General features: G+C 68.5%; 57 protein-coding genes, 3 tRNA genes and 2 pseudogenes. 54 read left to right on the top strand and 8 right to left on the bottom strand.

From position 1 onward, the window contains the following. Positions 1-21 precede the first annotated feature (21 nt). The 10 genes from N0A24_08095 to N0A24_08050 all read left to right on the top strand — a co-directional run bounded on the left by N0A24_08095 (position 22) and on the right by N0A24_08050 (position 10,044). Positions 22-1,800 (top strand): ABC transporter permease subunit, encoded by a 1,779-nt coding sequence (locus N0A24_08095; GenBank protein ID MCS7173334.1) that lies wholly within the window; start codon positions 22-24, stop codon positions 1,798-1,800. Further along, positions 1,770-2,837: an amidohydrolase gene (locus N0A24_08090; protein MCS7173333.1), complete on the top strand. Its 1,068-nt coding sequence runs from the start codon at positions 1,770-1,772 to the stop codon at positions 2,835-2,837. Before N0A24_08095 ends, N0A24_08090 begins: the two co-directional genes overlap by 31 nt. A gap of 21 nt (positions 2,838-2,858) precedes the next feature. Beyond that, entirely contained in the window at positions 2,859-3,938 is a 1,080-nt protein-coding gene (locus N0A24_08085) for a DUF763 domain-containing protein (GenBank protein MCS7173332.1), read from the top strand. A gap of 87 nt (positions 3,939-4,025) precedes the next feature. Beyond that, entirely contained in the window at positions 4,026-4,730 is a 705-nt protein-coding gene (locus tag N0A24_08080) for a PD-(D/E)XK nuclease family protein (protein ID MCS7173331.1), read from the top strand. Between the two features lie 75 nt (positions 4,731-4,805). Beyond that, on the top strand, positions 4,806-5,297 hold the full coding sequence (locus N0A24_08075) for a ferritin-like domain-containing protein (protein ID MCS7173330.1): 492 nt from the start codon (positions 4,806-4,808) through the stop codon (positions 5,295-5,297). Positions 5,298-5,425: 128 nt separating this feature from the next. Next, positions 5,426-7,183: an N-acetylmuramoyl-L-alanine amidase family protein gene (locus N0A24_08070; GenBank protein MCS7173329.1), complete on the top strand. Its 1,758-nt coding sequence runs from the start codon at positions 5,426-5,428 to the stop codon at positions 7,181-7,183. Positions 7,184-7,217: 34 nt separating this feature from the next. Next, positions 7,218-7,997: an MBL fold metallo-hydrolase gene (locus N0A24_08065; protein MCS7173328.1), complete on the top strand. Its 780-nt coding sequence runs from the start codon at positions 7,218-7,220 to the stop codon at positions 7,995-7,997. Then, positions 7,997-8,719, top strand: coding sequence for a ribonuclease PH (gene rph, locus N0A24_08060; protein MCS7173327.1), 723 nt, complete (start codon positions 7,997-7,999; stop codon positions 8,717-8,719). Before N0A24_08065 ends, rph begins: the two co-directional genes overlap by 1 nt. Continuing rightward, positions 8,716-9,312, top strand: a complete 597-nt coding sequence (locus N0A24_08055) for an XTP/dITP diphosphatase (protein ID MCS7173326.1) — start codon at positions 8,716-8,718, stop codon at positions 9,310-9,312. Before rph ends, N0A24_08055 begins: the two co-directional genes overlap by 4 nt. A gap of 36 nt (positions 9,313-9,348) precedes the next feature. Beyond that, positions 9,349-10,044: a hypothetical protein gene (locus N0A24_08050; GenBank protein ID MCS7173325.1), complete on the top strand. Its 696-nt coding sequence runs from the start codon at positions 9,349-9,351 to the stop codon at positions 10,042-10,044. On the opposite strand, the gene N0A24_08045 is transcribed toward N0A24_08050, so the two are convergent. Then, positions 10,033-11,667, bottom strand: a complete 1,635-nt coding sequence (locus N0A24_08045) for a DUF885 domain-containing protein (protein ID MCS7173324.1) — start codon at positions 11,665-11,667, stop codon at positions 10,033-10,035. The two genes, N0A24_08050 and N0A24_08045, sit on opposite strands and share 12 nt — an antisense overlap. 110 nt (positions 11,668-11,777) lie before the next feature. Between N0A24_08045 and N0A24_08040 the strand changes: the two genes are divergently transcribed. The 7 genes and pseudogenes from N0A24_08040 (at position 11,778) to N0A24_08010 (ending at position 18,203) form a co-directional block, all read left to right on the top strand. Next, positions 11,778-11,852, top strand: a tRNA-Pro gene (locus N0A24_08040). Between the two features lie 252 nt (positions 11,853-12,104). Then, positions 12,105-13,348, top strand: a pseudogene (locus N0A24_08035) (ABC transporter substrate-binding protein). Between the two features lie 6 nt (positions 13,349-13,354). Then, positions 13,355-14,224 carry a branched-chain amino acid ABC transporter permease gene (locus N0A24_08030; GenBank protein MCS7173323.1) on the top strand — a complete coding sequence of 290 codons (870 nt, stop codon included), beginning with the start codon at positions 13,355-13,357 and terminating at the stop codon, positions 14,222-14,224. A gap of 3 nt (positions 14,225-14,227) precedes the next feature. Then, positions 14,228-15,202: a branched-chain amino acid ABC transporter permease gene (locus N0A24_08025; protein ID MCS7173322.1), complete on the top strand. Its 975-nt coding sequence runs from the start codon at positions 14,228-14,230 to the stop codon at positions 15,200-15,202. Positions 15,203-15,211: 9 nt separating this feature from the next. Continuing rightward, positions 15,212-15,988 (top strand): ABC transporter ATP-binding protein, encoded by a 777-nt coding sequence (locus N0A24_08020; GenBank protein ID MCS7173321.1) that lies wholly within the window; start codon positions 15,212-15,214, stop codon positions 15,986-15,988. Positions 15,989-15,994: 6 nt separating this feature from the next. After that, positions 15,995-16,702, top strand: a complete 708-nt coding sequence (locus N0A24_08015; protein ID MCS7173320.1) for an ABC transporter ATP-binding protein — start codon at positions 15,995-15,997, stop codon at positions 16,700-16,702. 10 nt (positions 16,703-16,712) lie between these two features. After that, positions 16,713-18,203, top strand: coding sequence for a biotin carboxyl carrier protein (locus N0A24_08010; GenBank protein ID MCS7173319.1), 1,491 nt, complete (start codon positions 16,713-16,715; stop codon positions 18,201-18,203). Positions 18,204-18,212: 9 nt separating this feature from the next. On the opposite strand, the gene N0A24_08005 is transcribed toward N0A24_08010, so the two are convergent. Next, positions 18,213-19,292 carry a glycosyltransferase gene (locus tag N0A24_08005; GenBank protein ID MCS7173318.1) on the bottom strand — a complete coding sequence of 360 codons (1,080 nt, stop codon included), beginning with the start codon at positions 19,290-19,292 and terminating at the stop codon, positions 18,213-18,215. Positions 19,293-19,515: 223 nt separating this feature from the next. Here N0A24_08005 and N0A24_08000 point away from each other — a divergent pair, with 223 nt between their 5' ends. Genes N0A24_08000 through N0A24_07990 form a run of 3 tightly spaced genes read left to right on the top strand, consistent with a single transcriptional unit; the run spans position 19,516 to position 22,731 of the window. After that, the gene (locus N0A24_08000; protein MCS7173317.1) at positions 19,516-20,697 is read left to right on the top strand and encodes a glycosyltransferase family 4 protein; all 1,182 of its coding nucleotides are present in this window, start codon (positions 19,516-19,518) and stop codon (positions 20,695-20,697) included. A gap of 10 nt (positions 20,698-20,707) precedes the next feature. Next, complete coding sequence (locus N0A24_07995) at positions 20,708-21,691, top strand: hypothetical protein (GenBank protein ID MCS7173316.1); 984 nt, start codon at positions 20,708-20,710, stop codon at positions 21,689-21,691. Then, positions 21,691-22,731, top strand: coding sequence for a glycosyltransferase family 4 protein (locus N0A24_07990; protein ID MCS7173315.1), 1,041 nt, complete (start codon positions 21,691-21,693; stop codon positions 22,729-22,731). Before N0A24_07995 ends, N0A24_07990 begins: the two co-directional genes overlap by 1 nt. Here the strand turns inward: N0A24_07990 and N0A24_07985 are convergent. After that, on the bottom strand, positions 22,728-23,822 hold the full coding sequence (locus tag N0A24_07985; protein ID MCS7173314.1) for a glycosidase: 1,095 nt from the start codon (positions 23,820-23,822) through the stop codon (positions 22,728-22,730). The genes N0A24_07990 and N0A24_07985 overlap by 4 nt on opposite strands. A gap of 84 nt (positions 23,823-23,906) precedes the next feature. Here N0A24_07985 and N0A24_07980 point away from each other — a divergent pair. From N0A24_07980 to ruvB, 6 genes are all read left to right on the top strand, one after another. Further along, positions 23,907-23,982: transfer RNA gene (locus N0A24_07980), tRNA-Ala, on the top strand. Between the two features lie 204 nt (positions 23,983-24,186). Continuing rightward, positions 24,187-26,358, top strand: a complete 2,172-nt coding sequence (locus N0A24_07975; protein MCS7173313.1) for a penicillin-binding protein 1A — start codon at positions 24,187-24,189, stop codon at positions 26,356-26,358. A gap of 48 nt (positions 26,359-26,406) precedes the next feature. After that, a complete protein-coding gene (locus N0A24_07970) occupies positions 26,407-27,153 on the top strand; it encodes a YebC/PmpR family DNA-binding transcriptional regulator (GenBank protein ID MCS7173312.1) in 747 nt (248 codons plus the stop codon). A 62-nt stretch (positions 27,154-27,215) separates the two neighbouring features. After that, on the top strand, positions 27,216-27,698 hold the full coding sequence (locus tag N0A24_07965; protein MCS7173311.1) for a crossover junction endodeoxyribonuclease RuvC: 483 nt from the start codon (positions 27,216-27,218) through the stop codon (positions 27,696-27,698). Then, the gene (locus N0A24_07960; GenBank protein MCS7173310.1) at positions 27,695-28,309 is read left to right on the top strand and encodes a helix-hairpin-helix domain-containing protein; all 615 of its coding nucleotides are present in this window, start codon (positions 27,695-27,697) and stop codon (positions 28,307-28,309) included. Before N0A24_07965 ends, N0A24_07960 begins: the two co-directional genes overlap by 4 nt. Further along, a complete protein-coding gene (gene ruvB, locus N0A24_07955; GenBank protein MCS7173309.1) occupies positions 28,306-29,322 on the top strand; it encodes a Holliday junction branch migration DNA helicase RuvB in 1,017 nt (338 codons plus the stop codon). Before N0A24_07960 ends, ruvB begins: the two co-directional genes overlap by 4 nt. A 9-nt stretch (positions 29,323-29,331) precedes the next feature. On the opposite strand, the gene N0A24_07950 is transcribed toward ruvB, so the two are convergent. Further along, positions 29,332-30,045 (bottom strand): DUF72 domain-containing protein, encoded by a 714-nt coding sequence (locus tag N0A24_07950; protein ID MCS7173308.1) that lies wholly within the window; start codon positions 30,043-30,045, stop codon positions 29,332-29,334. Positions 30,046-30,054: 9 nt separating this feature from the next. Then, positions 30,055-30,633, bottom strand: a complete 579-nt coding sequence (locus tag N0A24_07945) for an isochorismatase family protein (protein MCS7173307.1) — start codon at positions 30,631-30,633, stop codon at positions 30,055-30,057. A gap of 81 nt (positions 30,634-30,714) precedes the next feature. Here N0A24_07945 and N0A24_07940 point away from each other — a divergent pair, with 81 nt between their 5' ends. The 12 genes from N0A24_07940 to N0A24_07885 all read left to right on the top strand — a co-directional run bounded on the left by N0A24_07940 (position 30,715) and on the right by N0A24_07885 (position 41,676). Then, complete coding sequence (locus tag N0A24_07940) at positions 30,715-31,176, top strand: hypothetical protein (protein ID MCS7173306.1); 462 nt, start codon at positions 30,715-30,717, stop codon at positions 31,174-31,176. A gap of 2 nt (positions 31,177-31,178) precedes the next feature. Beyond that, positions 31,179-31,526, top strand: a complete 348-nt coding sequence (locus N0A24_07935; protein MCS7173305.1) for an ASCH domain-containing protein — start codon at positions 31,179-31,181, stop codon at positions 31,524-31,526. A 68-nt stretch (positions 31,527-31,594) separates the two neighbouring features. Then, positions 31,595-32,473: a dihydropteroate synthase gene (gene folP / locus N0A24_07930; protein ID MCS7173304.1), complete on the top strand. Its 879-nt coding sequence runs from the start codon at positions 31,595-31,597 to the stop codon at positions 32,471-32,473. Between the two features lies 1 nt (position 32,474). Then, a complete protein-coding gene (gene folB, locus N0A24_07925; GenBank protein ID MCS7173303.1) occupies positions 32,475-32,858 on the top strand; it encodes a dihydroneopterin aldolase in 384 nt (127 codons plus the stop codon). Continuing rightward, positions 32,822-33,616: a biotin--[acetyl-CoA-carboxylase] ligase gene (locus N0A24_07920; protein MCS7173302.1), complete on the top strand. Its 795-nt coding sequence runs from the start codon at positions 32,822-32,824 to the stop codon at positions 33,614-33,616. The genes folB and N0A24_07920 overlap by 37 nt, the downstream gene beginning before the upstream one ends. 1 nt (position 33,617) lies before the next feature. Then, the gene (locus tag N0A24_07915; GenBank protein ID MCS7173301.1) at positions 33,618-34,562 is read left to right on the top strand and encodes a P1 family peptidase; all 945 of its coding nucleotides are present in this window, start codon (positions 33,618-33,620) and stop codon (positions 34,560-34,562) included. 206 nt (positions 34,563-34,768) lie between these two features. Beyond that, positions 34,769-35,509, top strand: coding sequence for an ECF transporter S component (locus tag N0A24_07910; protein MCS7173300.1), 741 nt, complete (start codon positions 34,769-34,771; stop codon positions 35,507-35,509). 1 nt (position 35,510) lies between these two features. After that, positions 35,511-36,305 (top strand): type III pantothenate kinase, encoded by a 795-nt coding sequence (locus N0A24_07905; protein ID MCS7173299.1) that lies wholly within the window; start codon positions 35,511-35,513, stop codon positions 36,303-36,305. A gap of 47 nt (positions 36,306-36,352) precedes the next feature. After that, the gene (locus N0A24_07900; protein MCS7173298.1) at positions 36,353-37,321 is read left to right on the top strand and encodes a quinate 5-dehydrogenase; all 969 of its coding nucleotides are present in this window, start codon (positions 36,353-36,355) and stop codon (positions 37,319-37,321) included. A gap of 25 nt (positions 37,322-37,346) precedes the next feature. After that, positions 37,347-38,474, top strand: a complete 1,128-nt coding sequence (locus tag N0A24_07895; GenBank protein ID MCS7173297.1) for a shikimate dehydrogenase — start codon at positions 37,347-37,349, stop codon at positions 38,472-38,474. A 59-nt stretch (positions 38,475-38,533) separates the two neighbouring features. After that, the gene (gene greA, locus N0A24_07890) at positions 38,534-39,001 is read left to right on the top strand and encodes a transcription elongation factor GreA (GenBank protein MCS7173296.1); all 468 of its coding nucleotides are present in this window, start codon (positions 38,534-38,536) and stop codon (positions 38,999-39,001) included. Positions 39,002-39,216: 215 nt separating this feature from the next. Next, a complete protein-coding gene (locus N0A24_07885) occupies positions 39,217-41,676 on the top strand; it encodes an ATP-dependent Clp protease ATP-binding subunit (protein ID MCS7173295.1) in 2,460 nt (819 codons plus the stop codon). Here the strand turns inward: N0A24_07885 and hpt are convergent. Then, the gene (gene hpt, locus N0A24_07880) at positions 41,642-42,235 is read right to left on the bottom strand and encodes a hypoxanthine phosphoribosyltransferase (GenBank protein MCS7173294.1); all 594 of its coding nucleotides are present in this window, start codon (positions 42,233-42,235) and stop codon (positions 41,642-41,644) included. The two genes, N0A24_07885 and hpt, sit on opposite strands and share 35 nt — an antisense overlap. Next, the gene (locus N0A24_07875; protein ID MCS7173293.1) at positions 42,232-42,576 is read right to left on the bottom strand and encodes a hypothetical protein; all 345 of its coding nucleotides are present in this window, start codon (positions 42,574-42,576) and stop codon (positions 42,232-42,234) included. Before N0A24_07875 ends, hpt begins: the two co-directional genes overlap by 4 nt. A gap of 117 nt (positions 42,577-42,693) precedes the next feature. Here N0A24_07875 and N0A24_07870 point away from each other — a divergent pair, with 117 nt between their 5' ends. From N0A24_07870 to N0A24_07815, 12 genes and pseudogenes are all read left to right on the top strand, one after another. Then, entirely contained in the window at positions 42,694-43,872 is a 1,179-nt protein-coding gene (locus N0A24_07870; protein MCS7173292.1) for a HEAT repeat domain-containing protein, read from the top strand. After that, the gene (locus N0A24_07865) at positions 43,873-44,193 is read left to right on the top strand and encodes a divalent-cation tolerance protein CutA (protein ID MCS7173291.1); all 321 of its coding nucleotides are present in this window, start codon (positions 43,873-43,875) and stop codon (positions 44,191-44,193) included. It begins immediately after the preceding gene. A gap of 87 nt (positions 44,194-44,280) precedes the next feature. Next, on the top strand, positions 44,281-44,973 hold the full coding sequence (ftsE, locus tag N0A24_07860) for a cell division ATP-binding protein FtsE (protein ID MCS7173290.1): 693 nt from the start codon (positions 44,281-44,283) through the stop codon (positions 44,971-44,973). A gap of 37 nt (positions 44,974-45,010) precedes the next feature. Further along, entirely contained in the window at positions 45,011-45,907 is an 897-nt protein-coding gene (locus N0A24_07855) for an ABC transporter permease (GenBank protein ID MCS7173289.1), read from the top strand. Then, entirely contained in the window at positions 45,904-47,046 is a 1,143-nt protein-coding gene (locus N0A24_07850) for a peptidoglycan DD-metalloendopeptidase family protein (protein ID MCS7173288.1), read from the top strand. Before N0A24_07855 ends, N0A24_07850 begins: the two co-directional genes overlap by 4 nt. A 64-nt stretch (positions 47,047-47,110) precedes the next feature. Beyond that, a complete protein-coding gene (locus N0A24_07845) occupies positions 47,111-48,118 on the top strand; it encodes a radical SAM protein (GenBank protein ID MCS7173287.1) in 1,008 nt (335 codons plus the stop codon). Positions 48,119-48,174: 56 nt separating this feature from the next. Further along, on the top strand, positions 48,175-49,155 hold the full coding sequence (locus N0A24_07840) for a cation diffusion facilitator family transporter (protein ID MCS7173286.1): 981 nt from the start codon (positions 48,175-48,177) through the stop codon (positions 49,153-49,155). Between the two features lie 75 nt (positions 49,156-49,230). Next, complete coding sequence (locus tag N0A24_07835; protein MCS7173285.1) at positions 49,231-49,881, top strand: metal-dependent transcriptional regulator; 651 nt, start codon at positions 49,231-49,233, stop codon at positions 49,879-49,881. After that, entirely contained in the window at positions 49,878-50,771 is an 894-nt protein-coding gene (locus N0A24_07830; GenBank protein ID MCS7173284.1) for a metal ABC transporter substrate-binding protein, read from the top strand. Before N0A24_07835 ends, N0A24_07830 begins: the two co-directional genes overlap by 4 nt. Further along, on the top strand, positions 50,768-51,526 hold the full coding sequence (locus N0A24_07825; protein ID MCS7173283.1) for a metal ABC transporter ATP-binding protein: 759 nt from the start codon (positions 50,768-50,770) through the stop codon (positions 51,524-51,526). Before N0A24_07830 ends, N0A24_07825 begins: the two co-directional genes overlap by 4 nt. A 29-nt stretch (positions 51,527-51,555) precedes the next feature. Further along, positions 51,556-52,347: pseudogene (locus N0A24_07820) on the top strand (metal ABC transporter permease). A gap of 9 nt (positions 52,348-52,356) precedes the next feature. Continuing rightward, positions 52,357-53,013 carry a metal-dependent transcriptional regulator gene (locus N0A24_07815; protein ID MCS7173282.1) on the top strand — a complete coding sequence of 219 codons (657 nt, stop codon included), beginning with the start codon at positions 52,357-52,359 and terminating at the stop codon, positions 53,011-53,013. Positions 53,014-53,151: 138 nt separating this feature from the next. Here N0A24_07815 and N0A24_07810 read toward each other — a convergent pair whose 3' ends face one another. Then, positions 53,152-53,844, bottom strand: a complete 693-nt coding sequence (locus N0A24_07810) for a heat-stable protein (GenBank protein MCS7173281.1) — start codon at positions 53,842-53,844, stop codon at positions 53,152-53,154. 121 nt (positions 53,845-53,965) lie between these two features. Between N0A24_07810 and N0A24_07805 the strand changes: the two genes are divergently transcribed. From N0A24_07805 to N0A24_07790, 4 genes are all read left to right on the top strand, one after another. Next, positions 53,966-54,040: transfer RNA gene (locus N0A24_07805), tRNA-Thr, on the top strand. Between the two features lie 319 nt (positions 54,041-54,359). Next, complete coding sequence (locus N0A24_07800; GenBank protein ID MCS7173280.1) at positions 54,360-54,923, top strand: CRISPR-associated ring nuclease; 564 nt, start codon at positions 54,360-54,362, stop codon at positions 54,921-54,923. Positions 54,924-54,960: 37 nt separating this feature from the next. Continuing rightward, a complete protein-coding gene (locus tag N0A24_07795) occupies positions 54,961-55,308 on the top strand; it encodes a hypothetical protein (protein MCS7173279.1) in 348 nt (115 codons plus the stop codon). A 7-nt stretch (positions 55,309-55,315) separates the two neighbouring features. Beyond that, positions 55,316-56,048: hypothetical protein (locus N0A24_07790; GenBank protein MCS7173278.1), on the top strand; the 733-nt coding region annotated here is incomplete at its 3' end.

The raw sequence follows: 56,048 nt of genomic DNA, 5'->3' as shown, positions 1-56,048 counted from the left end.
CGGATCGGGAGCGGGCGGGAAGTGCAGCTGAGGGTCCAGGTCCGTGAGGAGGCGGTTTCGAGGCCGGACTGGTCGGGCCAGGTAGAGGCGTTTGGTCGGAAGGCCTTCGAGATCCTGGTGGTCCTCACGGTCGGTTGGCTCCTCCTGGTGCCTTTGGTGACCCTGATCCTCAGCAGCCTGCGGGTGGGCAGCAACGTCCTGCCCTTCGAGGCCTCCGCGCGGTGGGGGTTGGAGAACTACCGAGAACTGGTGGGAGGCGGCTCCGCCTACGCCCGGATGCTAGGGCACACCGCGGTGTATGTGGCAGGTGCTACCGGCGTCGCGCTCCTGGCGGGCGGAATCGCCGCGTGGCTCGTGGAGCGCACGAACGTACCCGGCCGGCGGGCCTTCTACGCCCTGATGGTGGCTCCCCTCATGGTTCCCCCCGTGGTGCAGAGCATCAGCTGGATCCTCCTCTTTGCGCCGGGGACCGGACTGTTGAATGTGCTCTTCCGGAAGGCGGGGATTCCGGGAGGCCTCCTCAACGCCTTTAGCCTGCCAGGGATGGTGCTGGCCCAAGGGCTCGGCTTGGTGCCCCTGACGTTCATCCTGATCTCCGGCGCTCTCCGAGGGCTGGACCTGCGCCTGGAGGAGGCTGCGTGGGTGAGTGGCGCCACGGTGCCGGGCACCCTGCGCAGGATCGTCTGGCCCCTCCTCCGCCCGGCCATCGGCGCTGCCGGAATCCTCTCCGCCCTCATCGCCCTGGAGAGCTTCGAGATCCCGCTCCTGCTCGGGGCACCTGCGGGGATCCGCGTGTACAGCAGCACCCTGTACTTCGCGGTGCACTCCATCTCCGCACTCCCGGAGTACGGAAAAGTAGCGGCCCTCGCGGTCCCGGGGCTCCTCCTGGGGTTTGTGGCACTGGCCGGCCTCCGGAGGTGGATGGGCGCGAGCGAGCGGTATACCACCATCGGGGGCAAGGGGTTCCAGGGAGGTGGGGTGAGCCTCGGCCCGGTGGGACGGGTTGCAGGCCTCACATACCTCAGCATCCTTGCGGCGCTGCTCGCCCTCGCACCCATCCTCCTCCTGGGGATCCTGAGCTGCTTTCCGGAGGCCTTCAGCAACGGCTTCGAGCGGCTGGGGCGGTGGGATTTGAGGGCCTGGGGGCTGGTGCTGAGGGAGGAGGTCACGTGGAAGGCCCTGGCGAACAGTGCCGTGGCGAGCGGGCTTGGGGCCACCTTGGCCATGGGCCTGGGGGTGATGGTGGCCTGGTTGGACGTGCGCCGGGGGGGTAGGGTGTGGAGCGGTATGGATTACGTGCTGCTTTCCTCCGTCACCTTACCCTCCGTGGTCCTCGGACTCGCGGCCATGCTGCTGTACCTGTGGGTGGGGAGGGGGGTCTACGGGACGGTGTGGATGCTGGGGCTCGTGTATGCGGCGCGCACGGGGATCGTAAGCCGCTCCGCCCGGGCCGCAGTGATGCAGGTGGGAAAGGAGCTGGAGGAGGCGGCCTGGGTCTGCGGCGCGAGCAGGACCGCGGTCCTGCGGCGGGTGCTGATCCCCGTGATCCTGCCGGGGATCCTGGGAGGGTGGCTGCTGCACTTCGTGGCCCACTACCGGGAGAGTACCCTGGCCCTGCTCCTGTACCAGCCGGAGAGCGTGGTGGCGGGAGTTCGCATCTGGCAGCTCTACGACGCGGGCCGTATGGGCGAGGCAAGCGCCCTGGGGCTGCTGGTGGTGGGGATCCTGCTGGCCTGGGTGTACGCCGCGGGCCGCTGGGGGGGAGGCGGATGGATGGGGGGCGTCCGCGGGAAACGTTGAAGGTGGACGTCTTCACCCACATCTACCCAGAGGCCTTCTACCGCCGCCTGGTTCGGATTCTCGGGGAAGGCGGGATCTCCGGGCCCTTTCAGCCTCCGGTCCGTCGCATGGCACCCCTGGTGGATCTGGACGCCCGGTTCCGGTGTATGGATCGCCTCCACCCCTATGTGCAGGTCCTGTGCCTGGCGAGCCCCCCTATCGAGGTTCTCGCCCGGGGCCGGCGGGCGGTGGAGCTGGCGCAGCTGGCAAACGACGGAATGGCGGAGCTGGTGGACCGCTATCCCGACCGGTTCGTGGGATTCGTGGCGTCCTTGCCCCTCGACGACGTGGAAGCCGCGGTGCGGGAAGCGGAGCGGGCGATAGAGGAGCTGGGGGCCACGGGGGTCCAGATCTTCACCAACGTGCTCGGAAAACCCCTGGACCGTCCAGAGTTCCTGCCCTTGTTTGCGCGCATGGCTGCCTACGATCTCCCCATCTGGGTCCATCCCACCCGGGGACCGGGAGTCCCGGATTACCCCACGGAGGGGCGCTCGAGGTACGGGATCTGGTGGGCGTTGGGCTGGCCATACGAAACCGCGGCCTTCATGATCCGTCTGGCCTTCTCCGGGATCTTCGAGCATTTCCCCCGCTTGAAGATCCTCACACACCATGCGGGCGGAATTCTGCCCTACGTGGCGGGCCGTGTGGGACCCCGCGGCGGGCTGGAGCGAGCAGTATTGCACCCGGAGGCCCCGGAGGACATCGCGGCGTGGGAGGGGTTGCAGCGGCCGGTTTGGGAGACCCTCCGGATGTTCTACGCGGACACCGCGGTGTTCGGGAATGCCCCAGCCCTCGCGTGCGCCCTGGCGTTCTTCGGGCCGGAGCGCCTGCTCTTTGGATCCGATATGCCGTTTGGTCCCGAGGAGGGGTGGGCCTATCTGCAGGGAGCCGTCCATGCCGTCGAAGCCCTCCCTGTCTTCCCGGGGGAGAGGCTGCAGATCTTCTCGGGGAACGCCTTTCGGATCCTCCGCCTCCCAGGAGTTGCCGGAACCCGCTAAGCTGCCGGTGGAGGCGGACCTGTGCACCGGACCGGAATCGCCACGCTCCCCCTCCACTCCGGTTCCGCTCCACGCTGGCTGTTTGCCCGTATGGTGCGGCTCGGCCGCGCGGTGCTGGCCGCCCTGGTGGAGGACATCGGCCCCCACGGCGTGCTGCGCCGGCTCAGCGATCCCTTCTGGTTTCAGGCCTTCGGGTGCCTGCTGGGATTTGACTGGCACAGCAGCGGCCTCACCACCACCGTGTGCGGGGCCCTCAAGGAGGCGGTGCGCGGCGCGGAGGGGGATCTGGGCCTCTTCGTGGCGGGAGGCAAAGGGCAGGCCGCTCGGTCCACCCCCGAGGAGCTGCGGCGCTACGGGGACCGATTCGGGGTGGACGTGGAGGCACTGGTCCGCGTCAGTCGTCTGACCGCGAAGGTAGATGGCAGCGCGGTCCAGGACGGCTACGAGCTCTACCACCACACCCTCCTCGTGGCCCGGGATGGCTCCTGGGCGGTGATCCAGCAGGGGATGCGTCCCGTGGACCGCACCGCCCGGCGGTACCACTGGTTGGGGGAAGAAGTCCGGTCGTTCGTGTGCGAGCCCCACGCCGCGGTGTGCTGTGACATCCGCACACCCACCCTGAACCTGGTGGCCGCGGAAGCCGAGCCCGTCCGGGAGGCCGTGGCCGCCCTAGCCCGGGAGCACCCGGAGCGGCTCCTGCCGGAATTCCAGCGGGTGCTGGTCATGCCTGCACGGCACGCGATCCGTCTGGAGGATCTACACCCCAACCGGCTGCACGCCGCCCTCCTCCGTACATACGAGGCTCAAGCTCCCGACTTCGAGCACCTCCTGGGCATTCCCGGCGTGGGCGCCAAGACCCTGCGTGCCCTGGCGCTGCTCTCGGAGCTGCTGACGGGAGTCCCCCTCTCGTGGCGGGATCCGGCCCGCTATAGCTTTGCCCATGGGGGGAAGGACGGCCACCCGTATCCCGTGGATCGGACCACCTACGACCGCACCGTGGCCACCCTGGAGGACGCGCTGCGTCGGGCCCGCACGGGAGAATCCGACCGGCTGGAGGCCCTCCGCCGCCTGCACCGGTTCGTCCAGCCCGCGAACCCCTGAATCCCCTCACCCGGCAGGAACCCGGAGCAGGATCGGAGAAAAATTCGGACGCACAGGCGTTCGAATTTTTGGTACAGAGGGGAGGGGATGCACGAACCCATCCGGATCTCCGTGCGGCGCCTGGGGGAGGTGATGGAAGGGGGGTGTCCGCGCTGCTTCTGGATCACCTACCACCTGCCGGTTCCCTACCAGATGCCCTTCCCCGGGGTGCTGGGCGAGATTGACCGGGCCACCAAGCAGGTCATCCGGGACCACATGGATCGGTACGGGATGCTGCCCGGTTGGTTCCCCCGGTTAGGCCGGGTGGTGGGGTATGTGGCCCCGCACCGGCTTCAGTGGCGCGTGTTCCAGGTGGAGGATCGCCGGCTGGGGCTGGTGCTGCGGGGGGAGCCCGACGAGATCTTCCGGTTGGCCGACGGTTCGTACCACATCGTGGACTACAAGACCGCACGCCTCACGGAGAACCAGGACCTGACCCTCCCCGCCTACGAAGTGCAGCTCAACGGGTATGCGTACATCGCGCAGCACCTGGGGTACACGCCCATCTCCGGCCTTTCCCTGGTGTACCTGGAGCCTCGACGGTTCCACACGACCCGGGATGGGTCCCGGGTGGCGCTCCTGTTCCGGGCGGTTCGCCGGCGGGTGCGCCTCGATCCCGACCGCCTCATCCCCCCTCTCCTTCGACGGGTCCGGGAGATCCTGGCACACCCTACGCCCCCCCGGGGCCACCCGGGGTGTCAGGATTGCGAGGCCCTCATGCGGCTTTTGGACCACCTCCGAGGAGCACCCTGATGGGATTGTGGGGCTTTCCTAATCGGCCGATCTGTAAGACGATGGGGAGGAGAACGCGGAATCAGGAGGGATCCCATGGGACAAAAGGGTCGCGCCATCGTGGAGCTGGATGTGGAGCAGCTCGTTCGGGAACTGAAGAGCGCATATCTCGATGAGCTCCTCGCCTTCTACTCGTACTGGATCACCGCGCAGGTAGCGGAGGGGTGGCACGGGGAGGAGCTGGTGGAGCACTTCGAACAGGAGGCCCGGGAGGAACTGGAACACGCGAAGAAGCTGGCCCTCCGCATCGTGGAGCTGGGAGGCGACCCCGTGGTGCACCCCAAGGACTGGGAAGCTGGGGCGAATGCCCCGTGGACCGCGCCCCGGGCGGACTGGGCGGACGCGGACGGGATGGTGGAGGATCAGATCCGGGCAGAGCGGCAGGCCATCGAGGTCTACAACCGCCTTGCGAAGCTGACCTTCGGAAAGGACCCCGTCACCTACAAACTGGCCACGGAGCTCCTGGCGGACGAAGTCCGGCACGAGGAGTTCCTGGAAGCCCTGATCGCCAAGCGCCGCCGCAGCTGAAGGAGAAGGGCCCCGGGACCGCCGGGGCCCTTCTCCTTTTTTCCTGAATTTCTGAATCGCGCAGCTTGCGGCAGGAGTTTTGCTCTGCCGTCTCGAACCGGGAGAGGGGAGCGCCCTTGTAGCAGTCCATGGTCGCCTATCGGCCTCCCAGATCCATCCTGCTCGCGCTCTCCTGCGCTGTCCTCCTCCTGCTCTCCGGATCGCCGGCCCTGGGCCAGAGCGCCTTGCGCCTGGTGGTCCTGGGGGAGGAGGTACGCACCGACCCACCCCCACTCCTGCGGGAGGGGGTGGTCTTCGCCCCCGTGGACCAGGCCTTCAGCACTTACCGGGCCACGGTTACCTGGGATCCCGCACGCCGTGTGGCAGAGGTCCGTGGGGGACGGGGAGAGGCGGTGGTCCTGCGGGCCGGGGATCCCATTGCCGCCGTAGGCGCAGAGTTCCACCGGCTTCCGGCCGCTCCCTTCGTCCTCCAGGACCGTCTGATGGTGCCCGTGGAGTCCGTATACCGGGCCCTGGGGGCCTGGGTGAAGTGGGAGCCCGGGGAACAGGCCCTGCACGTGGCCGCCCAGGTGGTCCGACTGGTCTTTGAGCGCTCCTTTTCGGGTACGCGGCTGGTGGTGGAGGCCACGGGGCCGGTGGAGGCCCGGACCTCGTGGCTGCGGGATCCCGACCGCTTGGTCCTCGATCTCCTCCACGCGGCCTCGCGGATCGAGACCCGGGACCAGGAGATCGGGGAGGTCGGGATCCGGCGGATTCGGGTGGGGCAGCTGCAGGTTAAACCGTACATCACCCGGGTGGTCCTTGACCTGGAGGACCCCCTGGAGGCAGAGGTGAGGGCGGGCTCGGGGTTTGATCTACAGGTGTTGCTCCGGCCGAGGAGCGGATCCTTCGGAGGGCCGCCGGGTTCGTCTCCCCCGCCCGCGCGGGAACCCATCCCGGGCCCGCAGGACGCCACCCCACCCGAGGCCTCCCCCACACCGGGGCCTCCTCCTGAGGAACCCCCGCGCATCCTGGAGGTCCGGGCGGTGCGGGAGGTGGGCGGGTTCCGCATCGTGGTGGTGGGGGACCGACCCCTACGCTTCCAGGAAACTACCCTGCGGAATCCCCCACGTCTGGTGGTGGATCTCCCGGGCGTATTCGTGCCCGTCAAGCAGGAGCTGGTGGTGGGGGGGCCGGTGGAGGTGGTCCGGGCCGCCCAGTTCCAGGTGGACCCAGAGGTCACCCGGGTGGTGATCCAGTGGCGGACCCCCGTGCCGTACCGGATCCTCGCGGAGGACGGGGGACGCCAGGTGGTGATCGCGGTCCAGGAAGCCCCGACCTCCCGCGGACGTGCCTCCGGGCACGTGGTAGCCCTCGACCCCGGCCATGGAGGATCGGATCCCGGCGCCATCGGGGTGACGGGGCTTGTGGAGAAGGACGTGGTGCTGGACGTCTCCCTCCGGCTCCGGACGCTCCTCGAGCGTCAGGGAATCCGGGTGGTGATGACCCGGGAGACGGACGTCTCCGTGGATCTGGGTGCCCGGGTTCCCACCGCCCTGCAGGCGGGAGCTACGGTGTTCGTCAGCATTCACGCGAACGCCAGCGTCCGGAGCGTCATTCGGGGAGTGGAGACGTACTACTTGAAACCCGATGGGATGCGGCTTGCGATCCTGGTCCAGGAGGAGCTGGGCCGAAGCCTCAGCGTTCCGGATCGCGGGATCCGTACCGCGAACTTCAAGGTGCTCCGCGACAGTCCCATCCCCGCGGTCCTGGTGGAGATCGGCTACCTCACCAACCCCGTGGACGAAGCCCTCCTGCGCACTCCGGATTTCCGGGAGAAGGTGGCCCAGGCCCTGGCCCGGGCCATCATGCGGTTCCTGCACTCCCTGCCCCCTCCGGCACCGTGACGGGTACGGGCACGCCTGGTAGAGTGGGAATGGCATGCGGGTTACGGTCCTGGGACGCTGGGGAGGTTTTCCACCCGCGGGCGGCGCCTGCTCCGGGTACCTGGTGGAGGAGGATGGGCGCCGGATCCTCCTGGACTGTGGCCACGGGGTGCTCTCGCGGTTGCTGGCGCGGATGGACATCTACGGCCTCCACGGGCTCATCCTCACCCACCTGCACCCCGACCACGTGGCGGACGTCCCCGCCCTGCGGTTGGCCCTGGAGTGGAGCTGCTTTCCGCCCGAGCGCTGGACTGGGCAGCTGACCACCTTCGGACCGACGGATGCGGAGCGCTACCTCGCGTATGCCATGCAGTCAGAGCGGGGCCTCCGGGTGTTCGACTTGCGGCGGATCGCTCCGGGGGAAGAGGTGGAGTTCTGCGGATTCCGGGTCCAGTTCGCGCGGACCCGTCACCCCTTGGAGACCTACGCGGTCCGCCTGGAGGGGACCCGTGGGGTGCTGGCCTATACCGCGGATACCGCCTTCGATGAGGGCGTGGTGGCCCTCTGCCGGGGAGCGGATCTACTGGTGGCGGAGTGCACCTTCCCCGACGGCATGGAGGAGGTGGCCTGGGAGGTGGGACACCTCACGCCCCGCTTGGCGGGAGAGCTGGCCACCTCCGCCCGGGTGCGCAGACTGCTCCTCAGCCACTTCTTCCCCACCGTGGATCCCGAACAGATGGCCCGCGCGGCACGGGCGGTTTTTCCCCGGACCGCGTGCGCAGAGGAGCTGCATACCTACGAGGTGGATTGGGAGGCGCCATGCGGGAGTCCGTGATCCGGCGGGCGGATGGCCGCGCCCCCAGCGAACTCCGCTCCGTGCGCATCACCCGGAACTACATCAGGCATGCGGAGGGATCCGTGCTCATCCAGCTGGGAGAAACCCGGGTGGTGTGCACCGCCACCGTGGAGGAACGGGTGCCGGTGTGGCTGCGGGGCTCCGGCTCCGGGTGGATCACCGCGGAGTACGGAATGCTCCCCCGTTCCACCCGGGAGCGCACGCCTCGGGAGGGCGGAAAGCCGGGAGGCCGGGCCGCGGAGATCCAGCGGATGATCGGTCGATCCCTGCGGGCGGCCGTGGATCTGAAGAAGCTCGGAGAGCGCACCATCTGGCTGGACTGCGATGTGATCCAGGCGGACGGAGGAACCCGGACCGCCGCCATCACTGGCGGGTTCGTGGCTCTGGTGGACGCCCTCTCGCTCCTGTACCGCACCCAGGCGCTGGATGCCTGGCCCGTGCGGGCCTTCGTGGCCGCCACCAGCGTGGGGATCGTGGATGGGATCCCCATGCTGGACCTCAGCTACGAGGAGGACGTCCGGGCCCAGGTGGACATGAACCTGGTGATGACGGAGACCGGCGAGCTGGTGGAGATCCAGGGGACCGCGGAAGGCCGGCCGTTCCGGCGGGAGGAGCTGGACCTTCTCCTAGCCCTGGGGGAGGCCGGGATCCGAAGATTGGTGGAGGTACAGAAGGCCGTCCTCCAGGAACGGGGCGGATGAGGACCCTCGTGGTGGCCACCCGCAACGAGGGGAAGCTCCGGGAGCTTGCCCGTCTGCTGGAGGATCTCCCCTTTCAGGTTCGATCTCTCCGGGACTATCCGCACCTTCCGCCGGTACCGGAGGAGGGCAGCACCTATGCGGAGAACGCGGTGCGCAAGGCCCTCGCCGTGGCCCAGGCCACGGGGGAGATCGCCCTCGCGGACGATTCGGGGCTCGAGGTGGATGCCCTGGGTGGCGATCCCGGCGTCTACTCCGCGCGACTGCTGGGAGAGAACGCCACGGACGCGGAACGCAACGCGGAGATCCTGCGGCGGCTTGCGGGAGTGCCCTGGGAGCGGCGCACCGCCCGCTACCGGGCGGTGGTGGCCGTGGCGCTGCCAGACGGGACCGTGCGGACGTTCGAGGGGACGTGCGAGGGAAGAATCGCCCTCGCACCCCGGGGGAGCGAGGGATTCGGCTACGACCCCATCTTCTACGTGCCGGACCTGGGGCGGACGGTGGCGGAGCTGGAGCCCCACGAGAAGGATCGCATCAGCCACCGGGGAAAGGCCATGGCGAGGGCCCGCGAGTTCCTCAGGAGCCTCGCGGGATGATACCATCCTACCCGGAGCTGGCGTAGGGAGGGAACGATGGAGCGGGCGTTCTTCGACAATCCCTTCTGGAACTACTGGGCCCTGACCTTCGCGGTCTTCCTGATCTATCTCTTCTCCTTCGTGGTGGCGGGCATGGACATTCGGGAGGAGCTGGCGGAGGCCCGGCGGAAGGCCCAGCAGCGGCGCGGCCGGGTGCAGCCCCGGTTCGAGAACCCCCTCGCGGACCAGACGGTGGCCGAGACCCTGGATCCCGGCCGAAACCGCATGCTCCCGCCCCACCTGCAATGGGTCCACGACCAGGTGGCGCCCATCGCCCGCAAATTGGGAATCCAGGCGCGCATCCTCGTGTACGAGGACTCCAAGGGACACCCCCTCGTGCACCTCACGGACGGGCAGCGGCTGGTGAGCTACCGGCTGGACAAGGCCTTGGCCCAGGAGGCCCGCTCCGACGCTGAGAAGCTGCGGGAGGTTCAGGACCGGCTGGAGCGGTTCATGCGGCTGGAGTGGCTGGGCGACACCACCGCCATGCAGCGCACCACGGAGCTCGCCCGGGAGGCCCGGTCGCAGGCTAAGACGGAGGCCCCGGCCGCTCCCGCGGCATCGGTCCGGACGCCGGAGACGGCCGCGGCAAACCCCGGGGAGGAAGATCCACGGGCGGCGGAGCGGCGCCGGATCCTCGAGGAGGCCAGGGCCCGGGCCGCGGCCCGCAAACCCCCTCCCTCAGAGGAGTGATCCCCCCGGGTTTCGGAGCAGGGCCTGACGGGCCACTGGGATCGGCGGGGCACCCAGCTGAAGCAACCGGTCGTGGAACTCCCGTAGCCGGAAGGCTCCTCCGCGTTCGGACTCGTAGTCCCGCCGCAGCTTGTGGAGCATGAGCTTGCCGAGGGTGTAGTTCAGGTAACCGGGATCGAAGGTCCCCCGCTGAGCTTCCCAGTAGGCCGGGAGAGGCTCGAGATACGCGTCTTCCCTAAACCTCCGCACCGCCTGAGCCACCGTCATTCCCTCCGTGTGCATCCCGATGCTCACCACGAGCCGCACGGCACGCAGCAGGGCGTCCAGGAGCTGCGCGAGCCGAAGCTTTTCCCCTCCGTATCCCTGCTCTACCAGCATCTCCTCCGCGTAGTGCGCCCACCCCTCCACGAAGGAGTACGCGTGGAACACCCTCCGGACCCTGCTGGACAGGCGGCGCAGGTGCAGGAAGTGGACGTAGTGCCCGGGATAGACCTCGTGCACGGTGGTGTTCCGCAGGGTGTACGGGTCGAACCGCCGCATCCACTCCTCCTTCTGCTGCGGAGACCAGTCCGCCTCCGGGAGGGTGAGGTAATAGTAAGAATCCGTGCTGGTCTCCTCGAAAGGGCCCGCGGTGTCCATGAGGGCGAAGGCCCAGCGCAAAAACGGCGGGGTGGGCTCCACGTGCAGACGGTCTCCTACAGGGAGCGTCACCACATCCCGCTCCTCCAGAAAGGCCCGGAGCTCCTCCACCAGGGCACGCACGAGAGGGAGCAGCTCCTCCTCGGAGGGATGCTCCTCAGCCAGCATCCGCACCACTTCCGCCGGGGAGCGCCCTGGGGCGAGACGGCGGCCCGCTTCCTCAACAGCCTCGCGCAGCCGGAGGAGTTCCTGCTCGCCGATCTCCCGGAGGGCCTGAAGATCCAGGTCCAGCCGTTCTCCCACCCACAGCATCCGGCGGTAGAGGGGAGCTCCCAGGGCGAATGCCTCCGTAGCCTTCGGCAGGACTTCTTCCTGGAGGAATCCCAGAAAGGCCCGGACCGCGGCCGCGGCCTGGGCGTTGGCCTCCAGCAGTCGGGAACGGACGGCGGGGGAGGCTCCCGCGGCTGCCCTCGGGAGGTTGTGCTCCAGGTAGCGCAGCATCCCCTCGAAGATCTCCATGGCCACCTGTACGTGCGGCCTCGCGCAGGGCCCCACCAGGTTCCGCCGGGCCGTCTCAAGGAGACCGGGCACCTGGCGTTGGTACTCCGCCAGGCGCTCCAGGCGTTGGTCCAGGGGCGCGTAGGCGCGCTTGAGGTAGTGGGTCGTGTCGAGGAAAGCGGTGTACAGGATGGGATTGCGCTCGAACTCCCGGAGCTCCGCGATCTCAAACTGCTCCTTCTCCACCGCGGCCCGCAGCACCTGTAGGTCCAGATGCTGTTCCGGAGAGAGCGCGTTCGGGTCCACCGCCTCCAGCGCCCGCTGCGCGGTGCGGAGGTCTCGCAGGCGAGCGTCCAGGGAGGCCAGGTCGTACCGCCCGGCTACCCCGTCGTAGGCGTGGAGTCCGAGCCCGCTTGCCCAAAGGGGGTAGAAGTCGAAGGTGGCCTGCAGGATCTCCGTCACCGTGGTCTCGAAATCGCCGTACACGGTTTGGCTCTCCCTCCCACGGGGATCTCTTTCAGGCGGTTCGAGGGAGCAGGGGCGAAATCCTGGCCGTTGACGGCGCCGAGGGGCGGTGGCTACAGTGAGGACGGCCCCGGGGCGTGGCGCAGGGGCAGCGCGTCGGCTTTGGGAGCCGAAGGTCGCCGGTTCAAATCCGGCCGCCCCGACCAGCAACGGTGCCCCCCACAGGCGCTCCAGCGGGTTCCCAGCACCTCCGAGACCTCGTCCTGTCACACGGCCGGCAGGCGTCAGAGGGCTTGACGGAGGGGGATACCCTCCGTAGGGTGGTACTGTAGAATTGTATAGACAGACCGGATGGCTGAGGTAAAGGGGGTGGATCTGTGCGTTCCCAGGAAGCTTCCTGGGTCGTTCGCTCGGGGTATGAGTACGTCAGGGGAAGGAGGCGAGGGAGCATGCGACGGATGTCGAGGTGGATAGCGGTTTGCGTCCTGCTCGCGGTGCTAGGGTTTGGAACAGCTCCCCTCCTGCGCGTGGGGAGCGCGGTGGCCCAGACACGGGAGCCCATCCTGGTGGGGGAGATCGTCTCCGCCAGCGGGGCGTTTGCGGTGCACCACCATGGGCAGCACGGGGCCACCCTGGCGGTGGAGGAGATCAATGCGAAGGGCGGGGTGCTGGGCCGACCGCTGCAGCTCATCACCCGGGATGACAAGTCCTCCGGGGAGGAAGGGGTGAAGGCGTTCCGGGAGCTGGTGGGGATGGGGGTGGTGGCCGTCACGGCCACTCCTTCGGGGCCACGGTTCTGGCGGCCTCCCCGCTCGCGCGGGACATGCGGGTCCCGTACCTGGTGAACATGGGCTACACCGCGGAGATCACGGAGAAGGACGGGCATCCGTACGTCTTCCGGACCTTTACGAACGAGCGGGTCTTCACCCGGGCCTTCGCGGAGATGATCGCGAAGCTGCCGGCCCGCCGCTACTGCACCATCGCGGTGGACTTCGTCTACGGACGGAGCGGCACGGCCCAGATCCTGGGCGGCCTTCGGGCCCTCCGCCGGGACGTAGAAGTGCTCCCCGGGTGTCAGTACTGGGTCCCCGTGGGGCAGCTGGACTTCACCCCCTACATCACCGCCGTCCTCGGGCAGAAGCCGGACGCCCTGCTGTTTGCGGGAATGGTGGCGCTGCCGGGGGAGGCCTTCGTGAAGCAGGCGAAGGCGTTCCGGCTCTTCGAGCAGATGCAGGGGCTCCACCCCACCCTGGCCATGCCTGGGAACAGCGCGGGACTGCGCCGGGAGGACATCCCGGAGGGGATTATTACGGGCTCGGACCTCCCGTATCCGCCTCCGCGTCCGGAGCTTCGGGCCTTCGTGGAGGCCTACCGGCGGCGGTGGAACCACCTGCCCACGGAAGCCGCGGTGCACGCGTATGCCTCCGTGTACCTGTTGAAGGCAGGGCTGGAGAAGGCGAAGCGGGTGGACCGGGAGGCCCTGGCCCATGCCCTGCCGGGGATGACCTACCTCCACCCCTCCCACGGCTGGGTGAAGCTGCGCCCCTTTGACAATCAGTCCACTGCGGGCTGGTGGTTTGGGCGGCTCACCTGGGACTCCACCTACGGTCGGGCGGGACTCGCGGACCCGCATTATGTGGAGGGGGAGAAGTACCTGTTGGGAGAGGAGCAGATCAAGCGGCTCCGGGCCCTGGGCCGGTAGCGCGGAATGCACGCCATCCTGGGCCTGCAGTTCATCAGTGCCCTGGTCTCCGCCTCCTTCCTGTTCCTGCTGGCGGCGGGGGTGTGGCTCGTGTTCGGCGTCTCACGGTTCCTCAATCTCGCCCACGGGTCCCTCTTCATGCTCGCGGGGTTCCTGGCGTACGCCCTGAGCGAGATCCTCCTGGACCGGGCAGGGGGCTTCTGGATCCTCGTAGGAACCATCCCCGCCCTTATGGGGATACTGGGAGCTGTGCTGGAGCGTGTGCTCATCCGCAGGTTCTACGGTGCTCCCCTTCGGGTCCAGCTCCTGCCCATGGTGGCACTGATCTTCATGATCTCCGACCTCTGTCGGTACATCTGGGGCGAGTTCCCGAAGAGCATCCCGGTCCTGGGGCGGTTCGGTGTGGTTTCCGTCGGAGGGGTGACGTTCCCTGGATATTACGCGGTGGTGATCCTGGTGAGTGGATCGGTGGCTCTGGCCCTGGGGTGGATCGTGCAGCGGACCCGGTGGGGACGGCTGGTGCGGGCCGTGGCCCAGGATCGGGAGATGGCGGCCGCGTGCGGGGTGGATGAATCCCGACTCGCCACGCAGGTGTTCGCGGTGGGGACCGCCCTGGCGGGGCTGGCAGGAGTCCTGGTGGTGCCCATCTCCGGGGCAAGCCTGGGAATGGACGTGAGCGCGGTGATCGACGCCTTTGTGGTGGTGGTGGTGGGCGGGCTGGGCAGCATCCTGGGTGCCGCGGCCACCGCGGTCCTGGTAGGGCTCACGCAGGCCTTCGGTATCCTCGTCCTCCCCCAGTTCGCCATCGCCTTCGTCTTCGCCCTCATGGCCCTGGTGCTCATGGTGCGGCCCAAAGGGCTTTTCGGGGTGGACTGAGGGGTGGGCGGAGCCGTGGAGGTCAAACGCCTGTGGGGCGTGCAGACGCTCGCGGCCGCACGGCTGAGGGCCTGGGAACGGCTCCTCATCGGGATGATGGCGATTGGCGGACTGTCCGCCTTCCCCCTCCTCCTTCCCTCCCCCTACGTGGTCCAGGCCGTGGACGTGCTGCTCGCGTGCCTCCTCGCCGCAAGCCTCAACCTCCTGGTGGGATACGGCGGTATGCTCAGCCTCGGGCATGCGGCTTTCTTCGGGGTCGGCGGGTACGTGGCGGGGATTCTCGTGAAACGTCTCGGGATTCCCTGGTTCGCCACCGTGGGGGTGGGAACGGTAGTGGCGGCCCTCGCGGCCGCGGGGATCGGGTACTTCTGCGTCCGGCTTGCGGGAGCCTACTTCGTCATGCTCACCTTGGCCTTCGGCCAGCTCCTGTACACGGTGTTCTGGAAGTGGAAGGAGTTGACGGGCGGCGACGACGGCCTCACGGATGTCTTCCCGCCGGCGCCCTGGACCGATCCCGTGGTGTACTACTACCTCGTGCTGCTGGTGGTGGGGCTGGCCCTCTGGGGGCTGTGGCGGGTGTGTGCGTCTCCCTTCGGCGCAGCCCTGAAGGCCGTACGGGATAGCCCGCATCGGGCGGAGGCCGTGGGGATTCCCGTGCGGCGGGTACAGTGGGCGGCGTTTACCCTCTCGGGTGGACTCGCGGGACTTGCCGGGGCTCTGTTTGTCTTCCACCACGGGAGCATGTTCCCCAAGGTGGCGGGATGGCAGAGCTCCGCGGAAGCGGCCCTCATGGTGGTGCTGGGGGGGCCGGAGCGGTTCGTGGGGCCCCTGGTGGGGGCCGTGGTGATAAAAACCCTGGCGTTCCTGGTCCCTCGGGCCACGCCGTACTGGCAGTTCTTCCTCGGGGTGTTGCTGGTGTTGGCGGCTTTCCTGGCGCCCAGGGGGCTGGTGGAGATGCGGGGTGGACGCCGGAGGTGAGGGAGAGCCTTGCACGAATGGGTCCTGCGCACTGAGGACCTGTGGAAGCGCTTCGGAGGAGTGGCCGCGGTGGCCGGGGTGAACCTCGCGGTACCCGCGGGAACGATCCACGCCATCATCGGCCCCAACGGCGCGGGCAAAACCACCCTCTTTCACCTGCTCACGGGGTTCCTGCGCCCGGACCGGGGCCGGATCTGGATCCGGGGGGAGGAGGTCACGGGGTTGGCCCCACACCGGGTGGTTCGGAAGCGGGTGGCGCGGACGTTCCAGATCACGAGCGTTTTCCCCACTGCCACCGCCCTGGAGAACGTGCAGCTGGCGTGTGCGGTCCTGAGGGGTCATCTGTGGCGGCCCTTCGCCTCCTTCCGTCGGGTGGAGATGGAACGGGCGTGGGACATCCTCCGGCAGGTGCACCTGGAGGAGCAGGCGCACCGGAGGGCAGGGGAACTCCCACACGGAGACCGCAAGAAACTGGAGCTGGCCCTGGCCCTCGCGTGCGAGCCGGAGATCCTCCTGCTGGACGAGCCCACCTCCGGAATCCCGGTCCCGGAGCGTCCCCGGCTCATGGCCCTGGTGCGCCGGGTGGTGGAGGCCCGGGGGATCACCACCCTCCTCATCGAGCATGATATGGATGTGGTGTTCTCCGTAGCGGATCGGATCACGGTGCTGAACCGGGGTACGGTGATCGCGGAGGGAACCCCGGAGGAGGTCCGTGGGGATCCGGAGGTCCGACGGGTCTACCTGGGGGAGGAAACCCGGGAAAGCTGGAGGCCCATAGGGCGGTAGGAAACGGTGCTGGTGCTGGAGCGGGTGTTCGCGGGGTACGGCCACGGGTGGGTGCTGCAGGACGTGGCCCTCTCCGTCCAGGAGGGAGAAGTCGTGTGCCTCCTGGGACGGAACGGGGCCGGCAAGAGCACCACCCTGAAGTCCATCATAGGCCTGGTTCCCCAGGTGGAAGGGCGCATCCTCTTCCGTGGACAGAACCTGATCGGACGTCCCACCCATGCCATCCGGCGGATGGGAATCGGGTACGTACCGGAGGATCGCCGCATCTTCCCCGGGTTAACGGTTCTGGAGAACCTGCTGGTGGGTGCGGAGGGACGCTCCCAGGCCCAGAGAGACCAGGGGTGGACGGTGGAGAGGGTCTTCGAGCTCTTTCCGGCCCTGAAGCCGTTGCAGGATCGGCCTGGGCGATCCCTCAGCGGCGGGGAGCAGCGGATGCTGGCCATCGCCCGGGCCCTTATGGGGGATCCGGAGCTCCTGCTCCTCGATGAGCCTTCCGAGGGCCTTGCCCCGCTGGTGGTCCAGGCCCTGTGGGAGCAAATCCGGAGGCTCAGGGAGACGGGGCTGGCGATCCTGCTGTCCGAGCAGAACCTGTGGTTCGCCGCGGGCCTCAGCTCGAGGATCTACATCCTGGATAAGGGCCAGGTTCAGTTCCAGGGTACCTACGAAGCGCTCCTCGCGGACGAATCGTTGAAGCAGGCCTATCTTGCGGTGTGAGGGGAGGAAGATGGATCCGGTACGGCTGGTGGACACCACACTCCGGGACGGCGCCCAGAGCCTGTGGGCTTCGGACATCCCCACGCGGCTCATCGCGGAGGCGGCCGAGGATCTGGTTCGGGCGGAGTTCCAGGCGGTAGAGGTGCCCGTGAACCCCATTTACTTCAAGAAGTTCGTGCGGGACCTGCGGGAGGACCCCTGGGAGATGTGCCGGGTAGTGGCGCGGGCGCTCCGGGACGTGCCCAAGGCGTGCATGGGGGCTGTGAGCCTCAATCCCTTCGCGGGTGTCAATCCCCGCTGTCTGACCATGCTGTTCTACGAGCGCGTGGCGGCCATCGGGGCGTTGAATCGGGTTCAGCTCACGGCCAACACCATGGACCAGCCCAAGCGGCTCTTCCCGTGGCTGGTGCCCTTTCTGCGCTCCCTGAATTACCAGATCGTCTTCGCCCTCTCGTACGCCATCTCCCCCCGCCACACGGACGCGTACTACTCGGAGAAGACCCGGGAACTGCTGGCCTTCCAACCGGATGCCATCTATCTCAAGGATCAGGGGGGACTGCTGACGCCGGACCGGGTCCGGACCCTCCTGCCCGCCATCCTGGAGGCCGCGGGGAACGTCCCGGTAGAGCTCCACTCACACTGCACCACAGGGCTGGCTCCCCTCTGCTATCTGGAGGCCATCCAGCTGGGGGTCCGGGTGGTGCACACCGCCATCCCCCCACTCGCCAACGGGTCCTCGCAGCCGTCCGTCTTCAACGTGGTGCAGAACGCCCGGTATCTGGGATGGAGGGTGCAGGTGAACGAGGAGGCGGTGCGGGCGGCCTCGGACCGGCTGTGGGCGTTCGCCCGGAGGGAGGGTAGGCCGGTGGGGATGCCCGTGGAGTACGACTACGGCCAGTACGTGCACCAGGTGCCGGGAGGGGTCATCTCCAACCTGCGGTTCCAGCTGCAGGAGCTGCGCATGGAACACCGGTTGCAGGAGGTGCTGGAGGAGATCGTGCGGGTCCGGGCGGACCTCGGGTATCCCATCATGATCACGCCGTACTCCCAGCACGTGGCCACGCAGGCGGCCCTGAACGTGCTGACGGGGGAGCGGTACCGCCTGGTGACGGACGAGGTGATCCGGTTTGCCCTCGGGGCCTTTGGGGAGGACTCGGGATATACCTGGATGGATCCGGAGGTGAAGGACCGGATCCTGGGGCGAGCCCGGGCCCGGGAGATCGCCGCGCAGCTGGAGGCCCTGCGGGAGGAGGAAGAGGCCCCCCTGGAGGTGATCCGGCAGAAGCTGGGAATGGTGCACGCGGACGAGGAGACCCTGCTGCTGCACTGCATCATGAAGGGCGAGGGGGAGATCCAGGGAGTGAAGGGGAACGGCTCCCGCCCGCCCCGGGCTTCCCGGAACTCCCTTGCCGCGCTTCTGGAGCGCCTGAGCGCACAGTCTCAGGTGCGGTACGTGGCCATCCAGAAAGGGAACACCTCCCTCGTGCTCCGGTCCACATAGGCGCGGGCCTCAGGGAACCGGAGCCGCGCGGGGGACATCGGTGCGCTTGAGAAGCAGGCCCTCGTACAGCTCCCGCAGCCGGGCGCCCACCACCTCCAGCCGGTGCTGTTCCGCGAAGGCCCGGGCCTGTTGCGCGAGACGCTCCCGAAGTTCGGGATCGCCTCGCAGCTGGCGGATGTACGTGGCGAAGGTGTCGGGGTCCTCGGCCATCAGGCAGTTCCCCCCGTGGGTGAACCGGTCCCGGAAGCAGTCCGCAGCACGCAGCAGGAGGGGCTTTCCGCAGGCGGCTGCCTCCAGCACCGCGATCCCTTCGTTCTCCACCGTGCTGGGGAAAAAGAATACGTCTCCCGCGGCGTACGCCTCCAGCACGTTCTCCACGTACCCCGTGAACCGGACGTTCTCCGGGGCCCGCTCCAGAACCCGCAGGGTCTCGGACTTCACCGCCTTATGGATGGGGCCAAACCACACGAAGCGGGCCTCCGGAACCCGTCGGGCAGTCTCGCAGAACAGCTCAATGCCCTTTCGCAGGAGCACCAACCCCACCGCGAACACCACAAAGCCGCTGAGGCGGTAGCGGGCCCGTCCCCGAAGGCGCCGCCGGGGATCCGGGAGGAACCGTCGGACATCCACCCCGTTGCTCACCACCTCCACGGGAGCCCGCACGCCGTGCTGCCGGAGGATCCGGGCGGTGTAGGAGCTCGGGGCGATCACGAGGTCCGCCCGGTTGTAGAAGTACCGGAGGTAGCGTCCCAGCATGGGCGCCACCGTATCGCTCAGCCGGAAGGAGTTCGCAAAATCCTCCGCCGTGGTGTGGGCATGTACCACCACGGGCCGCATGCCCGTGGTGCGTTCCAGAAGGAGTAAGGAGAGGGGGCCCGTGGAGTGGAGGTGTAGAAGATCGTGTGGTTCCCGGGGTCGGTGGACGACCTCAACCCCCGCCAGCCGTAGCGCCTCCATGTGGTTCCGGTATGCGGTCCGAATCCCGCCACTGGGAAGAAGGGAGGGATGGTACTCGTAGTACACGCAGACCCGCACCGGACACTCCTCCTCTCGTATCCAGCAGGACCCGGTGTCTGCAATGTGTTCCATCCATCACCCGCAGGAGTTGTTCGACGATTCTGCGCGCGACTCCTTCCGTGGTCACCGGGCCGCCATTTCCGGTATACTAAAGACGCGTCTCAATCTGTCCGAGGTCGGTCCATGGGGCTGCTTCAGTGGACAGGGCGCTCGTTGCCGCGGCCCCCGCGTGATGTCGCACACCTCGCTGCGACACTCGAGGCTACGGACTCGGCTCGCAAAGGGGGTGAGAGGCATGCGCAGCGCGCGGGAGAACCAGGGTCGGTTGAGCGTCGCGATCCTTTCCACCTACCCTCCCCGGGAATGCGGGATCGCCACCTTCAGCCGGGATCTGGCCCGGGGGCTCCGGGAGTGGGGGGTACATCCCCTGGTGGTGGCCATGAACGACGAGAACGGGGTGTACCGGTATGGTCCGGAGGTGGTGGGGGAGATCCGGGAGAACTGCCGGGAAGACTACCGTTCTGCGGCCTGGCGTCTCAACCGGGAGCGGGTGGAAGTGGTGAACATCCAGCACGAGTTTGGGATCTTCGGGGGGGAGTGGGGAGAGGAGCTCTTGGAGCTCCTGGATCACCTGGAGCGCCCGGTGGTGACCACCCTCCACACGGTGCTCTCGAATCCGCCCGCCAAGCCCCGGCAGATCATCCGAACCCTGTGCCGCCGCTCCGCGGCCGTGGTGGTCCTGAGCCCCTCCGCGGTGGACCTCCTGGAGGAGCGGTACGGGGTGAGCCGCAGTCGGGTGCGCATGATCTGGCACGGGGTCCCCGTCGTGGAGAGACTCCCTCGGGCGGAAGCGAAGGAACGGCTGGGTCTAGGGGACCGGTGGGTGCTGACCACCTTCGGATTGGTAGGCCCCGGAAAGGGCATTGAGGATGTTCTGGATGCCCTGCCCGCCGTGGCCCGGGTCTTTCCGAACGTCCTGTACCTGGTGCTGGGGGAGACCCACCCCAACCTGCGGCGTCGGGAAGGGGAGTGGTACCGGGAGATGCTGATGGAGCAGGTCCAGCGCCTGGGAATCCAGGACCTGGTGCGCTTCGAGAACCGCTACATGGAGGATGGGGAGCTCATCGGGTATCTTCAGGCCACGGACATCTATCTCACCCCGTACCGCAACCCCGATCAGATCGTGAGCGGCACCCTCTCCTGGGCTCTCGCGTGCGGGTGCGCGGTGGTGAGTACCCCGTACCGGTACGCCCAGGACGTGCTCAGTGACGGCCGCGGGGTGCTCGTGCCCTTCCGATCGCCTGCCGCCATCGTGGCCGCGGTGACAGACCTCCTCTCGGATCCGGCGCGGCGGGAGCGAATCGGAGAGCGGACCTGGCGGTTCGCCCAGCAGATGCGCTGGCCCGCGGTGGCTCAGGCCTACGCCACGCTCTTCCGGGAGGTCGCCCGACAGATGCAGGTGGAAGCAGCGGTGTAGGGCGGATCCCATGGGCCGGGTGGAGCGGACCACGCCCGTAGCGGTCCGGTGGGGACATCTGCGGCGCCTTACGGATGGGTTCGGGCTCGTTCAGTTCTCCCGGGGGAGGTGGCCGGACCGCTCAAGCGGCTACACCGCGGACGACAACGCGCGGGGCCTGGTGGTAGCTGCCCGGACCGGTCAGGTGGACCTGAGCCGGATCTACCTGGACTTCCTCCGCCGCAGCCTGCGCCCCGACGGCTGGTTCCACAACCTGTGGGGGGGCGATCGCCGTCTGCTTCCCTGCGGGGTCTCCGAGGACTGCCAGGGCCGGTGCCTCTGGGCCCTGGGCGAGGTTCTAGCCTCCTCCCTGCCGCATTCCCTGCGGCAGGCGGCGCGCGTCCTGTTCGACCGGGCTCTGCCTACCGTCCGGGCCCTTCGCACCTGTCGCGGCCGGGCCAATGCCCTGTTGGGCTTGGTGGCCGGGGGAGCCTGGGAGGCGGCGGAGGAGGTCGGCCAAGCCCTCTACCGGCAGCTGCGGGATACCCCGGAGGATTGGCCGTGGCCGGAGCCCGTGCTCACGTACGAACTGGGGCGGGTTCCCCAGGCCCTGCTCCGGGCGGCCTGCCTCCGCCCGGAGTGGGCCGATGCGGCCCTGCGCACCTTGGACTTCCTGCTGGAGGTGGTGTTGGAGGACGGGGTCGTGGTACCGGTAGGAAACCGAGGCTGGTACCCGAGGGGAGGGCGCAAGGCCCGGTGGGACCAGCAACCCATAGACCCGGGGGCCTTGGTGGAGGCGTGCGTGGAAGCGTGGCGGTGGAGAGGGGATCCACGGTACCGTGCGGCCGCGCTCCTCGGGTGGGGGTGGTTCTTCGGAGCGAATCCCCTGGGTGTGGCTCTCGTGGACGGGGACGGATCCTGTCGGGACGGCCTCGGTCCAGACGGTCCGAATGAGGATCGGGGGGCCGAGGCGTGCCTCGCCTACCTCCTGGCTGCTCTGAGCCTGCAGGCCTAATGCGCTTGGCCGTCCTCGCGCCCATTGCCTGGCGGTGCCCACCCCGGCACTACGGAGGGTGGGAGCAGGCCACCAGTACCCTGGTGGAGGGACTGGTCCGGGCCGGGGTGGAGGTCACCCTGTTCGCCACCGGGGACTCCCTCACCCAGGCACGGCTGAGGAGCGTTGTCCCCCGCCCCCTTATGGAGGATCCGGAGCTCCGACGGGCCGCCCGAGGGTACGAGATCCTCCACGCGGTGCACTGCCTGGAGCAGGCGGAGGCCTTCGACCTCGTGCACAACCACGCGGGCTCCTTTGTGGTCTCCTACGCGCCCTTTGTGCCGCGCCCCATGGTGACCACCCTCCATGGCTCGGGCGCGGAGCCCGATAGCGCCCTCCTCTACCGGCACTTCCGCCACCTGCCCTACATCGCCATCAGCCACGCGGAGCGCCGTCTTCTCCCGGAGCTCCGCTACGTGGCCACCATCCACCATGGAGTGGAGGTGGAGCGTTTCCCTTACAGCGAAACCCCCGGGGACTTCCTGCTCTTCGTGGGACGCATCGCCCGGGTGAAGGGGGTGCACACCACCATCGCCCTCGCGCGCCGCACCCGAACTCCTCTCGTGATCGGGGGAATCGTGCCGCCGGAAGAGGAGGAGTACTTCGTGCGGGAGGTGGAACCCCATCTGGACGGGAAGCTCGTGCGGTTCATCGGCCCCGTGACCGCGGAGGAGCGCAACCGGCTCAGCTGCCAGGCCCTGGCCTTTGTGCACCTCGTGGAGTACGAGGAGGCCTTCGGACTCACCATGATCGAAGCCATGGCCTGTGGCCTCCCGGTGATCGGGACCCGGCGGGGCGCGGTCCCGGAGGTGGTGGCCCACGGCCGCACGGGCTTCGTGGTGGAGGATCTAGAGGGAGCCGTGGAGGCGGTGGAACGGATCCGGGAGATCTCCCGGGAGGCCTGCCGCGCCTGGGTGCAGGAGCACTTCAGCGCCCAGCGGATGGTGCAGGACCACCTCCGAGCCTACGAGCGGGTCCTGCGCGAGGCGCGCCCGATCTAGTCCTGACCGTCCCGTTGGGATCGGAGGGCCACTTTCCGGGCCCAGGCCAGGACCTTCTCCTTCGGCACGGAGGCCACGGCCACCACCTGATCCGCGCCTCCGTAGTACACCATCAGCCGGCCCCGGTAGAAGACGGCGCCGCAGGTGAAGACCACGTTGGGCACCAGCCCTTCCCGCTCGTACGGCTCCTCCGGCTCCAGGATGGGGTCGGTGGAGCGTCCCAGGATCCGCCTGGGGTTCAGCGGATCCAGCAGGGCCGCGCCGAGCCGGTAGACCCGGTTGTCGTCTACCCCGTGGTAGATCAGAAGCCACCCGTACGGGGTCCGGAGCGGTGGGCCTCCTGCCCCCACCCGGTTGCTGTCCCACATGCCGGGCCGGGGTCGGAGGATGGGCCCGTAATTGTGCCAGTGGCGCAGATCCTTGCTCGATCCCAGGTGGATGTCCGGGAAGATCCGGTGCAGCAGCAAGTACCGTCCCTCGAACCGGACGGGGAAGAGGGCACCGTTCTTGTTCTCCCACTGCGCGAAGGCGAGTCCGCGCCGCCGGAAATTCCGGAAGTCCCGGGTGGTGGCGATGGCGATCCGGGTTCGCCACGGCACCCCGGCATCCGTGAAGGGGCTGGGACGCCGGTACGTGCGGGGCTTAAGGGCGGGGTAAAGGCTCGCGGCGGTATAGCACACGTAGTACTGGTCCGCGATGCGGGTGATCCGGGGATCCTCCACCCCCAGCCGTTCCCAGGGGTTGTTCACGTCCGGTTCGAACACCGGGAGGGGGCTCCGGTACGCCACCCGAACCCCGTCCTCCTCCAGGATGGCCAGCCCGAGCCGGGAGATCCAGTCCTCTCCCTGGGCCCGGTACAGGAGGTGAACCCGGCCCCTGTGGACCGCGGCACCGGGGTTGAACACCCACCGGCACTCCCACCAGTGGGTAGTGGGCTGGAGGATGGGGTTCTCCGGGTGGCGCTCCAGGCGGGGAGCGCTCAAGGTGACGACCCGCGCGGCAGAAGGGTTCATGGCGTCTGCCTCCTCCCGGCTATTACCAAGCCCCCAGCATAACACGGGAGGCACGGGGTTCGCGAAGACCGTCCGCACCTTCCTTCCAAACGGGAAGGAAGGGGAGGTTGTTCCGGGGGCGTTGCGGGATTCCTGGGGGTTCGGTAAAATCACGGGAGGCGTGGGGACGTAGCTCAGTTGGGAGAGCGCCGCGTTCGCAACGCGGAGGTCGGCGGTTCGAATCCGCTCGTCTCCACCAGGGAAGCCTGTGGCCCGCATTCCCCTCTCCGGGCTTGCATAAGCAACTCCCGTGCCACATTCCCCGTCGTCCCCGTGGACCCGGGGTAGGCGTCGGAATTGTTTGGCTGGTACCATGGGGACGCGTGGATCGGGGAGATTCGGGATGAAAGGCCCTGGCTCGTCCTCCCGGAAGCGGCCCCCTCGGGGAGGGCGGTGGCTGGTGGTGGGCTCTGCCGCGCTCGCCGGTCTCTCCGTGGCGCTTCTTACGGGAGCGGCCGCCCTCCTCCTGGCGGCCCGGGCCGCCCTCCCGGACGTCTCCGTCCTTTATCACCCGCCCAGTCAGGCCACCCGCATCTATGCGGCCAACGGGGAACTGATCGCGAGCCTTTACCGCGAGAACCGCATCTACGTGCCCCTCTCCGCCATCCCCCGGGTCCTACAGGAGGCGGTGATCGCCATCGAGGACGAGCGGTTCTACCAGCACCGGGGCGTGGACGTCGTCGGAGTAGCGCGGGCACTCTGGGTGAACCTCACCCGGAACCGGATCCTGGAGGGCGGGAGCACCATCACCCAGCAGCTGGCACGGACCCTCTTTTTGACCCCCGAGCGTACCCTGATCCGCAAGCTGCACGAGATGCTGCTCGCCCTGGAGATGGAGCGCCACCTCACCAAGGACGAGATCCTCGAGCGCTACCTGAACCAGGTATACTTCGGGAACGGTGCGTACGGCGTGGAGATGGCAGCCCAGGTGTACTTCAACAGGCCCGTGGGAGAACTCGGTCTGCCTGAAGCGAGCCTGTTGGCCGGGTTGATCCAGGCACCGAGCCGCTACGATCCTTTCCGGAACTTCCCAGCTGCAAAGCGCCGGCAGGAGCAGGTGCTGCGCAAGATGGTGGAGCTGGACTTTATCTCCCCGGAGCAGGCGCAGGCCGCCCTGCGGGCTCCCCTGAGGCTTCGCCGCGCCCCGATCAACGCGGGCCTGGTGGGAATCCGGGCTCCGTACTTTGTCTCCTACCTCCTCCCCTTCCTCGTCCAGCGCTACGGGGAGGAGCGGGTGTACAGAGGAGGGCTGCGGGTCTACACCACCCTGGACGTGCGTCTTCAGGAGCTGGCGCAGCGGGTCATCGCGCGGGGCGTGGCGGAAGCCCGAGCAAGCCGGGTCTCCCAGGGAGCCCTTGTAGCCCTGGATCCGCGTACCGGCCACATCAAGGCCATGGTGGGTGGGGTGAACTTCCTCCGGTCGCAGTTCAACCGGGCGTGGCAGGCCCGCCGCCAGCCCGGGAGCGCCTTCAAGCCCTTCATCTACGTCACCGCGCTGGCACACGGAGCTTCCCCGGAAGACATCCTCCTGGATCTGCCCGTCCGATATCGCGTCCCGGGATTCGGCGAGTGGCAGCCGAAGAACTACGATCGGACATACTGGGGTCCCCTCACGCTCCGGCGGGCGGTGGAGCACTCCCGGAACGTGCCCGCGGTCCGGGTGCTGGCGGAGCTGGGGCCACAGGCGGTGATCGAGACTGCCCGCCGCATGGGGATCCGCAGCACCCTTCAGCCCAATCTCTCCCTCGCCCTGGGTACCTCGGAGGTCACCGTGCTGGAGATGGCCTCCGCCTACGCCACCCTGGCGGCCAACGGCGTCTACACCGAGCCCGTGGCCATCACCCGGGTGACGGATGCGGCGGGCCGCGTGCTGGACGAATTCACCCCGGAGCGTCGCCTCGCCCTCCGGCCGGAGGTGGCGTACACCATGACGGACATCCTCCGGGGGGTGATCCTCCGCGGAACCGGCCGGGCGGCCGATATCGGCCGCCCGGCCGCGGGGAAGACGGGGACCACGGACGACTACCGAAACGCCTGGTTCGTGGGCTATACCCCGGACCTCGCGGTGGCGGTGTGGGTGGGCAATGACGACAACACGCCCATGCGCAAGGTGGTGGGAGGGACCGTCCCCGCCCGCCTGTGGGCCCGGTTCATGCGGGAAGCCCTGGGAGACAGGCCCCCGGTCGACTTCGCGCGCCCCGAAGGGGCTTCTCCGGCTCCCCCCGCGGCCTCCGGGGAGCCGGGCTCGATGGGCGGCCGTGCGGGGTCGGAGGAGAGTCCGGGGCACACGGTCAAACTCGACCTCCCCGCCGCGGGGGGACTCGTCATGTCTCCCTTCGAGATCGCGGGGAGGACTACGCCCGGAAGCCGGGTGCGGGTGGTCGTCTCCCTGGAGGAGGGAGCTGCGCCCGTGCCGGTGCGGGACGAGTGGCTCCTGGCCGGGCCCGACGGGACCTTCCGCCTCACCGTAGAGTCCCCCCTGCGGTTTGTGGGAGCCCGGTACGCGATCGTGGTGACCGCCTACAGCCCCGGGGGCATGCTGGCCACGACCCGGGTCACGGTCACGGAGCGGTAGCAGGCGCTACAATGGTCTTGAGCCCAGGAGGAGAAGGGGTTTAGGGCCATGGCGGGACACTCCAGGTGGCACAACATCCGGATCAAGAAGGAGAAGATGGACCGCGTGCGCGGCAAGCTCTTCAGCAAGCTCACGCGGGAGATCATCGTGGCCGCCCGCGAGGGGGGGAGTAACCCGGACGCGAACCCACGGCTGCGCAGCGCCATCGAGCGGGCCCGAGAAGCCGGGATGCCCAACGAGAACATCCAGCGGGCCATCACCCGGGGCGCCGGAGCCGGGGGCGGAGAGCACTATGAGGAGGTCACCTACGAGGGCTACGGGCCGGGAGGGGTGGCCATCCTGGTACGGGCCGCCACGGACAACCGGAACCGTACCGCCGCGGAGATCCGCTCCGTTTTCCACCGCCTGGGGGGCAGCATGGCGGAGGCGGGCGCGGTGGCGTGGATGTTCAACCGGAAGGGCGTCATTCAGGTGGACCGAGGCCGGATCTCCGAGGACGACCTCCTGCTGGTGGCCCTCGAAGCGGGGGCGGAGGACGTCCGGCCGGACGACGGCGTGTACGAGGTGATCACGGCTCCGGAAGACCTGAACCGGGTTCGGGAAGCCCTCGCCCAAGCCGGGATTGAGATCGGCCGGGTGGAGATCACCCTCCTTCCGAAATCCACCGTCCCGCTGGACGGTCCGGAGGCCGAACGCGTTCTACGGCTCCTGGAAGCCTTGGAGGAGCTGGACGACGTCCAGCAGGTCTATGCGAACTTCGACATCCCCGAAGAGATCCTCCAGCGGGTGAGTTAATCCTCCCCTTGCAGGGAGATCTCATTGGCGGGAGAATCAAACAGAGGTTCGCCCATCCGGCCATGACCGTGGTGGGGTTCGATCCAGGGCTGCGGGCCACGGGCTACGCGGTGGTCCGGACGGGGGAAGCGGGGCCGGTGCTGGTGGAGGCCGGAGTGATCCGTGCGCGCCCGGACGGGCCCCTGGAGGTACGCCTGGAGGAGATCTATACGGATGCCCGGGCTCTTCTGGAGGAAGCCCGGCCGGAGGTGGTGGTTCTGGAAGATGTCTTCAGCCATCTCCGGTTCCCCCGTGCGGGGCTCCGCATCGGGCACGTGCTGGGGGTGTTGTTCCTGGCAGCCGCGCATGCGGGGGTGCGGGTCGCCTCCCTCCCACCCGCGGAGGTAAAGCGGGCCATTACCGGCAACGGACGAGCCCCAAAGGCTCAGGTGCAGGCCACCGTATGCGCCCGGTTGGGGTTCGAGGGATCCCTCCCGCATCACGCCGCGGATGCCATAGCCCTGGCCCTGGCGCTGCTGGGACGGCTCGGGGAGCGGCGTGCATGATCAGCTACCTGCGGGGAAAGGTCCTGCACCGGATGGAGGGAGGGGTGGTGGTGGAGTGCGGGGGGGTGGGCTACGAGGTGGTACTCCCCGCCTACCTCGCGGATGCGGAGATGCGGGAGGGAGCGGAGGTGGCCCTGTACATCTCGTACCAGGCGAGCCCGAACCAGCCCAAGCCCATGTTGGTGGGATTCCGGACCTGGGTGGAGCGGGAGTTCTTCGAACGGTTCATCACCGTGGATGGCCTTGGCCCTGCCCGGGCGGTCCGGGCCATGGCCTGTCCCGTGCACGAGATCGCGGATGCCATCGAGCGGCGCGACGTGGGCTTTCTCAAACGGCTCCCGGGCCTAGGGGCGCGCACCGCGGAGAAGGTCATCGCGGCCCTGCACGGGAAGATGGGGAAGTTCGCCCTGCTGCGGGCGGAGGTTCCGGCGGCGCCCCAGGAGGTGGACTTCCGGGAGGAGGTGCTGGAGATCCTCACCAAACAGCTCGGACACCGCCCCGGGGAAGCCCGGCGCATGGTGGAGGCAGCCCTCCGCCGCAACCCCACCGTCCGCAGCGCGGAGGAGCTCTTCCAGGAGGTGTACCGGGTGCAGCGGGAGGCTAGGTCGTGAGCCGGGAGCGGTTCGCGGGCGCTAGCGTGCCTCCGGAGGAGACGACGTTCCTGCGCTCCCTCCGGCCCCGCACCCTGGACGAGTGCGTGGGGCAGTCCCGGGTCCGGGAGGGCCTGCGCATCGCCATCCAGGCCGCGCGGGCGCGGAAGGAGGCCCTGGACCACATCCTCCTGCACGGGCCTCCGGGCCTGGGGAAGACCACGCTGGCCCACGTGATCGCCGCGGAGATGCACGCCAACCTCGTGCAGGCCTCCGGTCCGGCCCTGGAGCGGGGTGGGGATCTCATGGGTATTCTCACGAACCTGGAGGAGGGGGACATCCTCTTCATCGATGAGATCCACCGGCTCGGCCGGGCGGTGGAGGAGCTGCTCTACCCCGCCATGGAGGACTACTGCGTGCACTTCGTGCTGGACCGGGGCGTGCATGCCCGCACCCTCCGGTACCGGCTGCGTCCCTTCACCCTCATCGGCGCCACCACCCGGGTTGGGATGCTGAGTGCACCCCTTCGGGAGCGGTTCGGGATCTTCTTCCACCTGGACTTCTACACCCCGGAGGAGCTCACCCAGGTGGTGCGGCGGTCGGCCCGCATCCTCGGGGTAGAGATCACGGAGGAAGGGGCCGCGGAGATCGCCCGCCGTTCGAGGGGTACACCCCGTATCGCGAACCGCCTGCTGCGGCGCGTGCGGGACTTCGCGCAGATCCGCTCGGACGGCCGGATCACCCGGGAGGTGGCCGCGGAGGCCCTCGCCTTCGAGGGCGTGGACGATCTGGGCCTGGATGCCCTGGATCGGGATTTCCTTCGGGTGATCGCGGAGGTGTACGGGGGAGGGCCCGTAGGGATTGAGGCCATCGCCGCCTCGCTCCAGGAGGAGCCGGACACCCTGGTGGAAGTGGTGGAACCCTACCTCCTCAAGATCGGCTTCCTCGTACGTACCCCTGCGGGGCGCCGTGTTACGCCCGCGGCCTGCGCGCACCTGGGGCTCTCCCTTCGGAGGAGCGGAGAGCTTCTGTGAGGTGGCCCGTCAGGCGGCCTGCAGGAGGGCCTGGAACCGGAGGCCATCCTCCCACATGTACGCGTTGTTGAACAGCACGTAGGTGGCTCCGGAACACATGCTCCGGAGGATCTGGAGGTCCTCGTCCGTGTACCGGGAGCGATATCCGTGGCGGCCATGGAGCCGGAAGTATCTGGGTTGCCCGTATACGGGAGGCGTGACGAAGGGATCCACGCAGTGGAGGAGATCCAGCTCCTGACACAGCTGCGCCACCAGCTCCGTAGGCCACGCCCCCCTCACTTCCCACGCACACCGGATCCCTCCCCGGTCCAGCCGGGTGAAGAAGGACCGCAGGTTATGGAGGTGCGACGGATCGGGTGTAAACCGGGCCGGGCACTGGAACACCACGATGCGGGCCCGGAGCACCTCCGCGATCTCCCGGGTTCGATCCCAGGCCTGCCGGACCTCCTGGGTGGGCGCAAAAAACCCATATCGCTCCTGGCTCCCTGCAGGGATGGGCTGGCGCAGGCGCCGGTACGTGGGACTTGTGGGTGGATGGGTGATCAGCTGCCACGCCTTCACGGTGAACTCGAATTCCTCGGGTACCTGCGCCCGCCATCGGGCTGCGGTCTTCGGGAGCGGGGGACGGTAGAAGGTCTGCTGGATCTCCACCACCGGGAAGCTGCGGGAATACTCCACCAGCCCGCGGGGAAGCCCGCAGCAGCCGACCCGGATCTCCTCCATTCCCGGTTCCTATCCTCCTACAGACACCCCCAGCAGATCCTGTGCCTGCCGCACCGCCACCCCGGCCTCCTGCCACGCCCGGCGCTTCTCCGGTAGCTGCTCGGGGAACACGGGACGGGTGGCGTCCTCCAGAAGGATGGTGCGGAATCCCGCCCGCGCCGCGTCCAGAGCGGTGAAGTTCACACATACGTCCATGGCGAGCCCGCAGACGTACACCTCCTCCACTCCCAGGGCCCGCAAGAGCTCCGCAAGTCCCGTTCCCTGGAAGCCCGAGTACGCCTCCTCATCCCGACGGTACGCCTTCCGGACCACGTGCGTGATGGGCTCCCGACGGAGGAGCGGATGGAGATCTGCGCCCGGAGTCCCCTGCACGCAGTGCACGGGCCAGGGGCCTCCGCGGGTCTGGAAGGAGATGTGATCCGCGGGATGCCAGTCCTGCGTGGCGATGACGGGGCAACCTGCCTCCTGGAAGTGCAGGGAGAGCGCGTTCACCACGGGCACGATGTCATGTCCGCCGGGCACGGGGAGCGCTCCCCCAGGGCAGAAATCGTTCTGGAGGTCCACGATGATGAGCGCGCCGCGCTCCATGCTGCCACCCCCTCCGATGAGATTCCGCAGGCGTTTCTGCCTGTAGTATAGTGGGTGTCTGGGTTGGACGGAGGTGCCCAGTTGCCGAAAAGATCCCCCAGATCCGGTGTCCCGTGGCGCGCCGCCGCGGTATACGCCGCGGCGGTGGTTCTCCTGGGCGTGGTGGTCACGGTCTGGCAGATCCGCTATGAACAGGCCCGGCGTCCTCCACCCCCGGAGGTGGCGGCGAAGCGGTTGGCGGAGGGAGTGGTGGGAGAGGGTGCGGTGCGGGAGGTGCGCCTGCAGGCGCATGTCGCGGAATTCCAAGTCGCCCTGGACGGGGTCAAAGCGGTTCCCCAGGACCGCGGGCGGTGGCGGGCTTTCCTGGCAAGCGCGACGCAGGGGATTGCCGAACAGGTGTTTCAAATTCTTCCGCTCCTCACCTCGGATCCACCGGAGATCCAGACGGTCCGGGTGCGGTACCACCTGAAGGGAAGGGAGGTAGCGGTGGGAGAGCGGAAGCGGACCCAACGCCAAGCCAACGTCACCCTGGTAGGGCCGTAGCCGTGTACGCGCTCAACTTCTATTCCCCCGTGTTCGCGCAGCAGCTGCGCCAGGGACGCAAGACGGCTACCGTGCGTCTCGGCGACAAGCGGGACAAGTACCGGGAGGGCCAGGTAGTCTGGGTGACCGTGGGACGGAAATTCGGGGAACGACAGAAGATCTTCTGCGCGGTCATCGATCGGACGGAGTACAAGCAGATCCGGGATCTCACCCCCCGGGAGATCGAGCGGGAGAACCCTGAGTTCCGGCGGCACGAGGAACTCCTGGAGTTCCTCTCTGCCATCTACGGTCGGCCCATCACCCTGGACGACTGGGTTACCGTGGTGCACTTCTCCCCCATTCGCGAGTGAGGCCTCCCGCCCGGGCTGCACGGGGATCCCGTGGATCCGCATGCCCATCCACCGAGTGGGGAGGGAGGATGCTCAAAACCGTGCGGGAGCTCACTTACGGCCGGTACCGGTTGCGGTTGGGGGAGCGGACCCTTGTGATGGGGATCCTGAACGTGACCCCGGATTCCTTCAGCGGGGACGGCCTGCTTCGTCACCCCGATCCCGTGGAGGCCGCCCTGAGCCGGGCACAGGACATGGTGGCCGCGGGCGCGGATCTCCTGGACGTGGGCGGTGAGTCCACCCGGCCCGGTGCGGACCCGGTGCCCCTAGAGGAGGAGCTCCGGCGGGTAATCCCCGTGATCGAGGCTCTCTCCACGGCCGTGGACGTCCCCATTAGCGTGGACACCCAGAAGTCCGAGGTGGCCCGGAGGGCGCTCCGGGCGGGGGCGTGGATGGTGAACGACACGAGCGCCCTCCGGGCGGACCCCGAGATGGTCCGGGTGGTGGCGGAGTTCGGGTGCCCCGTGGTCCTCATGCACATGAAGGGGACCCCGAAGGACATGCAGCGGGATCCCCGGTACGGGGACGTTGTGGGGGAGGTCCGGGCGTTCCTCGCGGAGCGCATCGCCTTCGCGCAGCGCCACGGCATCCCCCGGGAACGCATCGTGGTCGATCCGGGGTTCGGATTCGGCAAGCGGCCCGAGCACAATCTGGAGGTGGTCCGGCGCCTTGCGGAGCTGCAGACCCTGGAGTGTCCCATCCTCATAGGCCCCTCCCGCAAGTCCACCATTGGCCGGATCCTCCAGGGCGCGCCTCCCAGGGAGCGGGTGGAGGGGACCATTGCCCTCTGCGTCCTGTCCGCGGCGGCGGGGGCCGATCTCGTGCGCGTGCATGACGTTCAAGCGGTGGTCCGGGCCATGCGGGTGGCGGACGCGGTCCTCCGAGGCTGGCGGGATCCGGAGGTGTGAGGTGGATCGGATCCTCCTCAAGGACATGGCCTTCTACGGGTTCCACGGGGTCCAGCCGGAGGAACGCGAGCGCGGCCAGCCCTTCTTTGTAGACGTGGAGGTGCTGTGTGATCTCCGACTGCCTGGTGCCTCCGACCGGTTGGGGGACACCCTGGACTACCGGGAGGTCTATGGGATCGTGCGGGAGGTGGTGGAGGGGCCGCCGCGGCAGCTGCTGGAGACGGTGGCGGAGGAGATCGCCCGGCGGCTGCTGGCGCTGGGAAAGGTCCGAGGGGTACAGGTGGAGGTCCGTAAACCGCACGTGCGGCTGGGAGGGGCCCTGGGATATGCCGGGGTGCGGGTGGAGCGATGGAAGGAATCCGGGGGGTCGGAGCCTGGGCCATGAGCTTCCCCGCGGAACTCCGGGACCGGCTGCGCACCCGGTACATTGGACGTTTCCTCCACACCTTTGAGCGGGTCTCCTCTACCCAGGACGTGGCCCGCCATCTGGCCATCAAAGGGGCCCCGGAGGGCACCGTGGTGGTGGCGGAGGCGCAGACCGCGGGCCGGGGCCGCCTAGGCCGGACCTGGATCTCTCCTCCGGGCGGGCTCTACCTCTCCGTGGTCCTCCGCCCCCTCGTCTCCCCTCCGGAGGTTCCCAAGCTGAGCTTGGTGGGCGGGCTGTCTGCGGCCCGGGCCATCGAGCGGGTGTGCCGGGTTGCGGTGGGACTGCGATGGCCGAATGACCTGGTGGTGAATGGGAGGAAGGTGGGGGGCGTGCTCGCGGAGGCGGGACCGGACGCGTGGTGGGTGATCCTGGGGATCGGCCTCAACGTCCACGCGGTCCCGGGCCTTCCGGAGGGAGCCACCTCCCTCGCCGCGGAGCTCGGCACCCCCGTGGACTTGGGGGACCTGTTCTGCGCGGTATGCGCGGAGCTGGAGATCGTGTACGAGGCGTTCCGGGGTGACGACTTCGCCACCGTCCTCCGGTGGTGGCGGGAACGCAGCACCACCCTGGGGCGATGGGTGCGGGTCTACCTGCCCAGCGGTACCTACGAGGGGATCGCGGAGACCGTGGATGAGGATGGAACTCTCATCCTGCGGCTTCCGGATGGCTCTGCAAAGCGCATCGTGGCAGGAGAGCTGGCTCCGGGAGGGGATTGAGATGCCGGGCCTCACGGAGGTGGAGGGGATCCGCGTGGGGCACGCCACGGACCTCGCGGCGGCCACCGGCTGCACCGTGGTGCTGTGCGGGGAAGGCGCGGTGGGAGGGGTGGAGGTGCGGGGCTTTGCGCCCGGTACCCGGGAGACCGACCTCTTGCACCCCCTCGCCACGGTGCAGGAGGTGCACGCGGTGCTCCTTACGGGGGGGAGCGCATTCGGGCTCGCCGCGGCGGACGGCGTGATGCGGTATCTTGAGGAGCGAGGGGTGGGGTTTGAGACGGGGGTGGCACGGGTGCCCATCGTGCCCGCGGCGGTGATCTACGACCTCCTCCTGGGCCGGCCGGACGTCCGGCCGGGCCCAGAGATGGGCTACCGGGCGTGTGTGGCTGCGACCTCCGGGCCCGTGGAGGAGGGAAGCGTGGGGGCGGGAACCGGGGCCACGGTAGGGAAGCTCCTCGGGCCTGCGGGAGCCATGAAGGGCGGGGTGGGAAGCTGGTCGGTGCGGCTTGCTGAGGGCGTCCTGGTGGGTGCCCTCATGGTGGTGAACGCGGTGGGGGACGTGGTGGCGGAGGACGGGACGATCCTCGCGGGCACCCGGGATCCGCTGACTGGAGCGTTCGTGGGCTCTCGCTCCCTCCTGGGGCGGGGCGGGGGGTTCCGGCCTCTCGGGAACACCGTGATCGGTGTGGTGGCGACGAACGCCCGGTTAGACAAAGCGGCAACGAATCGCCTTGCCCGCTTAGCCCACCATGGCATCAGCCGGGCCGTCTCCCCCTCGCACACCTCCCTGGACGGGGACGTGGTCTTCGTCCTCGCCACGGGGGCCGTGGAGGGCAGTTACGAGGCGGTGGCCGCGGCGGTCCCAGACGTGGTGGCGGAGGCCATCCGCAGGGCCGTCCGGCTGGCCCGGGGTCTGCACGGGGTCCCCGGGCTCGCGGATGGGTAGGCGAGGGCCTCCGCGTGCATCTGCTTGCTTCCACTCCGGCTCGGTGGTACTCTGGGGCTGAACTGGCCGGTATCCTTCCGGAGGAGCCGGACCCGGCGAGCCGAAGACCTTTCGGTCCGTCCGGTACTGGGGGATCCAGACTGGAACGGAGGTGGAGTATGGGAGCCGGAAGCCTGCCCTCTCCGCGGGTGCGGAGGGGGTTTCGTTTGCAGGCGAGGGATCTCACCATGGTCGGGGTTCTGGGTGCCCTCAGCGCGGTGATGGGACTCGTCCCCGGAATCGGCTTCATCCCCGCACCCACCCCCGCGGGTGCTGCCACTACCATGCACCTCCCCGCCATCCTCGCGGGCATCGCCAGGGGGCCGGTGGCCGGGGCGCTGGTGGGTGCGGTGTTCGGATTCTTCAGCTTCAGCCGCGCCACCCTGCCCTTTTTCAAGGATCCCCTCATCGCCTTCGGGCCCAGGATCCTCATCGGGGTGCTTGCCTCCTACGCCTTCGCGGTCCTGAGCCGCCGCGCCGCCCGCGGGGTCGCGTGTCTGGCGTGCGGGGCCGCGGTGTACGCGGTGCTGGGGCCGGGGGCCCAGGCCTTCGAGGCGGCCTTCCGGGTGGGAAAGGTCCAGCCCAGCTGGCTCGTGAACCTCTACCACACGGTGGCCTCCGCAGCCGTGAGTCACCCGATCGTGTCCCTCCTGGGCGGGGTGGGAGTGGCCACCCTGGCGTACTGGTTGCTCCGGGGGGAGGCGGCTCCCGTGGCGGCCGCGGCGGTGGTGGGCACGCTCACGAATACCGTGGGGGTGCTGGGGTTGATCGTGTGGCGGTTCCCTCAGCTCATGCCTCCAGGAGCCGCGGTGGTGGTGGGAGCCACCCACGGGCTTCCGGAAGCCCTGCTGGCGGTGGTGGTGACCGTGCCCGTGTACCGGGCACTCCGGGCGGCGCGGCTGGTGTAGGATGCTGCTCGCGCTCAACGTGAACAACACCCTGATCAAGGCCGCGGTCTACGACCGGCCCGAGCGGGAAGGCTCCCCTCTTGTGCACTGGCGGATCGCCACGGACCCTGCCCGGACCGAGGACGAATACGGGATGCTGCTGGACGCCCTCTTCCGCCACCACGGCCTCCAAATCCGGGATGTCCAGCACGTGGCGGTGGCGTGTGTGGTCCCGCCCCTCGTGGACACCATGGAGCGGCTGAGCGACAAGTACTTCGGATGTGCGCCCCTCATGGTGGGGCCTGGGATCCGGACCGGGATGCGCATCCTGTACGAGAACCCCCGGGAGGTGGGCGCGGACCGCATCTGCAACGCGGTAGCCGCCTACGCCCGGTACGGAGGACCCACCATCGTGGTGGATTTGGGGACCGCCACCACTTTCACCGCGGTCTCCCGGGAGGGCGACTTCCTGGGCGGCGCCATCGCACCCGGGATCAGGGTCTCCGCGGAGGCCTTGGTGGAGCACGCAGCGCAGCTACGCCGGGTGGAGTTCGTCCGTCCCAGGAGCGTGATCGGCCGCAGCACGGTGGCCGCCATGCAGGCAGGGATCTTCTGGGGCGCGGTGGGCCTGGTGGAGGGGATCGTGGCCCGCATGAAGGCGGAGCTGGGCGGAGGGACCACGGTGGTGGCCACGGGCGGATGGGCGGAGCTCGTCCTCCACGATGCCTCCTGCATCGACCACCACGACCCCCTCCTCACCCTGGAGGGCCTGCGCATCCTGTACCTGCGTAATCGCGCGGAACTCCGCGTTCCCTAACTCCTTCCCCTCCCGCGGGAGGGGAACCGTGTTACCCTACTCCCAGGATGAAGCGGGTGGTGAGCCTGAGCCTGGGCTCTTCCCGGAGGGATGCCCGGGTGGAGCTGGAGCTGCTGGGGGAGCGGGTGCGCATCGAGCGCATCGGGACGGATGGAGATTACGCGCGGTTCCGCGAGTGGCTCCGGGAGTTGGACGGAAGGGTGGACGCCATCGGGATCGGGGGTGCGGATCTCTTCGTGGAAACCGGCTGCCGGCGCTACTACATCCGGGACATCGTACGTTTGGTGTGCGACGTCCGGCGCACCCCCGTGGTGGACGGAAACGGCATCAAGCACACGTGGGAACGGTATCTGATCAAGGAGTTCCTGCCGCGGGAGGTAGGGCTTCCCCTGACGGGCCGGAGGGTGCTCCAGGTGAACTCCGTGGATCGATATGGAATGGCCGAGGCCCTGTTCGAGGTCGGGGCGCGGGTCCTGTACGGCGACTTTCTCTTCGCCCTGGGGCTTCCCATTCCCCTCCGCTCCCTGTGCAGCGTCCAGATCCTGGGAGCTCTGCTCCTCCCCGTGATCTCCCGCCTCCCCTTCCGGTGGTTCTACCCTACCGGGCGGAAGCAGGAGCGCAGCACGCCACGATTCGGTTGGGCCTTCCGGTGGGCGGAGGTGGTGTGCGGGGACTTCCACTACATCCGGCGCTACATGCCCCACCAGCTCCCCGATCGGGTGGTGCTGACGCAAACCGTCACCCCGGAGGACGTGGAGGACCTGCGGCGTCGGGGGGTGGCACTGCTGGTGACCACGGGGCCGGAGCTCGGGGGGCGCTCCTTCGCCACCAATGTGCTCCAGGCCCTGGTGGTGGCTTTTGCCGGAAAGGATCCAGAGGCCATCTCCCCCGAGGAGTACATGACGTGGATGCACCGGTTCGGCTTCCGGCCCCGGGTGAGCTGGCTCAACGCGCCCCGGTCTGACCACCTCCGGAAGGCGTGGAGAGGCGCGCAGGCCATGCCCGTGGAGCGCTAGGATGGAGAGGAGGTCCGGGTCTTCCATGGAGCGGTTCGCGTTCGTCCTCCATCCGCTGGAGCCCGTGCACTTCAGCTGGCGGTTCGCGTTCACCCGCTGGTTCCCGCCCCGCTGGGTGGAGGAGGTCTTCAAGCTCCTCCCGCCCATGGAGCTCTCCCACATCACGGGCATCCGCTCGCCCGTGGGGTCCCAGGCGGAGGGGTGGCTCATCGGACTTCCGCTCACCCCTCGCACGCTCCTGGAATCCGACCTCCGGTTCGTGTACCACCGGCTCATCCAGTGTGCCCGGCTCGCGGAGCGGTTGGGCGCGAGGATCCTGGGTCTGGGGGCCTTCACGAAGGTGGTGGGGGATGCGGGGGTGACGGTGGCCGCAAACACCCGCCTTGCGGTCACCACGGGCAACTCCTACACCGCGGCCACCGCCATCGAGGGGGCCCTGCGGGCCGCGGACCGCATGGGGATCTCCCTCTCGGAAGCCAGGGCCGCGGTTGTGGGGGCCACGGGGGCCATCGGGTCCGTGTGCGCCCGCATCCTGGCCCGCCAGGTCCCTTCCCTGGTGCTCGTAGCCCGCAACCGTAAGCGCCTGGAAGCCCTCCGGGAGCGGATTCTGGGGGAGGCCCAGGTGGAGGTAACGGTGAGCATGGACCCCCGCACCGCGGTGGGGGACGCGGACATCATCCTCGCGGTTACCAGCGCTCCCCGGGTCCTGCTGGAACCTGATGATCTCAAGCCCGGAGCCGTGGTGTGCGATGTGGCGCGTCCCCGTAACGTCTCCCAGGCCGTGTACCAGCACCGGGACGACGTGCTGGTGATCGACGGGAGCGTGATCGAGGTTCCGGGGGAGGCGGAGTTCGGATTCGATTTCGGGTACCCACCGCGCACCTGTGAGGCCTGCATGGCGGAGACCATGATCCTGGCCCTGGAGGGTCGCTACGAGAGCTTCAGTTTGGGGCGAGACCTCACGGTGGAGCAGGTCCAGGAGATCGCGCGTCTGGCGAACAAGCACGGGTTCCGGCTCGCGGCCTTCCGCCGGCTCGAACGGACCCTTCCGGAGGAGGAGGTGGATCGCATCCGGGATCGGGCCCGGGGGGTGGGCTTGGCAGGGTCTTCCCGCTCCCCTATAATGGGGACAGCCCGGTCCACCAGGGGGTAACGCCAACACTGTGGACGAGGATCGTCCACGGTGTTTCTTTTCCGGGTGAGGTGACGCGGATGGAGGAGATCTTCCTCACGCCCGTGGGATTCAGGAAGCTGGAGGAGGAGCTGGAGTATCTCCGGACGGTCCGGCGTCGGGAGGTGGCCGAGCGGATCCGGCAGGCCAAGGAGTTTGGGGACCTCAGTGAGAACTCGGAATACGAGGACGCGAAGAACGAGCAGGCCTTCGTGGAAGGGAGGATCCGGGAGCTGGAAGCACTCCTCCGGAACGCCCGGGTGATTGCGGAGAACGGTTCCAACGGTACCGTGGAGATCGGTTCGCGAGTGCGGTTGCGGGAGCTCGGTACGGGAGAGGAGTTCGAGTTCCAGATCGTCGGGTCCGCGGAGGCGGACCCCATGCAGAACCGCATCTCCCATAAGTCCCCCGTGGGGCAGGCCGTGCTCGGGCGGCGGCCCGGGGAGGTGGTGGAGGTCCAGACCCCCGGCGGCAGGGCGGTCTACGAGATCATCCAGATCCTGACCTGAGGGCGCGGGGAGATGTGAGGAGGGAGGTCCTGCCGCCGGGAACTCCGGCGGTTTCTGTTTTGTGGCGGTGGGCAGAAACGAGCTGACAGGCTCGTTTCTCCGGGTGAGAGGTCCGAGGGAGAAGGGACTGGCACGGGGAATGCATAGGAGGGATAGGATGCGGAGAGTGCGGGCGAGGGATCCGGTGAGGGGAGAAGGGCAGGGAGCAGATGGCGATGTTTGAACGCTTCACGGAGCGCGCGCGGCGCGTGATCATCCTGGCCCAGGACGAGGCCAAGCGGCTCAACCACAGCGCGGTGGGCACCGAGCACATCCTCCTGGGGATCGTGCGGGAGGGGGAGGGAGTGGCCAGCAAGGTCCTCGAGAGCCTGGGGATTTCCCTGGATCGCATCCGGGTGGAGATCGAGGCAGCCATCGGCCGGGGAGACCGGGCCCCCTACGAGGAGGTGGCCTTCACCCCCCGGGCCAAGAAGGTGCTGGAGCTGGCCCTGGACGAGGCTCGGAGGCTCGGCCACAACTACATCGGTACCGAGCATCTCCTCCTGGGCCTCATCCGGGAGGGCGAGGGCGTGGCGGCCCGGGTGCTGGAGGCCATGGGCGCGGACCTGGAGCGGGTTCGGGCCCAGGTGGTCTACCTCCTCGGGGAGGAGGGGACGACTCCGTACACGCGTCCCGCGAGCAAGACCCCGACCCTGGACGAGTTCGGCCGCGACCTTACCAAGATGGCGCGAGAGGGGAAGCTGGATCCCGTCATCGGACGAGAGAAGGAGATTGAACGGGTCATCCAGATCCTGAGCCGCCGCACGAAAAACAACCCCGCCCTCATCGGAGAGCCCGGGGTGGGCAAGACCGCCATCGTGGAGGGCTTGGCCCAGCGGATCGTGCGCGGGGAGGTTCCGGAGATCCTGCGCGGCAAGCGCGTGGTGCAGCTGGATCTCCCGGCCCTGGTGGCGGGAACCAAGTACCGGGGTGAATTTGAGGAGCGGATGAAGAAGGTGATGGACGAGATCCGCCGGGCCCAGGGAGAGGTGATCCTCTTCGTGGACGAACTGCACACCCTGGTGGGCGCGGGAGCCGCGGAGGGCGCCATCGACGCCAGCAACATCCTCAAGCCCGCCCTGGCCCGGGGGGAGATGCAGTGCATCGGCGCCACCACCCTGGACGAGTTCCGGAAGTACATCGAGCGGGATGCAGCCCTGGAGCGTCGGTTCGCACCCATCCTCGTCAGCGAGCCCACCGTGGAGCAGACCATCGAGATCCTCCGTGGCCTGCGGGAGCGCTACGAGGCGCACCACAAGGTAAAGATCAGCGACGAGGCTCTGGTGGCCGCGGCGCAGCTGGCACACCGATACATCACGGACCGCTACCTCCCGGATAAGGCCATTGACCTCATGGATGAGGCCGCGAGCAAGATCCGCATCCAGGCCTCCTTCCTGCCCACGGAGCTGCGGCAGGCCCAGGAGCGGGTGGAGCGGGTCCGGAGGGAGAAGGAGGAGGCCATCCGCAACCAGGACTTCGAGCGGGCCGCGCTGCTGCGGGACCGAGAGCGGGTGCAGCGCCAGAAGCTGGAGGAGCTGGAGGCCAGCTGGCGGGCCCAGCACCGCCGGGACTTCAATGTGGTGACCGCGGAGGACATCGCGGAGGTGGTCAGCAGCTGGACCGGGATCCCGGTGACGAAGCTGGTGGAGGCGGAGACCCAGAAGCTGCTGAAGATGGAGGAGGCCCTCCACCGGCGGATCGTGGGGCAGGAGGACGCGGTGGCGGCCGTCTCCCGGGCCGTACGCCGGGCCCGGGCGGGTCTCAAGGATCCCCGGAGGCCCATCGGTTCCTTCATCTTCCTGGGGCCCACGGGCGTGGGGAAGACGGAGCTGGCCCGGGCCTTGGCGGAGTTCCTCTTCGGGGACGAGAACGCCCTCATCCGGATCGACATGTCGGAGTACAGCGAGCGGCACACCGTCTCCCGTCTTGTAGGGGCACCCCCGGGATACGTGGGGTATGAGGAGGGGGGACAGCTCACGGAGGCGGTGCGTCGGCGTCCCTACAGCGTGGTCCTGCTGGACGAGATCGAGAAGGCGCATCCGGAGATCTTCAACGTGCTTCTACAGATCCTGGACGACGGGCGTCTCACGGACGCCCAGGGCCGGACCGTGGACTTCAAGAACTGCGTCATCATCATGACCAGCAACATCGGTGCCCCCCAGATTGAGCGGTCCGTGCCGACCCTCGGATTCCGGGCTATCACGGACGAGAAGGCAGAGCAGGAGCGCAGCTACGAGCGGATGCGGGAGCAGGTGCTGGAGGAGCTCAAGCGGACCTTCCGACCCGAGTTCCTCAACCGCATCGATGAGGTCATCGTGTTCCGGCCCCTCACCAAGGAGCAGATGCGGGCCATCGTGGACATCATGCTGGACCGGGTCCAGCGGGAGGTGCGGACGCACGGGATCGAGCTGGACTTCACGGATGCTGCCAAGGATCTGCTGGTGCAGGAGGGCTTCGATCCCACCTACGGCGCCCGGCCCCTGCGGCGGGCCATCCAGCGGCTGGTGGAGGATCCTCTCTCCGACGAGATCCTCCGTGGCCGGTTCACGAGCGGGAACACCGTGGTGGTGGATGTGACGGAGGGCCGGTTGCGCTTTGAGCTCAAGCGTGAGGCGGTTGGGGTTCAGGGGGAGTAGGGGACTCCTGGGTGAGGACCTCCTCCCGCAGCACACCCACAAAGGGCAGGTTCCGGTACAGCTGGCGGAAATCGAGCCCGTAGCCGACCACGAACCGGTCGGGGATCTCGAATCCAATGTAGCCCAGGGGGAGGTTCTCTGCGATCCTGCGGGCCCGCTTGTCCAGCAGGACGCAGATGGTGAAGCTGGCGGGCCTGCGGGCGCGCAGCAGGCGCGTGAGGTACGCCGCGGTGAGGCCGGTGTCCACGATGTCCTCCACCAGGATCACGTGGCGGTCCGTGACCTCGTCCTCCAGGTCCTTGAGGAGACGCACGGCCCCCGTGGTGGCGTGGCGGGTTCCGTAGGCGGCGATGGCCATGAAGTCGATCTCGTGCGGGATGCGGAGGTGGCGGGTAAGGTCCGTGAGGAAGTACACGGAGCCGCGAAGGACCCCGACCAGAATGGGACGGAGCTCCCGGTAGTCCCGCTCGATCTCCCGCGCGAGCTCTCGGACCCGCTGCTGGAGCCGGTCGGATGGGATCAGGATCTCCGCGATGTCGGCCTCGAGAGGGGTGCTCATGGGATGAGGCCGTACTTACGGAGGAGGTTCTGAATGTCCCGGGCGTACCAGAGCTGGATCCGGACGTCCGGATAGAGAGCCCGCAGCCGCCGGAGCTTCCGGTTCTTGCGGGTCACCAGCCGCTGCTTGAGGGTGGTGAGCTCGATGTACAGGTCGAAGTCCGGGAGGTAGAAGTCGGGGGTGAACCGCTCCGTAGGACGTCCCTCCTTGTCCCACGCCAGGACGAAGGAGCGGGGCTCGTACTCCCACCGGATCCCGTAGTAGTCCAGGATCCGGGCGAACGCCGCCTCCGCGGCGTTCGCGAACTTGGGCGGCGCGGTTCGGCTCGGCGCAGAAGGCACAGAGTTCACCCCCCCCATATGTACCCGGATGCAAAGCCCCTGGCAACCCGAGGACGTTTGCCTGGTGCAAAGGCCCCATGCGAGAATTGAGTCAGGCCCAAAGGGAGGACGATCTCAATGGCCAACTGGGAAGGCATGGTAGAGCGCGCGCTGGAGAACCTGCGTAGCCCCGATGCGGCGGTACGCAGCGACGCGGCCCTCACCCTGGGCAAGCTGGAGGTCCCAGAAGCGCCGGCGGAGCTTGTAGGGCGGGCCATCGAGGCCCTCAGCCGCATCCTGGACGACCCCGACGAGTACGTGCGCAAGAGCGCGGTGCACGCCCTGGGGCGCCTGCGGCACCGGGATCCCCGGGCCCTGGAGGGCATCCGGTTCGCCCTGGGAGATCGGTCCGAGCAGGTGGTGCAGGAGGCCCTTAACCAAATCCTCCAGGCTCCCGATCCAGGGGCGGTAACCGGCCTGGTGCGGGTGCTGGGCAGGCGCGAGCGAAATCTGCAGGCTGCGGCGGTGGACGCCCTCAAGCGCGCCGGGCCCGCCGCGGTCCGCCCCCTGCTGGAGACCCTCCGGGACCGCGGCACCCGGCGCCGGGTGCAGAACCTGGCCCTCCGCATCATCATGGACCTCCGTGGCCGGGCGGTGGAGCCGCTCCTCGCGGCCCTGCAGGACGAGAACGTCCACATCCGGGAGTCCGCCATCGCCCTGCTGTGCCGGCTGGGGGATGAGCGGGTGGTAGAACCCCTGGTGCGCCTGTTCCTCACGGACCCCCGGATGCAGGAGGCGGTGGTGAACCACCTGCCCCGGCTGGAGGAGCGAGGGGTGATTGAGCCTCCGCACGGGGATCGGGAGGCGCAGCTGCCACCCCAGGTGGCCGCCGCGTTCCGCAAGCTGGCCTCGCCGGAGACGGAGGAAAGCCTCCGGGCCGTCCTGAGGCATCCGAATCCCAAGGTGCGGAAGTTCGCCATGCGGGCCCTCTATGAGGTGGCGGGAGCCCGGGCGAAGGAGGAGCTGCTGCGGCTGCTGGAGGACGAGGACCTAGATGTGCGCCGGATCGCCGTCAAGCTCCTCGGAAAGCTCCACGACAAGAGCGTGATCGAGCCCCTCATCGCCCTGCTCACGAAGGGGGCGGGGCAGCTGGAGGAGGTGATCTGGAACACCCTCAAGGTCCTCACGGATCTGCGGGAGTATGAGGCGCTCCGCTCCCGGGTTGCCCGGGAGCGGGCCGGAGCACCTGCCAAACCCACAGTCCGCGTGTTCAAGGGGCGGGATGTCTCCGCGGATTGGTGGCGGGAGCAGGACTGAATGCCCCTCGTCTGCCTCATCACCTGCTCGAGCAAGGAGGAAGCCCTGCGGATCGCTCGGGCCCTGGTGCACGAGCGCCTCGCGGCCTGCGTGAACCTCATCCATGGTCTCCACTCCATCTACTGGTGGAAGGGCGCGGTGGAGGAGGCGGAGGAGGCGCTGCTGCTGGTGAAGACCACCCGGGAGCGCCTCCCCGCCCTCGTGGACCGGGTCCGGGCCCTCCACGCCTATACGGTGCCCGAGGTCGTGGCGCTCTCCATCGAGGGAGGAAACCCCGACTACCTCGCCTGGCTTGTGGATTCCGTGGCTGCCCACTCGTAGGGCCCCGAATTCCCCCAACCAAGAGGAATTTCGGAAATTCCCGGATAACTCAAACAGAGGGGTGCCCTCCGAGGGCCCCGGCAGGCCATGGCGCGCGTGGTTCTCCAGAAGGTAACGAAGGTATACCCGAACGGCATCGTGGCCCTCCGGGGAGTCTCCCTCTCCATCGAGCCCGGGGAGTTCGTGTTCCTGGTGGGATCCTCGGGGGCTGGCAAGTCCACCCTCCTGCGCCTCCTGTACCGGGCGGAGGTCCCCACGGAGGGCGCTGTGTGGGTGGACGGGGTGGAGGTCAACCGGCTCCGGCCGCGGGAGGTGCCCCGCCTGCGGCGGCGGATCGGGGTGGTGTTCCAAGACTTCAAGTTGCTCCGGGACCGGACCGTGGCGGAGAACGTGGGTTTCGTCCTCCGGGTGACGGGGACGCCTCCCGATTGGATCCCCCCCCGGATCCGGTGGGCACTGGAGACGGTAGGCCTCCTGGACCGGGCGGACGCCTTCCCTCACGAGCTTTCGGGGGGAGAGCAGCAACGGGTGGCCATTGCCCGGGCCATTGCCCTCCGCCCAGGGCTCCTTCTCGCGGACGAGCCCACGGGAAACCTGGACCCCGAGACCTCGTGGGAGATCATGCGGCTGCTGGTGCGCATTCACCTCCAGGGGACCACGGTGGTGATGGCTACCCACAACCGACTCCTCGTGGACATCCTCCGCCGCCGGGTGGTGGAGCTTGCGGAGGGTCAGGTGGTACGGGACGAGGCGTGGGGTGGATACCTCGGGGGTTCATGAATTCTCGGTGAGCGGGGTCGCCGGGGAGCCTGGGTCCTTGGGGTTCCGGCAGAGGATCACGGCGGCCCTTGCTACCGCAGGCTACGCCCTGCTTGCCGGGTGGCAAGGGAGCCGGCGGCACGGGGTGATGAGCATGGCCTCCGTGACCACCCTCCTGGCGGCGCTCCTCGCCCTGGGAGGTTCGTTCCTCGTGCTCCTCAATCTCCAGCGTCTGACCGCCCACGTGGAAGCCCAGGTCGTGGTGGTGGCCTACCTGCGGGAAGGGTTAAGCCCCAGACAGATCCAGCAAGCGGTGGAGGCCGCGGGACGCATAGGCCAGCGGGCCGTGTTCGTCCCCAAGGAGGAAGCCCTCCGCAGGCTCCAGGAATCCCTGGGGCTGGACCTCCGGGATGTGGTGCAGACCAATCCCCTTCCGGACACCCTGGAGGTATACCCCGCTCACCCCGGGGACCTCCCGCGCATCTCCCGGGCCCTGCGGTCCGTTCCCGGAGTCGAGGAGGTGGTCCACGGCGGAGACGTGGTGGAGCGGATACTGGCGGTGACCCGCCTGGTGCGGTGGGTGGGAGGGGGGGCTACCGCGGTGCTGGGGATGGTGGCCGTGGTGGTGATCATGAACACCGTGCGCCTCACCATCCACGCCCGACGGCAGGAGATCGAGATCATGCGGCTGGTGGGAGCCGGGGGCGGGTTCATCCGGGCCCCGTTCCTCGTGGAGGGGATCCTCCACGGAGGGCTGGCCGCGTTGCTGGCCCTGGGAGTGCTGGGGGCGGGGTACAGCCTCGGGGTACGGCTCCTTACATCCGCTTGGCCCATCTGGCCCGTGGTCCCACCCCAGAAGGCCCTTCCGCTCCTGGCCGCGGTGCTCCTGGCGAGCGGGGTGGGGATCGCGGGGGGAGCAAGCGCGCTAACCACCCTGAGGTTCTTGCGGCCGTGAGACCGGCGCGGAACGGGTTTCGGGGAGCTCTGGGCCTCCTGGTGGGGCTGCTCGTGGCCACGCCAGCCCCAGGGTTTCCGGTGGTTGTGGACCGGAAGCAGCAGGAGCTGCGGGGACTCCGGGAGGCATTGTCTCAGAAGCGGCGGGCCCTGCAGCTCAGCCGGGCCCGGGAGCGCCGGGTTCTGGCTGAGCTGGAGCGCATCGAGCGGGCCCGGGAAGCCGTGGAGCGGGAGCGGGAGGTGTTGGAGGCTCGGCTCCAGCACCTCCGCGCGCAGGAACGCCGCACGCGGGCCCACCTTGAGGCCGCGGAAGTGCTCCTGGGACGGAGCAGGGCTAGGCTCGCGAAACGGCTTCGGGACCTCTACAGGACCGGCAGGGCCGGATACGTGGATGTGCTCCTGGGAGCCAGCACCTTCCCGGAGCTCCTCAACCGCTTCCGGTTCCTGAGCCGCATCGTGCAGGCGGACGTGGGACTCCTTAAACGAACGCGCCGGGAATACGAGGCGTGGCGGGATCTCCGGGCGAAGCTGGCGGCCCAGCGCCGGGAGATAGAAGTCCTCGCGCAGGCCATGGTGGCTCGGGCCCGGGCCCTTCGAGAGCACGAGCGAAGCAAACGGCTGCTCCTCGACCGCATCTCCCGGGAGCGCGCCCTGTACGAGCGGGCCGTGGAGGAACTGGAAGAGGATTCCCGGCGCCTGGAAGCCCTGATCCGCCGGTTGCAGGGCAACGCCGCGGCTACCCGGATCGGCCTGCGCATCCGGGCAGGACTTGTCTGGCCGGCCCGGGGATCGGTGGTCTCCGGGTTCGGGTTCCGTCTGCACCCCCTCTTCCGGATCCGGAGGATGCACACGGGCGTGGACATCGCCGCACCCTGGGGGAGCCCGGTCTACGCCGCGGCCCCGGGCACCGTGCTGTACACGGGTTGGTTCGGGGGATACGGGAAGATCGTGCTCCTCGACCATGGGGGAGGGGTCAGCACCCTGTACGGGCATCTCTCCGCCATCCTGGTCTCCCCGGGTCAGCAAGTCCGGGCCGGCTTCCTGCTCGGGCGGGTGGGGACCACGGGATACACCACGGGCCCCCACCTGCACTTCGAGGTGCGCATCGGGGGACGCCCCGTGGATCCCCTGGGTCCGTAAGCCCGTTCCGTGGGCCTTGCCGGGGGTGTCCTTGCCCGTCGAGAATGGAGGGGAGGGGATTGGTGTGTTGCTCGCACAGCGTGGAATTCCCCGGGAGGTCCACGGGGACGGTCGGTTTGTGCTCCGGGAGTTCACCCCTGCCTACCTCCGGACCTACGAGGAGGGGCGGCTGCGGGAGAAGGTGGAGGAGGCCCTGGAGGCGATGCGCGACTGCACCCTCTGCCCCCGGAACTGCCACGTGAACCGACTGGAGAACCGGTTTGCGGTGTGCCGGGTGGGCCGGTACGCCCGGGTCTCCGCCTTCTTCCCGCACTTCGGGGAGGAGGATGCGCTGCGGGGCTGGCGGGGGTCTGGGACCATCTTCTTCTCGTGGTGCAACCTGCGCTGCGTCTTCTGCCAGAACTTCGAAACGAGCCAGATCGGGGAAGGGGTGGATGTGACGCCGCAGGAGCTTGCGGCCATGATGCTGCGACTGCAGGAGCTGGGGTGTCACAACATCAACCTCGTGACCCCAGAGCACGTGGTGCCGCAGATCCTGGAGGCGCTTCCGTATGCCATCGGGAAAGGGCTACGGATTCCCATCGTGTACAACACCAGCGCCTACGACAGCCTTCACTCCATCCGGCTCATGGACGGGGTGGTGGACATCTACATGCCGGACTTCAAGCTCTGGAATAAGGAACGGGCCCGCCGCTACCTCCTGGCTCCCGATTACCCAGAGGTGGCCCGCCAGGTGATCGCCGCCATGCACGCCCAGGTGGGCGACCTCATGGCGAACGAGGACGGAATCGCCCTGCGGGGGCTCCTGGTGCGGCACTTGGTGATGCCGGGCATGCTGGAGGACACCCGGGAGATCCTGCACTGGCTGGGGCGGTTGTCCCCCGATACCTACGTGAACGTCATGGATCAGTACTACCCCGCCTGGAAGGCCAAGATGGATCCCAAGTACCGGGACATCAACCGCCGCATCTTCCCGGAGGAACTGGAACAGGCATACCGGTACGCCCGGGAAGCCGGGCTGTGGCGACTGGACCGCCGCTGGCGCCGGATCCCGGGGATGCTGTGGTTGTAGCAGGGAGAGGGTCCGGAGGCCCGGAACCTCCCACGGCCTTTGGAGGCACTCCAGGGATGTCGCGCTTTCCACACCACCTGGGCCTCAGGACGCCGCAGGTGCGGGCCGCTCTCGTCTCCGTGAGCGTGAGCGTGGGGATCCTCGGCCTCAAGGCCGCCGCCTACCTCCTCACGGGCTCCGTGGCCTTTCTCTCGGACGCCGCGGAGTCCGTGGTGAACGTGGTGGCGGCGAACATCGCCCTGGTGGCCCTGGCGGTGGCCACAAGACCTCCGGACGCCGGACACCCGTACGGCCACGGGAAGGCGGAGTACATCAGCGGGGCCACGGAGGGCGCCCTGGTGGCCGTGGCCGGTGGGTGGGTGGTGTTCACCGCCCTCCGGCGCCTCCTGCGTCCCGTACCCCTGCAGGCCCTGGACTGGGGACTCGGATTGGTGGCCCTCGCGACCCTCGCGAACTACCTGACCGCCCGGTTCCTCCTGCGCATCTCGCGCGAGGTGCGATCCCTGGCTCTGGAGGCGGACGCCAGGCACCTGCTGGCGGACGTGTTGACCTCCCTCGCCGCCCTCGGGGGTGTGGGCCTGGTCCGGCTCACGGGCCTGGAGTGGCTGGATCCGGTGGTGGGCGGGGCTGTAGGCCTGCACATCGTGCGGATGGGCGCCGGGGTGTACCGGGAGGCCCTCGGAGGCCTCATGGACCAATCGCTTCCGCCTCCGGAGGAGGCGAGGATCCGGGCCATCCTGGATGCGCACCGGGACGAGATCGTGGACTACCACGCCCTGCGGACCCGCAGGGTGGGACCGCAGCGCTTTGTCGATCTTCACCTGGTCCTCCACCGGACCCTCCCCGTGGGGGAGGCCCATACCCTCTGCGACCGCCTGGAGGAGGACATCCGCGGGGAGCTGCCGGACGCGGACATCACCATCCACGTGGAGCCGTGCGGCCCCGCGTGTCCCCGGTGCCCCCCCATTCGGGCAGGGGCAGGCCCTGCGCCCGGAAGGGACGACTCCGGCATTCTGGAGTCCCGGGAGCGCGCTTGACGGGTGGGGTAAAATTTTAGCCGGAGCAAAATTAGCAGGAGCTAAATCCAACCTCCTCCGCATGGAGGGGAACCCATGACCACCGCGGCCATCCAGGACTACCTGAAGGTGATCTACAAGCTGGCACAGGGCGGGTGGGTGAGCACCAACGCCATCGCCCGGCGCATGCGGGTGGCTCCCGCCTCCGTCACCAAGATGCTCAAACGCCTGAGCGCCCGCGGGCTTGTCACCCATACCCCCTATCGCGGAGTGCGGCTCACCCCGAAGGGCGAGCGGGCGGCCCTGGAGGTGATTCGGCACCATCGGCTTGTGGAGCGGTATTTGGCGGACCGCCTGGGGCTACCGGTGGAAGCGGTGCACGCGGAGGCGGAGCGCCTGGAGCATGTGCTTTCCGATCTGCTCGCGGAGCGCATCGCGGCCTCCCTGGGCGACCCTCGGTTCGACCCCCACGGGGATCCTATCCCCACCCGGGAGGGACGGCTCCGGGAACAACGGTTCCCGCGCCTCAGCGAGGTCTCCCCGGGCGCGGTCTGTGTGGCCCGGGTGCGGGACAGCGACGCCCGCACCCTGCGACAGGTGGCACGCCTGGGGCTGCTCCCCGGAGAGCGGGCTTGGATCCTGGGGCGGCGCCCGGATGGCCGGGTGGAGGTGCAACTCTCCTCCGGGGCCGTGGTGCGGCTGGCCCGGCGGGTGGCGGAGAGCGTCTTCGTGGAGACCGAGCTGTGAGGCGACTCCTCCCCTTCTTCGGAATCCTCCTGGCCGCCTGCACGGCGCCCGCGGGGAATCCGGGCTCGGACAAACCCCACGTGGTGGCCACCATCAGCATCCTCGCGGACTTCACGCGTCAGGTGGCGGGGAGCCGCCTGCTGGTTACCAGCCTCCTTCCCGTGGGCACGGATCCCCACACCTACGAGCCCGTCCCTCGGGACGTACAGCGCATTGCGGAAGCGCAGGTGGTGATCTACAACGGCCTCCAGCTGGAGAAGTGGCTGGAGAAGCTCGTGGAGAATGCGGGCGGCCGGTTCGTCCTGGTGGAGGCCACCCGAGGGCTACGGCCCGCGGTCCAGGAAGCCGGCCTGGATCGGGGCGATCCAGACCCGCATCTCTGGGTGGATCCCGTGTTCGCACAGGCGTACGTCCGGAACATCCGCGATGCCCTGGAGGCCTTCGATCCCGCGGGGCGCATGGTCTACCGGGCGAACGCGGAGCGGTACCTCCGGGAGCTCGTGCAGCTGGACCGATGGATCCGGGAGCAGATCCAGCAGATACCGCCTGCCCATCGGAAGCTCGTGACCACCCACGATGCCTTCCGCTACTTCGGGCACCGCTACGGTCTTCGGGTGGTGGGGACCATCTGGGGGATCAGCACAGAGGACGAGCCTTCCGCTCAGGAGATCGCACGCCTCGTGGACCGTATCCGGCAGGAGCGGGTACCCGCGGTGTTCGTGGAGACCACCATCAACCCGAAGCTCATGGAGCGGGTGGCCCGGGAGGCGGGGGTGCGCATCGGTGGCAGGCTCTACGGGGACTCCCTGGGGCCGCCCGGGAGCGGAGCCGACACCTACCTCGGGATGATGCGGCACAACGTCGGGGTGCTGGTGGAGGCCTTGCGATGAGGGAAATGGCCATCGAGGTGCGCAACCTCACGGTCTCCTACCGGGGGCAGCCCGCCCTCCGCAATGTCTCCTTCCAGATCGAGCCAGGCCTTCTCGTGGGCCTCGTGGGCCCCAACGGGGCCGGGAAGTCCACCCTCCTCAAGGCCCTGGTGGGGCTGGCCGTTCCCGACACGGGATCCGTGCGGATCTTCGGACAGCCCGCCCCGCAGGCCCGGCGCCTGGTGGCGTATGTACCCCAGCGCAGCGAGGTGGACTGGGACTACCCCATCGTGGTAGAGGAGGTGGTCCTCATGGGGCGGTTCGTCCATCTGGGACTGATCCGGAGGCCGAGGTTTGAGGACCGACAGTTGAGCCGCAAGGCCCTTCAGCAGGTGGGGATGGAAGGGTTTGCGGATCGCCAGATCGGACAGCTCTCGGGCGGCCAGCAGCAGCGGGTCTTCCTCGCCCGGGCCCTGGCCCAGGAGGCCCGGGTGCTGCTGTTGGATGAGCCCTTCGTGGGGGTGGATGCGGCCACGGAGGAGACCATCTACGCCCTGCTGCGCCGCCTGCAGCAGGAGGGGCGGACCGTGGTGGTGGCCACCCACGACCTCAGCCGGGCACAGACCGCCTTCGATCGTCTCCTGCTCCTCAATCAGGTGCTGGTGGCCTACGGACCGCCGGAGCGGGTCTTCACGCCGGCCCTCCTGCAGCGCACCTATGGGGGCCGCCTCACCCTGCTGGAAATTGCGGATCGGAGAAGGGGGAAGTCGCCATGACCCTTTCGGAGATCTTCATAGCTCCCCTGCAGTACGCGTTCATGCAGCGGGCCCTCCTGGCCGCGGTGATGGTGGGAGGGATCTGCGCGGTTCTGAGCTGCTTTCTCCTCGTGAAGCGGTGGGCCCTGCTGGGGGACGCCATCTCCCATGCGGTGCTGCCCGGGGTGGCCCTTGCCTACCTGTTCCATCTTCCCTTCTTCCTCGGGGCCGTGGGGACGGGGATGGCGACGGCCCTGGGAATCTCCGCGGTGGAGCGGCACTCCCGTATCAAAGAGGACTCCGCCATGGGGATCCTCTTCACGGGTGCCTTCGCCCTCGGATTCGTGCTCATCAGCCGCATCCGCAGCCGTGCCATAGACCTCTTCCACATCCTGTTCGGCAACGTGCTGGGCGTATCGGACACCGACCTCCTGCTCACCGCGGCCACGGGGGTCGTGGTGCTCGGGGTGGTGGCGCTCTTCTACAAGGAGCTGGTGCTGTGGACGTTTGACCCCACCGCGGCGAGCGCCATGGGGGTCCCCGTGGCGGCCCTCCACTACACCCTCATGCTGTTGCTCTCCGTGACCATCGTGGCGTCCCTGCAGGCGGTGGGAATCGTGCTGGTGGTGGCCATGCTGATTACCCCGGGCGCCACCGCTTACCTCCTGGTGGACCGCATGTCCCGCATGATCCCCCTGGCGGTCGCGGTAGGGGTGGCCTCGGGCCTGAGCGGTCTCTACCTCTCCTACCACCTGAACGTGGCCTCCGGTCCCACCATGGTGCTCGTAGCCACCGCCCTCTTCCTCCTCGCCATGCTCCTGGGTCCCCGGGAGGGGATGCTGTGGAATGCCATGCGGAGACGTCGGACTGCCCGACGGGTGGCGCTGGAGGACCTGTTGAAGCAGGCCTACCTCGCGGACCGCGGCAGGGGGATCTCCGTCCACCACCTCGCCCGACGCCTGGGCCTGGCGCCCACCGCGGTCCTCGCCCTTGTCCGGCGCCTCGCGCGGGAGGGGCTGGTGCAGCTCCGGGACGGTGGAATCCTGCTCACCGACCGGGGCCGGGAGCAGGCGGTGGCCCTGGTGCGCTCCCATCGGCTCTGGGAGCGGTACCTGGTAGACCGCGGAGGCGTACCGTGGACGGACGTGCACGCGGAGGCGGAGCGCCTGGAACACCTCTCTCCCCGGGAGCTCGCAGCGGAGCTGGACGAAGCCCTGGGACGCCCGGCTCGGGACCCTCACGGCGCCCGCATTCCCCGGGACGAGCGGGAATCCTGGGAGCCGGTCCGCCGGCTTGTGGAGCGACAAAGCGGCGAGACGGTGGACGTCCTGGAGGTGGAGGACGAGGATCCGGAGGTCCTGCGTCGCCTTTCGGAGAAGGGGATCCTCCCGGGCGTCCGCCTTGAAGTGCTGGAGGTGCATCCGGAGGGCGTGCGGATTCGGGTGGACGACCGGGAGGAGATGCTGGAGCCGGATCTGGCGACGGCAGTCCTCACCGCCGCGGATTGAGCATGGCGGTGAGGACTGCGGTGGCGGAAGGGTCGGGGTAGGCTACCCCCATCTCCGGGACGGCTTGGTTCCGATCCGAGCAGAGGACCTGGGTCCGTGGCTGATGGTCGCGGTCCGGTTCGAGGAGCGGGTATGGAGTCAGCCCAGGGCAAGACGCTCCGTCCGACGCTCCCGGAAATCAAAGAGGGCCGCGGATCCCCGTGTGAGGTACCCCGGGCTCACCACGAGGGAGGTTCCGAGCAGCTCCGTGCGCAGCTCCGGAGTGCGAACCACCACCAGCTGCGGGTTGTACGTCTTGATGAGTTGGGCGAGCTCCTGACTGCCGGTTTCTCCGAGGCCCCGATGGGCGGGCGGGGTCGTAAAGAGGAACACCTTGAGGGAGTCCTTCAGCTCCTGCAACACCTTCAGGCGGTACTCCACCTCCCAGGCCTCGTAGCGCAGCCGGGTGACCTCCTCCCGGGCGCGGACCCTTTCGTCCACGATCTCCCCGCCCATGCCGGCAAAGACCACATGCCCAGGTCCAATGGAGAAGGTGCCATGTACGCTGTGCATGTAGGGGTAGACGAGCTCGACGTTGTAAGCCTCCCGGAGGTAGTCCACGATGGGCGCGTCGTCCGGTCCTGGAACGTGATAGGTGGGGAGATTGGCGGAACCCAGGATCTTGAAGAGGGCCGCGAGGGTCTCTGCGGTGGGATTCGGGCCGGTGAGGTCGCCCACTACCGCAATGGCGTCTGCCTCCGCCTCTGTCGCGGATCTCACGAGACGGTGGACCGCGTCCACATCGCCCCGAGGCTCAGCGGCAAGCATCACGTATCGGAGGATCCTCCGCACGTCTGCACCTCCAGGTCCCCCTCCACCATACCGATGGTGGGGGGGGAGTGTAAAGGGCGGACCGATGCGGCCCTTTCGGGGAGCAGAAGAGCCCATCTGGCCCATGCTAGACTGTCTACGGGCCGGCGTAGCTCAAGGGAAGAGCAGCGGATTTGTAATCCGCGGGTTGCGGGTTCGAATCCCGCCGCCGGCTCCAGTGGTCTCTGTTCCCTCGACGGTGCCCCCCTGATACGGTCTCCCCTGGGTGAGCCGTGGATCTTCGTTCAGGCATAGACAACCTACGACCCGAGGGCTCAACCGAAGGCTTTACACGGTCGTTCAGCCCTCGCCGGGCCGTTCCTGTCCGTTGACCATGGCTACCACGGTCGGGACCTCGGACCAATGGATGCCCCGCCCGGCCGACGTACAGGTCCTCCTGCGGGTCCTCTACTGCCTCGTTCGGGATCTCAAGCGAGCGGGAAAAATCGTGCACCCCTCCATTGCAGGCGGTCGGAAGGTGATGGGGGGTGGCGGCCATGGTCGTCGCACAGCTTCTCTTTGGCCCAGAGGACCATGTGTGGCACCTGCTCACCGAGGGGTGGGCCCCGGGAATAGAGCGGTGCATGCACCTGGATCCGGGAGAGGAGGTATGGCTCGTATCGGTGCCTGTGCTCCGGTGGACAGATTCCCGGGTAATGCTGGAGGCCATGGCAGAGCTGAATGACCCAGCGGAGGCGATCCGTCGCTACGAGGAGATCGTCCGGGGCGAGCGGATGCGCCGGAGGCGGGAGTTCGCGGAGCGCTGGCTCACGAAGGCCGAGCGGGACGTGGCCCGCCTGGCCTGTCAGGGACTGGACAACGCCGCCATCGCCCGCCGCCTGGGCCGCAGTTCCAGGACTGTGGCCAATCAGCTGAGCGCGGTCTACGACAAGCTGGAGGACTGGCTGGGGTTTCCGGAGCCGCCGGCCAACCGGGCCGTGCTTCTCGCAGAACTCGTTCCTTATTTCGAGCTCGTCGCAAACCCCCAAACCGGTGTCGGGAACCGCTCACTAAGCAGAAAGGGAAACGCTTCTCATGCGCGGAGGTCGCGGAGCGGTTAATCTCCTCCCGAACACATCTGTCGGGAGGTACGAGACCATGCGGTACTGGATCCTGCTGCCCGTTGCGGCGCTGCTGGTGGGAGGTTCGGCCCTGGCGGAGCCGGGGAACCCTATCGCCATGACGGCCACCTACTACGCAGGCGCCGTTCGTGGCTACACGTGTGACATCTGGCGGTTTATGCCCACCAGCGAGCGAACGGCCTACATCCTCGGGGTCATCGCACTCGCGGACACCCTGTACGCCTCGGATCGGCTGGACTACGAGATGGACCAGGCCGTACGGCTTCCACTGAGCGCCGTGACTTACCGGCACCTCGTAGACGCGGGGTGCCAGTACATGCCCGCGAACACGCCGGTCGTGTCGGTCCTGTACTCACTCAAGTGAGGGGGTGATGGCGTTCGAGGTCGGGCTGTACCGGTTCCGGTGGGTGTCGGAGGAAGGCGGGCGGCTCCCTAGGTTCCTGGGACCCACCCTCCGGGGCGGGTTGGGCCACGTCCTGCGCCGCATGGTCTGCGTGACCCGGCTGCCGGACTGTGCCGCCTGCCTCCTGCGGTTCCGGTGCGCCTACCCCGTCCTTTTCCAGCCGTTCGCGCGGGAGCCCTCCTCCGAGGGTGGACGTTACGGGCGCATGCCGGTGCCGTTCGTGTTGCGGGTACCCTTCGGGAGGCCCTGGCGGCCCGAGCTCAGGCCTGGGGAGCCCGTGGAGTTCGAGATGGTCTTGGTAGGACGGGCCAACCTGGACCTGCCCTACTACGTGCTGGCGCTGGCTGACCTCGGCCGGATCGGCCTGGGACCCAACCGCCACCGCCTCCGGCTGGAGCAGGTCGAGGCCTGGGACGGAAGCCGCTTTCTACCCGTTTACGCCTCGGACGGGACGCTCCGGACCGACGCTCCTACGCTGACGCTGCAGCAGCTGGTAGGCGAACCGGCTCTGCCAGACCGCACCCGCGTCACCGTCCGGTTCGCCTCTCCCGTGCGCCTGGACTTGGGCGGCGACCTGATCTACCCGGTCCGCTTCCACCACCTGGTCCGCGCCCTGGAGCAGCGCTTCCGCGCCCTTGCGGCCTGCTACGGCGGGGCACCTCCGGACAGGGTTCCGCTCGAGGAAGCAGAACACGCGCGGG

This window comes from Armatimonadota bacterium, assembly GCA_025059775.1.
In the GTDB taxonomy this organism is placed as follows: domain Bacteria; phylum Sysuimicrobiota; class Sysuimicrobiia; order Sysuimicrobiales; family Sysuimicrobiaceae; genus Sysuimicrobium.
Note: the sequence above shows the minus strand (reverse complement) of the source record. Positions and strands in the feature narration are given on the sequence as shown.

What these genes read in the sequence shown, in the direction of transcription:
- N0A24_08090 (MCS7173333.1), top strand. Translation starts at nt 1,770, where the DNA reads ATGGATGGGGGGCGTCCGCGGGAAACGTTGAAGGTGGACGTCTTCACC.
- N0A24_08080 (MCS7173331.1), top strand. Translation starts at nt 4,026, where the DNA reads ATGCACGAACCCATCCGGATCTCCGTGCGGCGCCTGGGGGAGGTGATG.
- N0A24_08075 (MCS7173330.1), top strand. Translation starts at nt 4,806, where the DNA reads ATGGGACAAAAGGGTCGCGCCATCGTGGAGCTGGATGTGGAGCAGCTC.
- N0A24_08070 (MCS7173329.1), top strand. Translation starts at nt 5,426, where the DNA reads ATGGTCGCCTATCGGCCTCCCAGATCCATCCTGCTCGCGCTCTCCTGC.
- N0A24_08065 (MCS7173328.1), top strand. Translation starts at nt 7,218, where the DNA reads ATGCGGGTTACGGTCCTGGGACGCTGGGGAGGTTTTCCACCCGCGGGC.
- N0A24_08055 (MCS7173326.1), top strand. Translation starts at nt 8,716, where the DNA reads ATGAGGACCCTCGTGGTGGCCACCCGCAACGAGGGGAAGCTCCGGGAG.
- N0A24_08050 (MCS7173325.1), top strand. Translation starts at nt 9,349, where the DNA reads ATGGAGCGGGCGTTCTTCGACAATCCCTTCTGGAACTACTGGGCCCTG.
- N0A24_08030 (MCS7173323.1), top strand. Translation starts at nt 13,355, where the DNA reads ATGCACGCCATCCTGGGCCTGCAGTTCATCAGTGCCCTGGTCTCCGCC.
- N0A24_08010 (MCS7173319.1), top strand. Translation starts at nt 16,713, where the DNA reads ATGGATCCGGTACGGCTGGTGGACACCACACTCCGGGACGGCGCCCAG.
- N0A24_08005 (MCS7173318.1), bottom strand. Translation starts at nt 19,292, where the DNA reads ATGGAACACATTGCAGACACCGGGTCCTGCTGGATACGAGAGGAGGAG.
- N0A24_08000 (MCS7173317.1), top strand. Translation starts at nt 19,516, where the DNA reads ATGCGCAGCGCGCGGGAGAACCAGGGTCGGTTGAGCGTCGCGATCCTT.
- N0A24_07995 (MCS7173316.1), top strand. Translation starts at nt 20,708, where the DNA reads ATGGGCCGGGTGGAGCGGACCACGCCCGTAGCGGTCCGGTGGGGACAT.
- N0A24_07990 (MCS7173315.1), top strand. Translation starts at nt 21,691, where the DNA reads ATGCGCTTGGCCGTCCTCGCGCCCATTGCCTGGCGGTGCCCACCCCGG.
- N0A24_07970 (MCS7173312.1), top strand. Translation starts at nt 26,407, where the DNA reads ATGGCGGGACACTCCAGGTGGCACAACATCCGGATCAAGAAGGAGAAG.
- N0A24_07965 (MCS7173311.1), top strand. Translation starts at nt 27,216, where the DNA reads ATGACCGTGGTGGGGTTCGATCCAGGGCTGCGGGCCACGGGCTACGCG.
- N0A24_07960 (MCS7173310.1), top strand. Translation starts at nt 27,695, where the DNA reads ATGATCAGCTACCTGCGGGGAAAGGTCCTGCACCGGATGGAGGGAGGG.
- N0A24_07950 (MCS7173308.1), bottom strand. Translation starts at nt 30,045, where the DNA reads ATGGAGGAGATCCGGGTCGGCTGCTGCGGGCTTCCCCGCGGGCTGGTG.
- N0A24_07945 (MCS7173307.1), bottom strand. Translation starts at nt 30,633, where the DNA reads ATGGAGCGCGGCGCGCTCATCATCGTGGACCTCCAGAACGATTTCTGC.
- folP (MCS7173304.1), top strand. Translation starts at nt 31,595, where the DNA reads ATGCTCAAAACCGTGCGGGAGCTCACTTACGGCCGGTACCGGTTGCGG.
- N0A24_07920 (MCS7173302.1), top strand. Translation starts at nt 32,822, where the DNA reads ATGGAAGGAATCCGGGGGGTCGGAGCCTGGGCCATGAGCTTCCCCGCG.
- N0A24_07915 (MCS7173301.1), top strand. Translation starts at nt 33,618, where the DNA reads ATGCCGGGCCTCACGGAGGTGGAGGGGATCCGCGTGGGGCACGCCACG.
- N0A24_07905 (MCS7173299.1), top strand. Translation starts at nt 35,511, where the DNA reads ATGCTGCTCGCGCTCAACGTGAACAACACCCTGATCAAGGCCGCGGTC.
- N0A24_07900 (MCS7173298.1), top strand. Translation starts at nt 36,353, where the DNA reads ATGAAGCGGGTGGTGAGCCTGAGCCTGGGCTCTTCCCGGAGGGATGCC.
- N0A24_07895 (MCS7173297.1), top strand. Translation starts at nt 37,347, where the DNA reads ATGGAGCGGTTCGCGTTCGTCCTCCATCCGCTGGAGCCCGTGCACTTC.
- greA (MCS7173296.1), top strand. Translation starts at nt 38,534, where the DNA reads ATGGAGGAGATCTTCCTCACGCCCGTGGGATTCAGGAAGCTGGAGGAG.
- N0A24_07885 (MCS7173295.1), top strand. Translation starts at nt 39,217, where the DNA reads ATGTTTGAACGCTTCACGGAGCGCGCGCGGCGCGTGATCATCCTGGCC.
- hpt (MCS7173294.1), bottom strand. Translation starts at nt 42,235, where the DNA reads ATGAGCACCCCTCTCGAGGCCGACATCGCGGAGATCCTGATCCCATCC.
- N0A24_07870 (MCS7173292.1), top strand. Translation starts at nt 42,694, where the DNA reads ATGGCCAACTGGGAAGGCATGGTAGAGCGCGCGCTGGAGAACCTGCGT.
- N0A24_07865 (MCS7173291.1), top strand. Translation starts at nt 43,873, where the DNA reads ATGCCCCTCGTCTGCCTCATCACCTGCTCGAGCAAGGAGGAAGCCCTG.
- ftsE (MCS7173290.1), top strand. Translation starts at nt 44,281, where the DNA reads ATGGCGCGCGTGGTTCTCCAGAAGGTAACGAAGGTATACCCGAACGGC.
- N0A24_07840 (MCS7173286.1), top strand. Translation starts at nt 48,175, where the DNA reads ATGTCGCGCTTTCCACACCACCTGGGCCTCAGGACGCCGCAGGTGCGG.
- N0A24_07835 (MCS7173285.1), top strand. Translation starts at nt 49,231, where the DNA reads ATGACCACCGCGGCCATCCAGGACTACCTGAAGGTGATCTACAAGCTG.
- N0A24_07825 (MCS7173283.1), top strand. Translation starts at nt 50,768, where the DNA reads ATGAGGGAAATGGCCATCGAGGTGCGCAACCTCACGGTCTCCTACCGG.
- N0A24_07815 (MCS7173282.1), top strand. Translation starts at nt 52,357, where the DNA reads ATGCGGAGACGTCGGACTGCCCGACGGGTGGCGCTGGAGGACCTGTTG.
- N0A24_07800 (MCS7173280.1), top strand. Translation starts at nt 54,360, where the DNA reads ATGGTCGTCGCACAGCTTCTCTTTGGCCCAGAGGACCATGTGTGGCAC.
- N0A24_07795 (MCS7173279.1), top strand. Translation starts at nt 54,961, where the DNA reads ATGCGGTACTGGATCCTGCTGCCCGTTGCGGCGCTGCTGGTGGGAGGT.